General features: G+C 69.1%; 57 protein-coding genes and 1 pseudogene (1 of these 58 cut by a window edge). 23 read left to right on the top strand and 35 right to left on the bottom strand.

Annotation, left to right across the window (positions count from 1 at the left end; translation table 11 throughout):
• The first annotated feature begins 746 nt into the window (after window positions 1-746).
• Both QYM41_RS09605 and QYM41_RS09610 read left to right on the top strand, forming a co-directional pair.
• Complete coding sequence (locus QYM41_RS09605) at window positions 747-1,379, top strand: recombinase family protein (protein ID WP_368799520.1); 633 nt, start codon at window positions 747-749, stop codon at window positions 1,377-1,379.
• Window positions 1,380-1,530: 151 nt separating this feature from the next.
• Window positions 1,531-2,217 carry an ANTAR domain-containing protein gene (locus tag QYM41_RS09610; protein WP_438612584.1) on the top strand — a complete coding sequence of 229 codons (687 nt, stop codon included), beginning with the start codon at window positions 1,531-1,533 and terminating at the stop codon, window positions 2,215-2,217.
• Between the two features lie 731 nt (window positions 2,218-2,948).
• Here QYM41_RS09610 and QYM41_RS09615 read toward each other — a convergent pair.
• Complete coding sequence (locus QYM41_RS09615) at window positions 2,949-3,260, bottom strand: winged helix-turn-helix domain-containing protein (protein ID WP_368799522.1); 312 nt, start codon at window positions 3,258-3,260, stop codon at window positions 2,949-2,951.
• Complete coding sequence (locus tag QYM41_RS09620) at window positions 3,257-3,700, bottom strand: hypothetical protein (RefSeq protein ID WP_368799523.1); 444 nt, start codon at window positions 3,698-3,700, stop codon at window positions 3,257-3,259. The genes QYM41_RS09615 and QYM41_RS09620 overlap by 4 nt, the downstream gene beginning before the upstream one ends.
• 256 nt (window positions 3,701-3,956) lie before the next feature.
• On the opposite strand from QYM41_RS09620, the gene QYM41_RS09625 reads away from it, so the two are divergent.
• A complete protein-coding gene (locus QYM41_RS09625) occupies window positions 3,957-4,550 on the top strand; it encodes a recombinase family protein (RefSeq protein ID WP_058873376.1) in 594 nt (197 codons plus the stop codon).
• A gap of 177 nt (window positions 4,551-4,727) precedes the next feature.
• Here the strand turns inward: QYM41_RS09625 and cobA are convergent, their stop codons facing one another.
• Together cobA and nirB are read right to left on the bottom strand one after the other, a co-directional pair.
• Entirely contained in the window at window positions 4,728-5,750 is a 1,023-nt protein-coding gene (gene cobA / locus QYM41_RS09630) for a uroporphyrinogen-III C-methyltransferase (RefSeq protein WP_058873375.1), read from the bottom strand.
• An 11-nt stretch (window positions 5,751-5,761) separates the two neighbouring features.
• Window positions 5,762-8,428, bottom strand: a complete 2,667-nt coding sequence (gene nirB, locus QYM41_RS09635; RefSeq protein ID WP_058873263.1) for a nitrite reductase large subunit NirB — start codon at window positions 8,426-8,428, stop codon at window positions 5,762-5,764.
• Between the two features lie 375 nt (window positions 8,429-8,803).
• On the opposite strand from nirB, the gene nirD reads away from it, so the two are divergent.
• Window positions 8,804-9,178: a nitrite reductase small subunit NirD gene (gene nirD / locus QYM41_RS09640; protein WP_109149352.1), complete on the top strand. Its 375-nt coding sequence runs from the start codon at window positions 8,804-8,806 to the stop codon at window positions 9,176-9,178.
• Between the two features lie 193 nt (window positions 9,179-9,371).
• On the opposite strand, the gene QYM41_RS09645 is transcribed toward nirD, so the two are convergent.
• Window positions 9,372-10,043, bottom strand: a complete 672-nt coding sequence (locus QYM41_RS09645) for a response regulator transcription factor (RefSeq protein WP_109149353.1) — start codon at window positions 10,041-10,043, stop codon at window positions 9,372-9,374.
• Between the two features lie 377 nt (window positions 10,044-10,420).
• On the opposite strand from QYM41_RS09645, the gene QYM41_RS09650 reads away from it, so the two are divergent.
• The gene (locus QYM41_RS09650; protein WP_368799524.1) at window positions 10,421-10,630 is read left to right on the top strand and encodes a hypothetical protein; all 210 of its coding nucleotides are present in this window, start codon (window positions 10,421-10,423) and stop codon (window positions 10,628-10,630) included.
• 153 nt (window positions 10,631-10,783) lie between these two features.
• Here QYM41_RS09650 and QYM41_RS09655 read toward each other — a convergent pair whose 3' ends face one another.
• The 3 genes from QYM41_RS09655 to QYM41_RS09665 are packed head-to-tail and all read right to left on the bottom strand — an operon-like array spanning window position 10,784 to window position 13,196.
• Window positions 10,784-11,296 (bottom strand): hypothetical protein, encoded by a 513-nt coding sequence (locus QYM41_RS09655; protein WP_035929398.1) that lies wholly within the window; start codon window positions 11,294-11,296, stop codon window positions 10,784-10,786.
• Window positions 11,293-12,240: a CPBP family intramembrane glutamic endopeptidase gene (locus QYM41_RS09660; RefSeq protein WP_368799525.1), complete on the bottom strand. Its 948-nt coding sequence runs from the start codon at window positions 12,238-12,240 to the stop codon at window positions 11,293-11,295. Before QYM41_RS09660 ends, QYM41_RS09655 begins: the two co-directional genes overlap by 4 nt.
• A gap of 11 nt (window positions 12,241-12,251) precedes the next feature.
• Entirely contained in the window at window positions 12,252-13,196 is a 945-nt protein-coding gene (locus QYM41_RS09665) for an NAD-dependent epimerase/dehydratase family protein (RefSeq protein ID WP_160291654.1), read from the bottom strand.
• 93 nt (window positions 13,197-13,289) lie between these two features.
• On the opposite strand from QYM41_RS09665, the gene QYM41_RS09670 reads away from it, so the two are divergent.
• The 5 genes and pseudogenes from QYM41_RS09670 (at window position 13,290) to QYM41_RS09690 (ending at window position 17,822) form a co-directional block, all read left to right on the top strand.
• On the top strand, window positions 13,290-13,937 hold the full coding sequence (locus QYM41_RS09670; RefSeq protein ID WP_284563819.1) for a TetR/AcrR family transcriptional regulator: 648 nt from the start codon (window positions 13,290-13,292) through the stop codon (window positions 13,935-13,937).
• 152 nt (window positions 13,938-14,089) lie between these two features.
• Window positions 14,090-14,518: a TspO/MBR family protein gene (locus QYM41_RS09675; protein ID WP_160291653.1), complete on the top strand. Its 429-nt coding sequence runs from the start codon at window positions 14,090-14,092 to the stop codon at window positions 14,516-14,518.
• A 654-nt stretch (window positions 14,519-15,172) separates the two neighbouring features.
• The gene (locus QYM41_RS09680; RefSeq protein ID WP_035929532.1) at window positions 15,173-15,781 is read left to right on the top strand and encodes a TetR/AcrR family transcriptional regulator; all 609 of its coding nucleotides are present in this window, start codon (window positions 15,173-15,175) and stop codon (window positions 15,779-15,781) included.
• Window positions 15,778-16,986 carry an FAD-dependent monooxygenase gene (locus tag QYM41_RS09685; RefSeq protein WP_035929388.1) on the top strand — a complete coding sequence of 403 codons (1,209 nt, stop codon included), beginning with the start codon at window positions 15,778-15,780 and terminating at the stop codon, window positions 16,984-16,986. The genes QYM41_RS09680 and QYM41_RS09685 overlap by 4 nt, the downstream gene beginning before the upstream one ends.
• A gap of 272 nt (window positions 16,987-17,258) precedes the next feature.
• Window positions 17,259-17,822 (top strand): annotated as a pseudogene (locus tag QYM41_RS09690) (dihydrofolate reductase family protein).
• A 169-nt stretch (window positions 17,823-17,991) separates the two neighbouring features.
• On the opposite strand, the gene QYM41_RS09695 reads toward QYM41_RS09690, so the two are convergent.
• Together QYM41_RS09695 and QYM41_RS09700 are read right to left on the bottom strand one after the other, a co-directional pair.
• The gene (locus tag QYM41_RS09695; RefSeq protein WP_181821128.1) at window positions 17,992-18,429 is read right to left on the bottom strand and encodes a TipAS antibiotic-recognition domain-containing protein; all 438 of its coding nucleotides are present in this window, start codon (window positions 18,427-18,429) and stop codon (window positions 17,992-17,994) included.
• A gap of 543 nt (window positions 18,430-18,972) precedes the next feature.
• Complete coding sequence (locus QYM41_RS09700; RefSeq protein ID WP_368799526.1) at window positions 18,973-19,782, bottom strand: hypothetical protein; 810 nt, start codon at window positions 19,780-19,782, stop codon at window positions 18,973-18,975.
• A 341-nt stretch (window positions 19,783-20,123) separates the two neighbouring features.
• Between QYM41_RS09700 and QYM41_RS09705 the strand changes: the two genes are divergently transcribed.
• Complete coding sequence (locus tag QYM41_RS09705) at window positions 20,124-20,705, top strand: TetR/AcrR family transcriptional regulator (RefSeq protein WP_368799527.1); 582 nt, start codon at window positions 20,124-20,126, stop codon at window positions 20,703-20,705.
• Window positions 20,706-20,780: 75 nt separating this feature from the next.
• On the opposite strand, the gene QYM41_RS09710 is transcribed toward QYM41_RS09705, so the two are convergent.
• Window positions 20,781-21,557, bottom strand: coding sequence for a TetR/AcrR family transcriptional regulator (locus QYM41_RS09710; protein ID WP_158279254.1), 777 nt, complete (start codon window positions 21,555-21,557; stop codon window positions 20,781-20,783).
• 95 nt (window positions 21,558-21,652) lie between these two features.
• Between QYM41_RS09710 and QYM41_RS09715 the strand changes: the two genes are divergently transcribed.
• The 4 genes from QYM41_RS09715 to QYM41_RS09730 all read left to right on the top strand — a co-directional run bounded on the left by QYM41_RS09715 (window position 21,653) and on the right by QYM41_RS09730 (window position 24,493).
• On the top strand, window positions 21,653-22,609 hold the full coding sequence (locus QYM41_RS09715) for an ABC transporter ATP-binding protein (protein WP_368799528.1): 957 nt from the start codon (window positions 21,653-21,655) through the stop codon (window positions 22,607-22,609).
• A 5-nt stretch (window positions 22,610-22,614) separates the two neighbouring features.
• Window positions 22,615-23,415, top strand: coding sequence for an ABC transporter permease (locus tag QYM41_RS09720; RefSeq protein WP_368799659.1), 801 nt, complete (start codon window positions 22,615-22,617; stop codon window positions 23,413-23,415).
• A gap of 80 nt (window positions 23,416-23,495) precedes the next feature.
• Window positions 23,496-23,918, top strand: a complete 423-nt coding sequence (locus QYM41_RS09725) for a nuclear transport factor 2 family protein (protein ID WP_368799529.1) — start codon at window positions 23,496-23,498, stop codon at window positions 23,916-23,918.
• Window positions 23,919-24,154: 236 nt separating this feature from the next.
• On the top strand, window positions 24,155-24,493 hold the full coding sequence (locus QYM41_RS09730) for a VOC family protein (protein WP_368799530.1): 339 nt from the start codon (window positions 24,155-24,157) through the stop codon (window positions 24,491-24,493).
• Between the two features lie 181 nt (window positions 24,494-24,674).
• Here QYM41_RS09730 and QYM41_RS09735 read toward each other — a convergent pair whose 3' ends face one another.
• The 8 genes from QYM41_RS09735 to QYM41_RS09770 form a co-directional block, all read right to left on the bottom strand.
• The gene (locus tag QYM41_RS09735; protein WP_368799532.1) at window positions 24,675-25,322 is read right to left on the bottom strand and encodes a GNAT family N-acetyltransferase; all 648 of its coding nucleotides are present in this window, start codon (window positions 25,320-25,322) and stop codon (window positions 24,675-24,677) included.
• A 57-nt stretch (window positions 25,323-25,379) separates the two neighbouring features.
• Window positions 25,380-26,093: a VC0807 family protein gene (locus QYM41_RS09740; protein WP_368799534.1), complete on the bottom strand. Its 714-nt coding sequence runs from the start codon at window positions 26,091-26,093 to the stop codon at window positions 25,380-25,382.
• Window positions 26,080-26,724 carry a TetR/AcrR family transcriptional regulator gene (locus QYM41_RS09745; protein WP_368799535.1) on the bottom strand — a complete coding sequence of 215 codons (645 nt, stop codon included), beginning with the start codon at window positions 26,722-26,724 and terminating at the stop codon, window positions 26,080-26,082. Before QYM41_RS09745 ends, QYM41_RS09740 begins: the two co-directional genes overlap by 14 nt.
• 99 nt (window positions 26,725-26,823) lie before the next feature.
• Complete coding sequence (locus QYM41_RS09750; RefSeq protein WP_368799537.1) at window positions 26,824-27,210, bottom strand: VOC family protein; 387 nt, start codon at window positions 27,208-27,210, stop codon at window positions 26,824-26,826.
• Between the two features lie 271 nt (window positions 27,211-27,481).
• Window positions 27,482-28,195, bottom strand: a complete 714-nt coding sequence (locus tag QYM41_RS09755) for an alanyl-tRNA editing protein (RefSeq protein ID WP_368799538.1) — start codon at window positions 28,193-28,195, stop codon at window positions 27,482-27,484.
• A gap of 685 nt (window positions 28,196-28,880) precedes the next feature.
• A complete protein-coding gene (locus tag QYM41_RS09760) occupies window positions 28,881-29,372 on the bottom strand; it encodes a hypothetical protein (protein ID WP_368799539.1) in 492 nt (163 codons plus the stop codon).
• 109 nt (window positions 29,373-29,481) lie between these two features.
• The gene (locus QYM41_RS09765) at window positions 29,482-30,984 is read right to left on the bottom strand and encodes a multicopper oxidase family protein (protein WP_368799540.1); all 1,503 of its coding nucleotides are present in this window, start codon (window positions 30,982-30,984) and stop codon (window positions 29,482-29,484) included.
• Entirely contained in the window at window positions 30,981-31,403 is a 423-nt protein-coding gene (locus QYM41_RS09770; RefSeq protein ID WP_176337205.1) for a hypothetical protein, read from the bottom strand. Before QYM41_RS09770 ends, QYM41_RS09765 begins: the two co-directional genes overlap by 4 nt.
• A gap of 153 nt (window positions 31,404-31,556) precedes the next feature.
• On the opposite strand from QYM41_RS09770, the gene QYM41_RS09775 reads away from it, so the two are divergent.
• Window positions 31,557-32,771 (top strand): sensor histidine kinase, encoded by a 1,215-nt coding sequence (locus QYM41_RS09775; RefSeq protein ID WP_368799541.1) that lies wholly within the window; start codon window positions 31,557-31,559, stop codon window positions 32,769-32,771.
• A complete protein-coding gene (locus tag QYM41_RS09780) occupies window positions 32,768-33,427 on the top strand; it encodes a response regulator (RefSeq protein ID WP_368799542.1) in 660 nt (219 codons plus the stop codon). The genes QYM41_RS09775 and QYM41_RS09780 overlap by 4 nt, the downstream gene beginning before the upstream one ends.
• A gap of 22 nt (window positions 33,428-33,449) precedes the next feature.
• On the opposite strand, the gene QYM41_RS09785 is transcribed toward QYM41_RS09780, so the two are convergent.
• The 3 genes from QYM41_RS09785 to QYM41_RS09795 are packed head-to-tail and all read right to left on the bottom strand — an operon-like array spanning window position 33,450 to window position 35,864.
• Window positions 33,450-34,271, bottom strand: coding sequence for an NmrA family NAD(P)-binding protein (locus QYM41_RS09785; RefSeq protein WP_368799543.1), 822 nt, complete (start codon window positions 34,269-34,271; stop codon window positions 33,450-33,452).
• Entirely contained in the window at window positions 34,268-35,191 is a 924-nt protein-coding gene (locus QYM41_RS09790; RefSeq protein WP_368799545.1) for a phosphotransferase family protein, read from the bottom strand. Before QYM41_RS09790 ends, QYM41_RS09785 begins: the two co-directional genes overlap by 4 nt.
• Window positions 35,192-35,213: 22 nt before the next feature.
• Entirely contained in the window at window positions 35,214-35,864 is a 651-nt protein-coding gene (locus tag QYM41_RS09795; RefSeq protein WP_368799546.1) for a GNAT family N-acetyltransferase, read from the bottom strand.
• A 246-nt stretch (window positions 35,865-36,110) separates the two neighbouring features.
• On the opposite strand from QYM41_RS09795, the gene QYM41_RS09800 reads away from it, so the two are divergent.
• Together QYM41_RS09800 and QYM41_RS09805 are read left to right on the top strand one after the other, a co-directional pair.
• Entirely contained in the window at window positions 36,111-37,130 is a 1,020-nt protein-coding gene (locus tag QYM41_RS09800) for an FAD-dependent monooxygenase (RefSeq protein WP_368799547.1), read from the top strand.
• Window positions 37,131-37,836: 706 nt separating this feature from the next.
• Entirely contained in the window at window positions 37,837-38,817 is a 981-nt protein-coding gene (locus QYM41_RS09805) for an NAD-dependent epimerase/dehydratase family protein (RefSeq protein ID WP_368799548.1), read from the top strand.
• A 222-nt stretch (window positions 38,818-39,039) separates the two neighbouring features.
• Here QYM41_RS09805 and QYM41_RS09810 read toward each other — a convergent pair whose 3' ends face one another.
• The 8 genes from QYM41_RS09810 to yczE form a co-directional block, all read right to left on the bottom strand.
• Complete coding sequence (locus tag QYM41_RS09810; protein WP_368799549.1) at window positions 39,040-39,996, bottom strand: AraC family transcriptional regulator; 957 nt, start codon at window positions 39,994-39,996, stop codon at window positions 39,040-39,042.
• A 107-nt stretch (window positions 39,997-40,103) separates the two neighbouring features.
• Entirely contained in the window at window positions 40,104-40,337 is a 234-nt protein-coding gene (locus QYM41_RS09815) for a hypothetical protein (RefSeq protein ID WP_368799550.1), read from the bottom strand.
• A gap of 824 nt (window positions 40,338-41,161) precedes the next feature.
• Window positions 41,162-42,349 carry an SGNH/GDSL hydrolase family protein gene (locus QYM41_RS09820; RefSeq protein ID WP_368799551.1) on the bottom strand — a complete coding sequence of 396 codons (1,188 nt, stop codon included), beginning with the start codon at window positions 42,347-42,349 and terminating at the stop codon, window positions 41,162-41,164.
• Window positions 42,350-42,503: 154 nt separating this feature from the next.
• Window positions 42,504-42,965, bottom strand: a complete 462-nt coding sequence (locus QYM41_RS09825) for an SRPBCC family protein (RefSeq protein ID WP_368799552.1) — start codon at window positions 42,963-42,965, stop codon at window positions 42,504-42,506.
• A gap of 82 nt (window positions 42,966-43,047) precedes the next feature.
• Window positions 43,048-43,461, bottom strand: coding sequence for a YkvA family protein (locus QYM41_RS09830; RefSeq protein ID WP_368799553.1), 414 nt, complete (start codon window positions 43,459-43,461; stop codon window positions 43,048-43,050).
• Between the two features lie 308 nt (window positions 43,462-43,769).
• Window positions 43,770-44,417, bottom strand: a complete 648-nt coding sequence (locus QYM41_RS09835) for a dihydrofolate reductase family protein (RefSeq protein WP_368799554.1) — start codon at window positions 44,415-44,417, stop codon at window positions 43,770-43,772.
• A 150-nt stretch (window positions 44,418-44,567) separates the two neighbouring features.
• Window positions 44,568-45,707: an alcohol dehydrogenase family protein gene (locus QYM41_RS09840; RefSeq protein WP_368799555.1), complete on the bottom strand. Its 1,140-nt coding sequence runs from the start codon at window positions 45,705-45,707 to the stop codon at window positions 44,568-44,570.
• 729 nt (window positions 45,708-46,436) lie between these two features.
• Window positions 46,437-47,081 carry a membrane protein YczE gene (gene yczE, locus QYM41_RS09845; RefSeq protein ID WP_368799556.1) on the bottom strand — a complete coding sequence of 215 codons (645 nt, stop codon included), beginning with the start codon at window positions 47,079-47,081 and terminating at the stop codon, window positions 46,437-46,439.
• Between the two features lie 61 nt (window positions 47,082-47,142).
• Between yczE and yczR the strand changes: the two genes are divergently transcribed.
• The gene (gene yczR / locus QYM41_RS09850) at window positions 47,143-48,561 is read left to right on the top strand and encodes a MocR-like transcription factor YczR (RefSeq protein WP_368799557.1); all 1,419 of its coding nucleotides are present in this window, start codon (window positions 47,143-47,145) and stop codon (window positions 48,559-48,561) included.
• A 38-nt stretch (window positions 48,562-48,599) separates the two neighbouring features.
• Here yczR and QYM41_RS09855 read toward each other — a convergent pair whose 3' ends face one another.
• Window positions 48,600-49,634, bottom strand: coding sequence for an NAD(P)-dependent alcohol dehydrogenase (locus tag QYM41_RS09855; protein ID WP_368799558.1), 1,035 nt, complete (start codon window positions 49,632-49,634; stop codon window positions 48,600-48,602).
• On the bottom strand, window positions 49,631-50,443 hold the full coding sequence (locus QYM41_RS09860) for a DUF4386 domain-containing protein (RefSeq protein WP_368799559.1): 813 nt from the start codon (window positions 50,441-50,443) through the stop codon (window positions 49,631-49,633). Before QYM41_RS09860 ends, QYM41_RS09855 begins: the two co-directional genes overlap by 4 nt.
• A gap of 489 nt (window positions 50,444-50,932) precedes the next feature.
• On the opposite strand from QYM41_RS09860, the gene QYM41_RS09865 reads away from it, so the two are divergent.
• Together QYM41_RS09865 and QYM41_RS09870 are read left to right on the top strand one after the other, a co-directional pair.
• Window positions 50,933-51,772 carry an alpha/beta fold hydrolase gene (locus tag QYM41_RS09865; RefSeq protein ID WP_368799560.1) on the top strand — a complete coding sequence of 280 codons (840 nt, stop codon included), beginning with the start codon at window positions 50,933-50,935 and terminating at the stop codon, window positions 51,770-51,772.
• 70 nt (window positions 51,773-51,842) lie between these two features.
• Window positions 51,843-52,280 (top strand): VOC family protein, encoded by a 438-nt coding sequence (locus QYM41_RS09870; protein ID WP_368799561.1) that lies wholly within the window; start codon window positions 51,843-51,845, stop codon window positions 52,278-52,280.
• Here QYM41_RS09870 and QYM41_RS17945 read toward each other — a convergent pair.
• Together QYM41_RS17945 and QYM41_RS09880 are read right to left on the bottom strand one after the other, a co-directional pair.
• A complete protein-coding gene (locus QYM41_RS17945; protein ID WP_438612585.1) occupies window positions 52,220-52,621 on the bottom strand; it encodes an MmyB family transcriptional regulator in 402 nt (133 codons plus the stop codon). The genes QYM41_RS09870 and QYM41_RS17945 overlap by 61 nt on opposite strands.
• Before the next feature lie 22 nt (window positions 52,622-52,643).
• Window positions 52,644-53,120, bottom strand: coding sequence for a DUF6326 family protein (locus QYM41_RS09880; RefSeq protein WP_368799563.1), 477 nt, complete (start codon window positions 53,118-53,120; stop codon window positions 52,644-52,646).
• A gap of 458 nt (window positions 53,121-53,578) precedes the next feature.
• Here QYM41_RS09880 and QYM41_RS09885 point away from each other — a divergent pair, with 458 nt between their 5' ends.
• Window positions 53,579-54,253, top strand: coding sequence for a TetR/AcrR family transcriptional regulator (locus QYM41_RS09885; protein ID WP_368799564.1), 675 nt, complete (start codon window positions 53,579-53,581; stop codon window positions 54,251-54,253).
• A 63-nt stretch (window positions 54,254-54,316) separates the two neighbouring features.
• Here the strand turns inward: QYM41_RS09885 and QYM41_RS09890 are convergent, their stop codons facing one another.
• Window positions 54,317-55,054, bottom strand: the 3' portion of a protein-coding gene (locus QYM41_RS09890; protein ID WP_368799565.1) for a PEP/pyruvate-binding domain-containing protein. Its footprint extends 1,770 nt past the window's final position; the window shows 738 of its 2,508 coding nt (coding positions 1,771-2,508); its start codon lies beyond the right edge, outside the window; it ends in the stop codon at window positions 54,317-54,319.

Raw genomic sequence — 55,054 nt, forward strand, 5'->3', positions numbered from 1 at the left:
CCCGGCCCTCACAACACGCCCTCCGGAACGTCCCCGCGCACCCCGCTGCCCATGCTCATCTGTGAAGGGCCGGAAAACCTGGTTTTGGACTGAGCCGGGGCCTGCGTGGCTGTTCTTGGCCGCTTCATGGGAACTCAAACCAGTTTTGGGCAACTCGGTTGTTCGGTTGAATGGCAGCCTCTCCGCAAGTCAGGCGCAGATGCCCGGAGAACAGTTCTCGGTTCCCAGGCGATGTCTGCAAGTTCTTCAAAGGCTTTGAGCGCAGTCGAGATATGCGTTGCCGAGCGGGCGCCTTCAGAAGCGTTCCTCAGTCGTCACCCCGTTTATGGAGCCTCCGCCCGCCAGGGAGCACTTGGTGTCACTGGTGTAGGACCCATGGACGATAGCCAGGGAGTTCGTCTGCAAAAATTCGATGCAAGGATCTTGCCCCATCCATCCCCGTTACCGTAGTCGACGACGGCCAAGTACCTCCCGAAAGCGTCATTGACCAGACCTTCCCGGTCTTGCGCTGCGAGGTCGGCCTTGAGGGAGAGCGAAGGAGCTCAAAGCAATTGCTGTATCTCAGGCAAAGGGATGCGAGACGGCTCATCAAGCTCGACGGGACTTCCCCACTTCCTTGGTAATGGGACGGTAGACGATGAGCGCTCCGAGTCGAAGATGGAGTCGGCGATTCGTGTTCCACATGTTGGGTCAAAATTGCTGTTCCGTTTTGACCGTACGGATCCGACCTTCGGTACGTTGATCCCATGGAATTGGGCTACGCGCGGGTGTCGACGGCCAAACAGGACCTCGATCGGCAGGTCGATGCCCTCCGACAGGTGGGGATCGCGGCGGAGCGGATCTATGTGGACAAGAAGTCCGGGGCCACGACTGACCGCCCCGGGCTGGCCGCGGCGCTGGCCTACGCCCGGGAGGGGGATGTGATCGTGGTGCACACCCTGGACCGGCTCGGGCGCACCGTGCGCGACACCCTGAACTTGATCCATGACCTCGCCGAACGAGGAGTAGGGGTGCGCAACCTGGCGGACCCGATCAAGGTGGACTCCACCAACCCGAACGACCCGATGGCGCAGCTGGCGGTGGTGCTGCTGGCGCTCTTCGGACAGATGGAACGCACCTACACCCTCGAGCGCGCCGCCCACGCGAGGGCGGTGGCCACCGCCAAGGGCCGGCGGATCGGACGGCCTTCGGTGGTGGATCCGGACAAGCTGGCCTACGCGGTGCATCTGCGCGAGACCGGGCACACGATCGCGGAGATCGTGGCGAAGACCGGGATCACCCGCACCACCCTCTACCGGCATCTGCCGCCCCGGCCGGCCGAGGCGGTGACGGCCGGGCCGATCACCGCCGAGGAGGTCGAGCGAGGCCCGGCGGACTGATCGGACCGCGGCGGTGGTCTCTGGGCGCGAGCCTTGGGTGCACCCTGGTGCTGGGTGCTGGGTGCCGGGGGCCGGGTGCGGGAGACTAGGGGGTATGGACGCATCGTCGCAGCCGCACCCAGACTCCGCCGGTGGTCGGCCTGGCAGCAGTGTGGACGGGGACCTGGCATCCCAGCTCAGTGAGCTGGCCCGGTCTCTGCAGGGTGAGCAGGATTTCGAGGCCACGCTGGCCACGATGGTGACCGCGGTCCTGGACCTGGTCCCCGGGGCGGCGGAGGCCTCGATCTCGGTGGTCGAGGCCCGCACGGCGATCAGCTCCCATGCTCCTTCCTCCGAATTGCCGGCCACCGTGGACCGGTTGCAGGAGGAGACGGGGGAGGGTCCGTGCATGGACGCGGCCTGGGAGGAGCGCATCGTGCGTGTCCCGGACTTCGCCACTGAGGTCCGGTGGTCGGCGCTCGCTCCGGCGGCCGCAGGGGCCGGGGCGCAGTCGATGCTGTGCTTTCAGCTGTGGGTGGAGGCCGACAACCTCGGGGCGCTGAACATCTACGGGTCCATCCCGCACGCCTTCGACGCGGAGTCCGAGGAGGTCGGGTTGTTGGTGGCCGCCCATGCGGCGGTGGCCTTCGCCGACGCCCAGCAGATCAGCGGCCTGAAAGAGGCCCTGGCGACCCGGGATCTGATCGGGCAGGCCAAGGGCATTCTGATGGAGCGTTACAAGATCACCGACCAGCAGGCCTTCCTGCTGCTCACCCGGGTCAGCTCGCTGACCAACACCAAGCTCCGGGCTGTGGCCGAGCACTTGACCTCCACGGGGAGCCTGCCCGGCCAGTCCTGACCCGGCGCCCGGGCCGAGGGTGGCGCCGCCTTTTATCGGTCTGCGTCTTGGAGGTCGTCGAGCAGCCATTCCGCCAGTTGCCCGGCCGGCACCACGACCGTGGCCGCCCGCAGTTGTCGGGCCTCCCCCCGGGGACAGTGTCACCGCGATGGTGTCGGCGGACTCGGTGGCGTGCACCGCTCGGGCGGTGGCGTAGCCGGCGGCCAGGGTCGCACCCCAGGCTGGGTGGTCGTCGTAGCAGGAATGGTCCGGGTCGGGGCTGCTCACCTCCAGCCACCGCGCCGCGGTCAGCCCGTGATGGGCCGGCGGCATCAGGGCCTGGTGCAGCACCCAGGTGACATCGGCCCAGCGGCCTGCGGGTGTGGCCACCATGGGGTAGTAGGTGGCGACCCAGTGGGTGGGGGAGTGCGGGTACAGCTCAACGGCGAATGCTGCGGGAGTGGTGGCGTCCATGCCGGCTTCCTGGTTGCGGGTGATAAATCACGTCGCGAAAGCGGCCAGGGGATTAACCCCACTGCGGACGAAGACGAAACCCAATGGCGATAATCCACGGTAGATCAGACGCGCACACCGATGGAAGCACGCTGACCAATGCGGCCAGGGGCTTCGCTCAGTCCAAGGGATGCGAGGCGTCTCATCGGGCAGGGCAGGGTTCGTCCGAGTCCTTCGTTGAGGACGCCCCTGGATGGCCGGCGTCTGCTGGTGCCGCCCCGAGAAGAGGGGCCGGGGCCCTACAGGCCCTCGGCGATGGCGCGCAGGGCTTCGAGGTGGCCGGTGTAGGCGGTGCGCCCGGCGCCGGTGAGGGACAGCCAGGTGCGGGGGCGTTTGCCGACATAGCCCTTGCGGATCTTCACGTAGCCAGCGGCCTCGAGCTGGGTGGCCTGCTTGGAGAGCACCGAGTCGGAGACCTCCACGGTGTCGCGGATGCGGGCGAACTCGGCCTCGTCGACCTGGGCCAGGGCGGCGACGATGCTCAGGCGCACCGGGGCGTGGATGAGCTCGTCCAGACGGTGCCGGGCGTGCTGTCCTTCGGTGGCACTCACCGGGACCCCCAGCGGATCACGGCCGCCGCGACCAGAGCAGGAACGGCCGCGACGGCGGCCCCGGCGGCGACCATGGGCCAGGTGTTGGGGGAGGTCTGGGCAGAGAGGTTCAGCCACGGCAGCACCACGGTCAGGGTCAGCACGAAGGAAGCCACGATCCCGCCCCGCGACCACACCTTGGCCCGGCGCGGCACAGTGCGCGCCACCCGCTCGATCCACCACACCGTGACCAACCAGGCGACCATGAACACCACGGTCCCGATGGTGTGGCCGACCCAGCCGACCAAGATGTTCTGCGCGGCCATGTACAAGGCCGTGACCACCCCGAACACCGCCGTCGCCCCGGCATGCACCGTACGGTCACGGGAGGTTTCCAGAGTGCGCGCCTGGATGGTGGCCAGCTGCTCACGGGCTTGGTCGGGAGTGAGGTGATGACTCAAGGGATCCTCCTGTGGACGATGCGGCGATGGCACCATCAAAGCAAATACTTTCCAGAATGGCAAGTACGTGTCCAGGGCTGGGTATTGCCGATCGAGACGCAATGCCCTCTAAGCGATGGGATGCGAGACGTCTCGTCCGGAAAGTTTGCGCCCGCATGTTTCCGCGGCTGCGGGTGTCTCGCATCCTTGTACTTTATCCATGCCCCTAGAATTGGATGCTCAACCTTAGTTGCGAGACAGATGAGATGGGATGGGCATGGGCAAGCTGATCGGCTATGCGCGAGTATCTACACGGCAGCAGGACGCAGACCGTCAAGTGTCTGACCTGCTGAGTGCCGGCGTGCGGCGCGATGACATGTATGTCGACAGTGGAGTGTCTGGAGGGCGTACATCACGCCCTCAGTTCGACAAGGCCGTGGCATCCCTCGAAAAAGGCGACACGTTGGTCATCACCACGCTGGACCGTCTGGGGCGGTCAACGCAGAACATGCTGGTCTTCGCCGAGGCGTTGCGCGCGAGAGGCGCTGGATTGCGGGTGCTCAACCTCGGTGGGGGAGACGTGGACACGGCCACCCCGATGGGCTCAATGGTCTTCACCGTAATGGCCGCCCTGGCCCAGATGGAACTGGAGATCAAACGGGAGCGGATCACCGACTCGGTGGCCAAACGCCGGGCCGCCGGCAAGGACCTCGGCGGGCGGCGCCAGACCTTCACCGACTCCCAGATCCGCAACGCCCTGCGCCTGATCGAGTCCGGCGAACCGGCCACTCAAGTCGCGCGGGACCTCGGCATGTCCAGGGCCACGCTCTATAGACGGATCCGGGAGCTGCCGCAAGCGACGACGATCTGAGACCGCCGTTGCCTATGGTCATCGTGATGCATATGCCGCCGCGTTTCCGTTCTACCTGTGATTTCGGCGCGGGGTCTTCCGGTAGTTGTTGTTCTGCGACAACGCAGCCGGGAGGTGAAGCCGTCGGCTCCAACCCAATGACGGCCACGAGGAACGCCCGGCGAGCCGTTATGGCGCTCACTGTAGCGGGGCGCCCCCGACGGCCCGGATGATCCCGGCCAGCGGATCGGCGCACTGGCCGCCGTACGCCTGGCGCACGACGTCGCCGATTACAAGCACGGCGGGCGAGGCGCACCGGGCGGTCGCCGCGTCCGTGATGACGCTGGCGAGATCCGACACGGTGGTGCGCTGCGAGTCACTCCAGCCCCGTTCGACGACGGCGACTGGCGTGGTCGTGTCCATGCCGGCTGCGGACAGACCGGCGACCAGTTGCGGCAGCGTGCCGACGCCCATGAGCACGACGATCGTCCCGCCCAGGCCGGCGAGGTGGCGGTGCTCGGCGTCGGTGAGTGGCGCGTGACCGGAGACCACGGTGAACAGGTGGCTGACGCCGCGGTGCGTCACGGGGATCCCTGCGGCGGCGGGGACGGAGACGGCGCTCGTGACGCCTGGGACGACCGAGACCTCGACTCCCGCCCGCACGCACGCGGCGACTTCCTCGCCGCCGCGGCCGAAGACGAAGGGGTCCCCACCCTTGAGCCGCACCACGTGCTGACCCTCAAGGGCGGCCTCAACCAGGAGGCGCTCGATCTCGTGCTGCGGGACGGCGTGGTGACCGGGGCGTTTGCCGACGTCGACGAGTTCTGCACCCCCGGTCAGCCGCTTCAACCCCCGGTGCGGGCCGAGCCGGTCGTAGAAGACGACATCGGCCTCGCGCAGCGCGTCCAGGGCCCGGGCGGTGAGCAGGTCCTCCGGTCCGGGGCCGCCCCCGACCAGGGTGACCCGCCCGCCGGGTGCTGCGGCGGACTCGCGGATCAGCAGTACGGTGCACGTGCGGCAGTCGGCCACGAGCCGTTCCCACCCGGGGTCGCCGTCCTCGACGAGGGCGACGAGGACCACCCGGCCCAGCAGCACGCTGCGGTAGTCCGCCGGGGTCTGCACGGTCCGCACGGTCGCCCCGGCGCTGCGGTAGCGGCGGACAGCGCGCCGGGCGGCCTCCGGTGCGCCGGCCACCAGGACCGTGGCGCCGGTCAGGTCCATCGCGGGGGCGTTCACAGGGCCCGCTCTGTGCTCTGCTCCGCGACGCGCACGGGGATAGTCGAGCTGATCAGCACGGGTCCGGCGGCACCGCCCGCGGCGATCTCCTCGGCGGTCGCGGGGCGCTCCATGCCGCGCTCCGCGACGTTGACGATGGAGGTGTCCGCCTCCTGCGGGGCGTTGACGAAGGAGCGGAAGCGGCGCAGCCGCTCCGGGTCCTGGAGGGTGGAGGCCCACTCGTCCTGGTAGTGGTCCACGTGGCGGGCCATGGCGGCCTCCAGGTCCTCGGCGATGCCGAGGGTGTCCTGGACAACCACGTCCTCGACGTGCCGTAGACCGCCTTCGAGTTCTTCCTGCCAGTGCGCCGTGCGCTGGAGCCGGTCGGCGGTGCGGATGTAGTACATGAGGTACCGGTCGATGTAGCGGATCAGCGTGCCGTCGTCAAGGTCCTGGGCCAGTAGCTTCCCGTGTACGGGGTTCGCGCCGCCGTTGCCCCCGACGTAGAGGTTCCAGCCGTCGGCGGTCGCGATGACGCCGACGTCCTTGCCTCGGGCCTCGGCGCACTCACGGGCGCAGCCAGAGACGCCCATTTTCAGCTTGTGCGGGGACCGCAGGCCGCGGTAGCGCAGCTCGAGTTGGATGGCCATGGACACCGAGTCCTGCACGCCGAAACGGCACCAGGTGGAACCTACACAGGACTTCACGTTGCGCAGGGCTTTGCCGTAGGCGTGGCCGGACTCGAAGCCTGCCTCTACGAGCTCCTTCCAAATGTCCGGCAGCTGCTCGAGGCGGGCGCCGAACATGTCGATGCGTAGGGCACCGGTGATTTTCGTGTAGAGGTTGTACTTTTCGGCCACGCGCGCGATGACCGCGAGTTTGGCGGGCGTGATCTCGCCCCCGGGAATGCGCGGGACCACGGAGTAGGTGCCGTTCTTCTGCATGTTGGCCAGGGCGCGGTCGTTGGTGTCCTGGAGGGCGCCGAGGCCGGCGTCGAGCACGTACTCGGAGTACTGGGAGGCCAGGATGGAGGCGACCGCGGGCTTGCAGACGTCGCAGCCCCGGCCGGTGCCGAAGCGGGCCAGGATGTCCTCGAAGGAGCGCAGCTGCAGCACGCGCACGGCCTCAAAGAGCTCAGCGCGGGATAGTGCGAAGTGCTCGCACAGCGCCTTGGAAACGGTGATCCCGGACTTGGTGAGCTCGGACTCGAGCAGTTTCTTCAGCACGGGGACGCAGGATCCGCACTGGGTGCCGGCGCGCGTGCAGCCCTTCAGTTCGCTGAGATCCTGGACGGGGTCCTGACCCTCGCACGCGCCGCACCCGTTGATTGCTTCGCGGATGGAACCGGCGGCTACGTTGTTGCAGGAGCACAGGACCGCGTCGTCGGGTAGCTCGGTCTCGGGCGTCTCACCGCCGCCGGCCGCGGTGAGGAAGGCCCCGGGCTCGGCGGGCAACTCGCGGCCGAGGAGTGGGCGCAGCGACGTGTACGGCGCGGCGTCGCCCACGAAGATGCCGCCCAACAGCGTGCGGGCATCGTCGGTGACCACAATCTTCTGGTAGACGCCGCGGGCCGGATCGGCGTACACGATCTCGAGTGCGCCTTCGGTTCTCGCGAAGGCGTCGCCGAAGCTGGCCACGTCGACGCCGGAGAGCTTGAGCTTGGTGGCGGTGTCGAAGCCGGGGAAGGAGGCGTCCCCGCCGTGCAGTCGATCGGCGACGATCTCGGCCATGGTGTTGGCGGGAGCCACGAGGCCCAGGCACATGCCGTCGAAGTTCGCCACCTCGCCGATGGCCCACACGTGTTCGACATCGGTGGCGCAGCCCTCGTCGATCACGATGCCACCGCGCTGGCCCATCCGGAACACGGGCTCGGCGTCGGGCCCGGCGGCTTCGTTGACCGTCCGGGCGAGCTCGTCTCGTGGTCGGACACCGATGGCCACCACCACGAGATCCGCGTCGATGAACCGGCCGTCGGCCATCTCGACGCCGGTCACCACCGGCTCGCCGTCCGGTCCCGTCTCGGTGCGGACCTCCTTCGGGAAGACGCCGCCGTGCACGGTCAGGCCCTTGTCGGCCACGAGCCGGCCCATGGCCTGCCCGGCGCCCTCATCCAGCTGGGTGCTCATCAGCCAGGGGGCGCCGTCGATGACGATCGGCTCCGCGCCGAGCTGCTGCAGCCCGGCCGCGGCCTCGAGGCCGAGCAGCCCGCCGCCGATGGTAACGGCGTTGACCACGCGGCCCAGCTTCTCCGTGAGTGCGGCGACCTCCCGGTTGAGGAACCAGACGTCCTCGAGCGTGCGGTAGACGTAGGTGTGCTCGTTGCCGGGGATCGGCAGCCGGGCGGCGTTGGAGCCGGTGGCCAGCACGAGCTCGTCATAGGCGTGGTGGTCGCCGGTCTCGGTGACCACCACGCGGGCTTCGAGGTCCAGGTCCACGGCGCGGGCACCGGTCACGAGGGTGACGTTCTCGTGGTCCCACAGGGAATGCTCGCCCAGGGTCAGGTCCGTGCTCGGATCCGTGAGGGCGCGGCTAAGTCCTACGCGGTCGTAGGGCAGGTGCACCTCCTCGGTCAGGACGGTGATGGAGATGCCTGCCGTGTTCCGGGAGCACATCGATTCGACGAACCGGTGGGCGGCGGGGCCGCCGCCCACGACGACGATTCGGCGGGACGGGTTCTGGTTCATGGCAGGCCTTCGGGTCGGGTGGTCGGTGCCGGAGCGGGCGCCTGGAGTGGTCGGAGCGAGAGGGCAGCAGCCCGTGTTACAGACCGTAGGCGGCGTCGGTTGCTGCCCCGTTGCTCCGATGTTTCGACCGCTTTGACGTTGCCCGAACGCAGCGGAGAGCACCCGTGAGGGGCGAGAAACATGAGTGCAACAACACCGTTCTGCTTCTGGGATCCAGGGGAAACGACGGTTCCGCTGCTCGGGCCTATCACGATGGCGGGCGGAGGCCGTGAATTGCGTTTTACTCTGGCGTTACGGCGCCCGGTCTCCCGCGAAACACGCTGTCCCTAGCGTCGAGCCCGCGACCTGACATCCCCGCAACGAACGAGGTGCTCCATGACCGCCCTGACCCCGCCCGAAGCCACCACCGACGAGACCAGCCTGAACTGGTACCACGTGTGCGGCATCGACGCACTAGAGGTCGGTTGGGGCGAGGCCGCGCTGATCAACGGCCGCCAGGTGGCGCTGCTGCGCCTGTCCGCAACTGAGATCCACGCGGTGGACCAGGCCGACCCCGCCACCGGAGCGCACGTGATGGCCCGCGGCATCGTGGGTTCCCGCACCGAGGCAGCCACGATCGCCTCGCCACTGCACAAGGAGATCTACGTGCTCGAAACGGGCGAGTGCCTCACCGACGCCGGTCTGCGCCTGGGCGTCCACCCGGTGCGGGTCGAGGACGGAAACATCGTCGTTGGGCTGTCCGCGGCATAGTCCGGTGGAGCCCATCTCCACCTATGTGTTTCCGGTCCACGGGTCGATAGGTGCAGACATGGTGGGCGGCCCGGCTGACTATAGGTCGGGGCTGCCCCGGGTTTCCTTGACTCTCTGACCTGTCTGGACATGCCGGGCAGTTTTATGAACGAAGCGGCAGACACACGGAAATGACCTGGGCACGGATATGAGGTCAATGGGTCAGCACGAGGCTGTAGCCGACGTTGCGCACCGTGATAATCAGGTGCTCATGGTCCGCACCCAGCTTGGCACGCAGCCGCCGCACGTGCACGTCCACGGTCCGGGTGCCGCCGTAGTAGTCGTAGCCCCAGACCTCCTTCAGCAGCTGGGCGCGGGTGAGGACTTTCCCGGGGTGCTGGGCCAGGAACTTCAGCAGCTCGAATTCCTTATAGGTCAGGTTCAACGGGGCGCCGTTGACGTGGGCGGAGTAGGCGGCCTCGTCGATGACCACCGAGCCCGCACGGATCCGGGCGTCGTCGTCGGCGAGGTCCGCGGTTCGGGAGGTGGCCAGGCGCAGCCGGGCCTGCACCTCCGCGGGACCGGCGGTGTCGAGCACGACGTCGTCGACCATCCAGTTCGCCGCGACCGCGGTGATTCCCCCTATGGTGAGGACCATCAGCACCGGTGCGTTCAGCCCCTTTGTGGTGAGCAGCTGGGCAAGGTTGCGCGCGGTGATCAGGTCAGTGCGCCCGTCGAGCAGCACGACGTCCGGGGACCGGCCCTCGAGGTTGCCGGAGACGGTGCGGGTCGGGGCCACCGTCACCCGGTGGTTGAGCAGGTCGAGGGCCGGCAGCACCGATGCCGAAGGACCGTCCGCGTCGGTCAGCATCAGAATCTGAAACACTCGTGCTTCTCCACTTCCGGTACACGGCTGAAGCGTCAGGGCATCACCCTCGCCGCCAATCCGGCATCGTTCTCAGGCAGCTGCCGGGGCACTGTCCCGTCCCGGCCTAGAGGATGCGGGCCGTTCCCACAGCGGTCCTTCGTCTGCGTGGGCATCCTAGTAAGACGGCGTGAAGATGTTGTAACAGCTTCGACGGTTCGCATCCTTTGCGTGACGGGCGTCTTTGGTCTTGGGACGGGCAAGGTCGTTGAGCATCCCGACCCGGACCTGTTGCAGCCCTTGGTGCGCTCGACGGTCCGAAGGACCCCCAGGTCTACGCCAGCGTGGTGGCCGCCGGGGATGTAAACGCCCCCCGCAAAGCAGCTCGGACGCTGTGGTTGCCGAACCAGAAGCAGATCCATTTCACCGATGCGAGGGATGACCGGCGCAAGAAGCAGCTCAAGGACTTCGCCCGCCTGGACGTCGCGGTGTCCGTGTACGTGGCCAGGGGACTCCAGGACAAAGAGGCTCGACCGCTGCGTCGCCCCCGCTTTACATATGGCCGGCTACCGGCCACCATGCTGCGGGAGTTCTCGAGGGTCATCTGAGTCCGTCTTTCCTATGGGCATCATGATGCGTCTAGCGTGCACCGGCTTCAGTTGAGCGATGCGGATGGGCGCCTCACGGTCACGGAGCTTGAGGCGCGGTCATCCGGGATGATGACTTGGTCGTGTGAGGGGTTCCGGAGAACGCCGGTGCGTTCACCGCTCTACCGGGCTGGGAGTTTCTTCGGCGAGGGCCTTCAGGTTCAGCAGCTGCCGTCTGGCCATTACGAGGTCACCGACGGACAGTGCTGGCGCGAGCAGAGGGTTGATGTCCGCGACGACCTTCAGGAGCAGCCGCGTGGTCTCGGGTTCTCTGGGCACCAGCAGGTAGGACATGTACGCCCAGAGGATCTTTCCGGTCAGGTGACGTCCACGTTCGACGGCGACGATGCGACCCCTCTCGCGGTGCCCGGCAGTGGTGTACGTGTCGCCGACTCTTGGCTCAGGCAGGTGGAGGAGTTTGCGCGGTGACCGACGACCGAGGTTGTCGATCCAGTCGTAGGAGTACGGCGCGACCCGGACCTGTGTCAGCCATGGCCAGAGTTGTTCTGGCTCCGCCTGGACGGTGACGCCGCGCCATACCTGGAGTGCGGGTGCGGGAAGGAACGCGTCGCACGGGTAGCGCAGCGCGATCTCGCTGTCGGACACTCCCCAGCGGGCCCCGATCATGACTCGTCCGCTGTCTGGTGGGTGGCCATCCCCACTCCTTCGAGACGCTCCTCCGGCGGATGACCCGGGCTCCGGTGTCCGAGTCGCCCGCGGGTGGCGATGACGACGAGCAGACCGAGCAGGAACATCGCTATGAGGTGCGCCATGGTCACGTTCGTGTCGTGCGGGTACAGGTTGCGCAGGTAGCCGGCGTTGAACCCGTCGCCGCCGGTCGTGGCGTTGCCGGCGGCGTGGAGGAGCCCGACCAGGAAAAGGCTTCCGGTGCGGTTGTAGGCCCACCCGAGCGCGAACCGGAACGGCACCGCGAGGGCTGCCAGCAGGACCAGCATCACTACACCCGCCATCAGGGAATGGCCGGCGACAAGGGAGCTGTGCTGCAGCGCGAACAGCGGTGCCACGGTGAGGGCGGCCAGCAGGGCGCCTTGCCGGTCCTGCAGTCTGGCTTGGACGAAGCCCGTCCAGGCGACCTCCTCCCACCAGTTGATCAGCACGAAGGAGACCAGCAACGGCAGGAGGAAGTGCGCCCCGAGCCCGGTCAGCAGGAATCCGGCGGACCGCTCCGCCGGCGTACCGCCGATCAGTACGCCGATGGTCAGGGTCAGCGCCGGCACCAGGATGAGGGCCGCCGCATACCACGCCGGGCCGAGGCGCACGGCCACCGCCCGTCGCCACAGGGCGCGCAGCCCGTCGCGTCCGTCGGTGATCCAGGTGATGAGCAAGGCGGGCAACAGCAGGCCGATGAGGGTACTGACCAGCACCGATCCCGGCAACCACCAACCCCGGTCCGCGAGCCCGGTCAGCACCACCGACCAGGGCAGGACCTGCCCCACGGTGTAGGCCCAGAGAAGGAACGACACCAGGGGGCGTCGGCGGACGAACCGGACGACCGCCCCACCGTCCGGAGGGACCGCTGCCGGGCCCTCGCGCAGGGGTGCCGTGGACATGTCTGCTCCTGTCAGGAGAAGGAGTGCTGGAGACCCGCAACGCGATGAGTCTCGCGTACGCCGACGGCGTACGGGGTCGGCCACAGATCGAACGCCTTCGTGGTCGCTGTTCCGTCGACGACGAACGGCTGCTCGAACTGGTAGAGCAGCTCGACGCCGGTGCGGGCGAGCGGCACGACGGTGCCGATTGCGCGCAGGTGCCAGCCGCGGACAGCTGTCAAGGCGTTCCGCCGGCCCGCTGCGCGAGCGGCCAACGCGACCAACGCGCGCCCAGTGGTCGGTTCCGGATGGGGGACGTGCCAGGTCGCGCAGTCCGAGGTGTCCTCCCGACCCACCGTGGCGATGGTACGAGCGAAGTCCTCGATGTACGTCGGCGTGATCGGCAGGTCGGGTTTGCCGAACCAGAATGCGCGACCCCCGGGCCCAGGGGCGTTGAACACGTTGCCGGCGATCATCGAGCGCACTCCGGGCCCGTACAGCTCCCCGGCCCGGACGAGGGACAGCCGGATGCGCCCCGCAGCCGCCGCGTGCTGCAGGCGCTCCGCCAGCCACGCGCGCAGCACCCCCAGAGAGCTGACCGGCCGGTAGGGCAGATCCGAGGTCATCGGCCCACCGACCCGCCCGTACATCCAGGTGTCATCGGCGAAGACCACCCGGGCGCCGGCCGCCTCCGCAGCGCTCACGACGGCGTCCGTGAGCGAGGGAAAGTCCTGGCGCCACCGGCTGATCGGTGGCATCGCGCAGTGATAGATCACCGAGGCGCCGGCCGTCGCCGCCACCAGGGCCGCCGGATCAGCCGCGTCGGCAGCACCAAGCTCCGCCTGCGGGTGACCGATCGAGCGGCCGTCCCGCGTGAGTGCCCGCACCTCGCATCCGGCCGCGAGGAGGTGGGCGACGACGCGTCGTCCGGTCACTCCGGCCGCCCCGACCACCACATGGAGTGGTTGTCCAGACATCGGTGTCCCCCTTTTTGTGCTACACATGTAGCAGTACATGTGTAGTGGATACGCTACAGCCGTAGTGTGGAAAGTGGAAGGGGCGTGAATCCGATGCCCGTCAAGACCGACCGGCCGCGACTGCTGTCCGACGCCGCGATCGGCGTGATCGCGAGCACCGGGATGCGGGCGCTCACCCACCGGGCGGTGGACGCCGCCGCCGGGGTTCCGTACGGAACGACCTCGTACCACTTCCGGACCCGCCGCGACCTATTGCGAGGCGTGCTCTCGCGGATCGCGGAGATCAACCACGAGCGGCTGTCCCGGGTGCCGGGTCCACCCATCGAGGCCGTTGACGTGCCCGCCACGCGGACCGACCGGCTCGCGGAGGCCGATCAGCTGGCCCAACGGATCGCGGTGTTCGTCGATGGTCAGATCACCCAGCAGCGGGAACACACCCTGGCCCGGATGGCCTGCGAGATCGAGGTCGCCTCAGATCCGGACCTGCGCGAGATCCTGCATGCTGGAGATGCCTTCCGGAGGATGGCGATCGTTGCCCTCACCCGACTCGGCGCCGGTGACCCGCCGCGACAGGCCGACGGCCTGGTCGCCCTGATCGACGGGCTGCAGTTCGATCGGCTCGTGGGGGTGGGCTCGATGTCAGCAGCCGCGCCGGGAACGCCGCAGTCCCAGGCCGAGATCGCCGCGGTGGTGCGCAGCTACCTGACTGGGTTGGTGCCCGGTTCGGGTGATGTTCGTTGAAATCCTGACTGTCCGGCTCTCGTGGCGAATCGCCCCATACAGCCCTTCCGCACTCGTGGTGCGTGACGGTGCGGATCGGCTGAAAGTGGCATGCTGAACCCCATGAAGCACGGGGCTCGAGTGAGGCAGTGGACCGCCGTGGGCGGGCCCCCGTGGCCGCCGCAGTGCTGGGCAACGCCTTCATCGGCAAGGAGGCCATGGGCTGGTTCCGTCAGCTGAAGGCTCCGCGGATGCAACTGCCGCTGCCCGCCTTCGGTGTCGTCGGGGCGATCTACTACCTTGAGCTCGGCGCCGTACTGTATCGCGCCCACCGCAACGACGACCGGCGCGTTCGGCGGCTCGCCCTCCTCGTGCTCGCCGGTAACGAGCTGTGGAATGTGTCGTTCTTCGGACGGCGCGATCCTCGCGCCGGGTTCTTCGGGATCGTCGCGTTCTTGGTGCCACTTCTGGCGCTGCAGAAGGCCGTGGCCTCAGACCGTCCCTCTGTCCTCGCCCTGACCCCGTACACCTTGTGGGTCATCGGCTACGACCTGCCCTGGACGTACAGCCTGTGGCGACTGAATCGTGTTACCGAGCGTTGACCGGGCGGCCCTGCTCATCAGCTGCGCCCGTCGCGCGCCGACCGCGACGCGCAACCGCGCGACCATGTTGTACACCGTGGACTCGGCCACCTGCGCCCCTTCCTCCTGGAGCAGCCGCTGCAAGACCCTGCGGGCGGTGTGCCGCTGCTTGCGCGGCACCTTTAGGTCCTCGGTGATCATCGGCGCCTGTGCTCGGGTGCCTGACGAACCTGAGGGACCGCGTGAGCCGGCCCCGCGCGCACGGGACTGCCGCGCCGATAGGTGACAGGGGTGGAGTTTCATGCCGCGAAAATCACCACGGAGAGAACTGCCGCGCCCTCAAATGACATCTGATCCCGCTCCAGTGTCCTTCCGCTTTACATATGGCCGGTCAAAGGCGGGTTTCCTCACCACCAGCGACATCGGCAAGCAACAGCGGTTGAGGAGGTAGGGCTTCGAATCCGCCTCGAGTCATGGCCTGGGGACGAACCGGGGTTTGTCGCTCTAGCGGTGGACGAGGCTTCTCTATGGTTTTCGGGCCGTTGCAGAGGTGGGATGCGCGTAGCGAACCGTGGATTGAAGACCGCCTCGGAACCTCCATCTTCCGTTCTGGACAAGGCCCGGATATGATTTGGGCAAATGCCCAAGGCGATTGCCCAATCTAAGGTGGAGGAGATGGGTTCGCTGACGTCGGCTGAGCGCGGGGTCGAGGTCCGTCGGCGGCTGCTTGCGGCCGCCGCGGAGCTGATCCCCCTGGTGGGCTGGCGCGGGGTGAGCACCCGGGTCGTAGCACAGAAGGCCGGTGTGGCCCCGGGGCTGGTGCACTACCACTTCGACTCGGTGCAGTCGCTTCTCCGGCAGGCTGTCCTCGAGGTGATGGGGGAGGTGCTGGCTGCGGTCCCGCCCGTGCTCTCAGGAGCAGAATCTGGGGAAGAGGCGCTGGGGCAACTGCTCGCGTCCTTCGACGACTTCGACGGGACGGACTCCACGTCTCTGCTGTTCCTCGAGGCCTACCTGGCGGCGACCCGGGACTCCCAGCTGCGGGCGGAGCTCAGCGGCCTGCTCGACGAGGTGCGCGTTGCCCTGGCTGCATGGCTCGACGCCCAGGGCACACCGGCGCCCGCCGCGACGGCCGCCGTGCTGGTAGCAGCGCTGGACGGTGTGATGCTGCACCGCGCTTTGCAGCCGGCGATGACCACGGGGGAGATCGGGCCCGTGCTGCGCCGGTTGCTGGGTGACCCCGGGAGCGGCACGCAGGAGAAGGATCGGAGCGAGCGACGATGAGAGCACTGATCTGCGGAGCCGGTATCGCCGGTCTCGCGCTGGCGCAGCGGCTGACCGCCCACGGGTGGGCGGTCACCGTCGTGGAGCGAACGCCGCGTCCCCGGGAGCAGGGGTACATGATCGACTTCTTCGGCCTGGGCTACGACGCGGCCGAGGCGATGGGTCTGCTTCCGCGGCTGCGCGAGCTCGCCTATCCGATCGAGGAGGTGACTTACGTCGATGCGGCGGGACGGCCCCGCGCACGCATTGACTACGTGCGCGGGGCCCGGCTGGCCGGGGGGCGGCTGCTGACTCTGATGCGGCCCGATCTAGAACGGGTACTGCGTGAGCAGGTCGCCCCGGTGGCCGAGCTGCGGTTCGGGTGCACGGTCGCGTCCCTGGAGCCCCGGCCGGACAGCGTCCGCGTGGTCCTGACCGACAGCACTGTCATGGAGGTTGATCTGCTGGTCGGCGCGGATGGCATTCACTCCTCGATCCGTCAGATGGTCTTCGGGGACGAAACGCGGTTCTTGCGCTATCTGGGCATCCATACGGCGGCCTACGTCTTTGAGGACCCGTTGATCCGGCGGCGCATCGGCAACCGGTACGCCCTGACCGACACGGTCGACCGCGCGATGGGCTTCTACGGGTTGCGTGACGGACGAGTCGCCGCCTTCGCCGTTCACCGCGACCCGGTACCGGCGATCCCAGCGGACACCCGCGCCGCGGTGCGACACTCCTACTCCTCACTCGGCTGGGTCGTACCCCAAGCGCTGGAGAGCTGCCCGCCTCCGAGCGAGCTGTACTACGACCTGGTCGCCCAGGTCGAGGTGCCACGGTGGCATCGCGGCCGCGTCGTCCTGCTCGGCGATGCCTGCCAGGCCGTCTCCCTGCTCGCCGGCCAGGGCGCCTCACTGGCGGTCGCCGGCGCCTATGTCCTCGGCGAGCTGCTGATGACCGAGAGCTCAGTCGAAGACGCCTTAACCCGCTACGAGCAGGCCTGGAAGCCGGTCGTCCAGGCGAAGCAGGAAGCCGGCCGCCGCAGCGCCCAGTGGTTCCTGCCCGCCTCACGGGCGCGGCTGTGGCTGCGTCGCGCCTCGCTGACTCTGGCCGCCCTGCCCGGCTGGGACAAGATCATCGGCGCCAGCCTGGTGGGCAAGACACCTCAGTCCCTGACAGAGCTCGGCGCGAGCGAGGGGGCTGGTGTACGGGTGGGTGAGATCTGATCTGGCTTGCCCGTAGGACGGGCGTAGTCGAGGTCCGAGGGGTGGCTGCGCAGTCTTCGCTTCGTCCAGGTACACCGGATGCAGGGGCGGCTGGTTCGTAGTGCTTTACATATGGCTGATTAGCGGCAGACCGTGCTGCAGTAGGGGTTCCTTTCCGGACGGAGCACCTGCTTGGCGTGGTGCTCAACCGGCCCTCGGTGTGGCCTGACCGATGATTTCTGCGCGCCGTGCTGGTGTGTGCGCCGAATACCGACTCACGGGAGGCTGGCACGATGCGGAAACTGAGCTTTGGCATGAACATGAGCCTGGACGGCTACATCGCCGCGCCCGGCGACGACCTCGGCTGGAGCGTGCCGAGCGACGAACTGTGCCAGTGATGGTCCGACCGGGTGGACGCCACGGGCCTGGCGCTGTACGGGCGCCGGCTGTGGGAGACGATGAGCTCCCACTGGCCGACCGCCGGTCAGCAGCCCGGTGCCACACCGGCGGCGATCGAGTTCGCCGGCCGCTGGCGTGAGATGCCGAAGGTGGTGTTCTCCTCCACGACCAGCACGGTCGAAGGGAACACCCGTGTAGGCACCGGTGATGCGGTCACCGAGCTCACCAGGCTCACGGCCGGCGACGGGGGTCCTATGGATATCGGCAGTGCCACCCTGGCGGCGGCGGCCATGCGGGCCGGGCTGATCGACGAGTACGCGATCGTCACCCATCCGGTCCTGGTGGGCGGGGGCACCCCGTTCTTCACGGCCCTGGAGCACTGGGTGCACCTGAGCCTGGTGGAGACCCGGACCTTCCCCGACGGCGTGGTGCTGAGCAGGTACGAGACCAGGCCCTGAGCACCTGACGGCGGATCAGTGCGGGCTTGCGACCACCCGAGGATCGCATGGCGCGGTCTTCCGAGACGATCGTAACGTCCCTGCCGGATCCGCGACCGTACCTACCCCGCCGGTACTGCGGCCGGTCAGCTCCAAGGCAGCGCCCGGGTACATCTGGGCGACGATCGCCCTACGCATTCCCCTGCGCTCGTGTGGCGTTCGCGATGATCGCCGCTTGCAGCCACTCGGCCGCTCCCGGGCAGGTATGCTCCTCGATGCCGGCGCGGAACCGTGGGTCCTTGACATACAGCTCGCTCTTTTGCACGTGGAAGGCGTGATCCATCACGTAGAACCAGCGGCTGATGTGCAGCCGTTGCTCCTCGGCCACGTCCATAGCCTCGTCGCTCGTCGGCGGCACCCCGGCATCCATGAGTTCAAGGATGCGACGCTCGATTGCCGCGTTGCTGGCGTTGATCTGCCCCCAGTCCTCCTTGGTGTACGTGGACACTTTGCGGGCCGACTCCTCATAGGCGGCGGTATCACCCCAACGTGATTCCACCTCGTCCAGGAGCTCGTCTTCTCTGTCAGCAAACGCGCCCCACTGCTCCCGCTTGTCCGCTTCGGACATCGGGGAGTGCATCCTTCTTTTGCTCATGGAATCGACCTTAAAGATTGATGTCGTGTCAATATCTGGCAATCGGACGAATTGAATCGCCCCGAGTTTTGTGGAGGCCCACACCACCTGTCCGGGAAAGCGGGACCAGGGCAGTGGGGCCTGCTGGAGGGAATGTGTGCCCGGTATGCGGTGCCGTGGTCTCGTCCGGATGCCTGGGCTTGGGAACGCGGCCGTTGGATAGACGATGGGTGCGCCCGCCTCTGATCTGGTTTGGGCGCAGGCGGCCCCGGATCGGAGCAAGGGACGCTACTTGGCAGGTGACCCGACGAGTCTGGCTGAGCTGCTGCAGTGATGCAGGGTCGAGCGTGCTCCGTCTGGTGTGCAGGGTGGTGATCCGTGCGGGCAGGTGCTGACGGTTTCTGGCGCCCAGCTCGGTCGAAATGCCTTGGCGCGTTTCTCGATGCCGAGCCTGCCGCGTTCCTCCAGCTGACTGTGCGGGGCGACTCTGACCGATTGCTTGCCCATGACCGCGGGTGTTTCGAAGCCCCGTGCACGTCACGGCCGGATCCGTAGGACGTCGACGAGATGAGGGGTGTCGACCAAGGTGTGAGGGGCGAAGGCGTGGTACGCCCAGACATGGACCCACGCGTTGCCGGTGCGCAGGGTCAGGAAAGTCTTGATCATGCCGGGGCCGAGGTAGGTGAACAGCAGGAAGGTCAAGGACAACGCGGTTGCATGTGGGCTGGTGAACACTGTCCAGGCGTCCCAGATGTGGAGGCCGGCGTAGGTGAGGCCGCCGAGGATCACCGTGGAGGTCGTCGAGCCGGTGAGTTTGAGGTAGCGGGGTACGAGGATGGCATAGATGAAGATCATGGCGGGCAACACCGCGCCGCCGAGGTAGAGGAGGAAGGTGAGGGTTGCGCCGAGCAGGAGTTGACGGGGCGGCAGAGCGAAGGTCTCCGGTTCCAGAGCCAGCAACTGAAGGACGGTTTCCAGCAGAAGGATGACGGCGATGACCAGGAGATCGTTCCGGCGGTCCTCTGAGCACAAGCCCAGGTCCCGGGCGGTGTAGCGGCGGCGGAACCACGCGAGGGGCAGGATCGCGTAGACGAGAAGGTTGTAACCAGACCAGACGAGAACCTCGCCGGTCTCCAGGTGGGCGTGGGTGCCAAAGATTGTGCCTGCCAGGTGCAGACCGAAGGGGTGCCAGCCGAAGGCCTTGGCGAGGAGGTAACCGCCGGTGAGACCCAGGATGCCGTAGCCCAGCAGCAGCAGCGTCTCACGCAGTGCGCGAGCACGCTCCGGGGCCCGGGCGGCGATGTCAGGAGGCTTGCGTCGCCGGGTGAGGAGGTGGACCACGCCCATGAGCACCAAGACTTCAAGGAGCGCCAGGTTGACCTCGAGAAGGTGATCGTTCAGCGACCGGCCTGCCCGCGCCGGCCAGTGGAAAGGAAGCGTGTCCCCGCCGGCGAGAGCAACCCAGCCGTTGGCGAGAGCCCATCCTGCGGCGGCAACCCAGAGACTCCGTCGTCGCAGCTGGGGCCACCGGTGTGCACGCGGCGGAGCCGATGGCCCCGATCGCGTCAGGCCGGGGCGGGGTGCAGAGGCGCTTGACGCTGGCTGGTGGTCGGTCTTCACAGCACTCCCTCAGCTGAAATAGCACGACTGTGCTATCTAAGTTAGCACGGCTGTGCTATGAAAGGTAGATGCCGATCGTGGTGGATCCCGAGGAGCGTCGTAGAGACCTGGCCGAGGCGGTCTGGCGGGTGGTCCGGCGTGACGGGCTCGAGCGCGCCTCGGTCCGGGAGGTCGCCCGGGAGGCGGGGGTGTCGATGGGTTCGCTCCGGCACTACTTCGGTTCGCAGTCCGAGCTGTTGATCTTCGCCATGCGCATGGTGATCGAGCGCATCGAGGAACGAGTGGCCTCGTTGCCGCGCTCGGAAGACCCGCGGCAGGACGCGGAAAGGGTGCTCTCGGAGTTGTTGCCGTTGGATCATCAGCGTCAGATGGAGAACGAGGTGTGGTTGGCGTTCACGGCTCGCTCCCTTGTCGACCCGGCTCTGCGCGCCTTGCGCGACGAGGCCTACGACGCCCTGCGTGCTGCCTGCCGGCGGTGGATCTCCCGTCTTCTTCCGCCCGGGAGGTCGGAGCTGGAGGTGGAGACGGATCGGCTCTTCGCGCTTCTGGACGGTCTGGCGGTCCATGCCGCGATGCGGCCTGTCGAAGCCTCCCCGGAGCGATTGTTGGCCGTCCTCAACTACCACCTGGATGGGGTCACCGCGGCCTGAGTCGACTGACATGCCCAGGGTCCGGCCCACCCCGATGTCGAGCAACACAGCCTTGCTCAGCCTGGTGTAAAGGACTCATGTGCGGTGCGGAAAGTGGCCTTTGCTCTCCACGAGCCGCTCCACGCCGTCGAGGATCATGCGCAGTCCGAAGGCGTAAGCCCGTTCCGCGTCCACTGCTGACTCGTACTCCTGTCCCACTGCATTTCCGATGCGGGAGGCGTTGGGGAAGCGTTCGGGAGTGATGAGAGCGGCCAGCAGAGGGCCACCGATGGTCCACCACTCGCGGTCATCACGCCCGGTGGCTCGCGCGGTCTCGTCAACACTCAACGACAGCCGTGCGGCGGATTTCACATGGTTGAGCACCAGGGTGAGCACCTGGTCGACCTCCACCTCGCTGAGCCCGAGGCCCATGAGGGGGTGCAATTCGGTGTCGTATTTCACCGTGGTGCCCGGCCCCAGGGGAGGTCGGGTGACATCGATGCCCAGAAGCCAGCGATGCTGGGCCAGAAGGTTCCAGTTGTGCTCGGCAACGGCCTCGAGCGACCGTCGCCAGCCCGACTCCAACGGGATGACGTCGGCTGACTCGTAGAGCGTGCCGTGGACGTGGTCGACCATCAGGTCGATCAGTTCGGCCTTGCCGGGAACTTGTGCGTAGAGGGTCATGACTCCCACGCCGAGCCGATCGGCGATCTTTCGCATGGAGAGCTTGTCGATCCCGATCTCGGCGGCCACGGTGATCGCAGCCTCCACGACCGCATCGAGCGTGAGCCCGGATCGCCCCGTCTTCGGGTTCGTCCGCCACAGCAGCGCGATGCTCTGCAACGGATCGCCAGTGCCAGTGTGCTCGGCCACCTCGGTCACCTCCTGTGGTCTTGGGGAATGATTCCCATCCACCGTACGTTACCGTACACTGTACGGAACGTTGTACGAGTGAGGGGTGGTTGGCGTTGTCAGCGATCGAAGCGGAGCACATCAGGAAGACGTACACGTCGAAGAGCGGTGAGGTGGGGTTGCGTGATCTGAGTCTGCATGTCGCGGCGGGGCAGGTGCTGGCGCTGCTGGGGCCCAATGGGGCGGGGAAGACGACGGTGGTGCGGGGGTTGTCCACCCTGCTGGAGTTCGATCGCGGCAGCGTCCGGATCGCCGGCTATGACGTGCGCCGGGACGCGGCCAAGGTGCGCGAGAGAATCGGTCTGATTGGGCAGTACGCGGCGGTGGACGAGCAGCTGACAGGATTCCAGAACCTGCGGTTCTTCGCCCGCCTGCATGGTCTGGGGCCTCGAGCCTCAGCGGACCGTGCAGGGGATCTGCTGGAGCAGTTCGGCCTCAGTGAGGCGCAGCACCGGGCGGTGCGCGGTTACTCCGGCGGGATGCGCCGGCGGCTCGACCTCGCGGCAAGCCTGATTGTCCCGCCACAGGTTCTCTTCGTGGACGAGCCCACCACGGGACTCGATCCTGCGGCGCGCCGGGAGCTGTGGGCGAGTCTGCGTGAGCTCGTCCGCGACGGGACGAGCATTCTCCTGACTACCCAGTATCTGGAAGAGGCCGACGAACTGGCCGATGAAGTCGTGCTCCTCGCCCGTGGGGTCGCCGTGGCACAAGGTTCACCGGAGGACCTCAAGAGCATGGTCGGACCACCCCTCATCCGGCTCCGGTTCTCCAGCAGCGCCGACGCTGCTCTGGCGCTGAGCGCGCTGCGGGGCATCGAGGACGGGGCTGAAATGGACCCCTCTGGCTCGGTGGTGACCGTTCCCGGTGCATCGCATGAGGCGTTGGCCCGCACTCTCGACGCATTGGCCTCGATCGGCGTCACTGCCAGCGAAGTGACCTTGCGCAAACCGTCCTTGGACGACGTGTTCCTGACCCTGACCGAAGACGCCCCTGCTACCGAGGAGTCCGCGTGACCACGATGACCCCCGCCATTTCTGCGCCCAGTCTGCTCACGGCGTCCTGGATCATCGCAGGCCGTACCATCAGCTCCTGGCGTCAGCAGATCGGTGCTGTGACGACCGTCTGGCTCTTCCCGGTCTTCACCACGTTGCTGTTCCTCGGTTTGTTCGGTGGTGCCCTCGAGGTGCCGGTCGGATTAAGCTACATCGACTTCTTGATACCGGGGATGTTCGCCGTCACCATGCTCTTCGGGCTGGAGGTCACCACGCTGTCGGCCGCTGCTGACGCCACCCGCGGCATCAACGACCGGATGCGGTCCTTCCCGATCAACAGCACGGCCATCGTGCTGGGGCGGGCCATCGCCGATCTGCTCAGCTCTTTGATCAGCCTGGCGCTGATGGCCGGCTTCGCCCTGGCCCTCGGTTGGCGACCCGCCCTGGATGCCGCCAACATCGCCCTCGCCGTTGGTCTGCTTCTCGCGCTGCGGTTCGCGCTGCTGTGGATCGGGATCTTCGTCGGCTACGGCGCGACATCGGTGGAGTCGGTGGCTTACGTCCAGATCCTCACCTGGCCCATCGCGTTCCTCTCCAGCGTGTTCGTCAACCCCGCGACCATGCCCGGCTGGCTCGGCACACTGGCCGAGGCGAACCCGATCTCCGCGACTGCGACAACTGTTCGCGAGCTCCTGGGCAGCACATCATGGCCCACCCAGGGCTTCGCCGGTGACCACGCGCTGACCTTGGCGGTGCTGTGGCCACTGCTTCTCACCGCGGTATACCTGCCGCTTGCCGCTCGACGATTCCGCCGCGGAGGCAAATGACCGACCTGATGCACTGATCCATGAAACCGCGAGCAGAGCCAGCGGCTCCGCCCGCACCCACTCGGACGATGGAGACGACCATGCCCGACAACATGCATCATGACAAGACCGCCGCAGACGACCGCAAAGAATTCCAAGCACTGCTCGACGACTGGGCGGCGGCGATCGTAGCCAACGACGCCGACCGTATCGCGAGCTTCGCCGAACCGGACTGGGAACTGGTCACCCCGGAGAGCGGCCCAGTGCCCCTCGACCGGTTCCTCGACGCGGTCCGCAGCGGCAACCTGACCCACTCCGACATGACCTTCGACGTGCTGTCGGTGCGCCGCCACGGTGCACTGACCAGCGTGGTCGCCCACGGCACCAACCACGGACAGTGGAACGGCGCGCCGTTTCGCGCCGATGAGTGGGTGACCGAGATCTTCGTCCGTCGTGACGGCCGCTGGAGCTGCGCTCTGTCAGCGTTGACCCCTAATACCGCCGGCCGAGCAGCTGATGTGTGACCAGCCTCCCGCGGCGGGCGTCGTGGAACCATCGCCGCCCCCACGATGCACCCCGGAGAGCCAGGCCCGGCCCGTCGACACCAGAAGTATCGTCGTGGCATTGATCTCGACACACCAGGCATAGGCCCAACACGGCCTCCACGATGGGGCTATGAAACCGGCCAGCCTCATGCCTCCGCCACGGACAGTGCGGACGGAAGGAACGCACGATCACCAAGGTGGCGGCAGCGCGGTCCATGGGTGACCAGGACGAGGCTCTGGCGTTCTACCGGGACACCCGGGGCCTCGACGTCGTGACGGACACCGACATGGGCTGGGGTACACGACGGATCGAGGCCATGCCCCACAGCGCCCAGAGGTCGATCGCGCTGTCTGCGGCCGTGGCCTTCGACAAGGTCCCGGCGCGGGCGCCTGTCTGGCCTTCCCCGCTGGCGAGCTCGCGGCGACCGTGGCGGAGCTGCGCTCCAGCGGCGCGACGGTATTGGACCCTGTCAGCGAGCCGTGGAAGACGTCTGCGACGGCCCGATGCGACGGGCGGACACCAGCTACAGGTCCACGAACGTCCGAGCCGATGACCGCCGTGGCGCTGCTGCCGAGGAGAACGTGACCGGCGGCCGGGCAGTTGACTCGGCGAAGAACCTTTCTATGGTTCTCGCCGATCACCGTCCACTTCAGGGAGTCAAGATCGGCCACCGGGGAGGCTCAAATCCCGGTGTGCGAGGGTGGCAGCTGAACGCTGCGCCGCAACGGGACCGGCTACCGGCACTCATCACCGGAGGCCCCGGCATCGAGCCGGAGCAGCGCCCGTACGTTCTCACCGTCGCCAGCTGGCATGAGGGTGAAGCCCAGACGGCGTAGCACGGCCAGGGCACCCGCGTTGGAGACGGTGGTGTCCGCCTGCACCTCAGATGCCCCTAGGGAAACGGCTTGACGCAGAGCCGCGGCCAAGGCCGTTCGCCCAATGCCACGACCCCGGACGCCACGAGTCACCCAAATGCCCATTTCCAAGACACCATGCTCATCAGTGTGCTTGAGACGCACGGAACCTACGACCAACTCGTCGGCAACCACAGCCCAGGTGGCCTCTCCGGCCGGCCCACCGAGCCCGGCGCGACGGACACGGTGGAAGTCACACAGCCACGCGACTCGCTCCGATGTCCATGCTCGGCCGGCGGTCAGAGGCGGCGTCACCTCATCCGCCTCAGTATCAGTGGTCGCGGCACGGACCAGCTGCGCCAGTACGGTGTCATCCACGGCGACCAGCACAACAGAGGAGGCTTCTTCCCCAGTCACGACAATAATTCTACGCAACGCACCTCGATGCCGTGCCCGATCCGAGAGCTGCGTCCTACTGCACGACCCTTGACTAGAACGTCCGCGAAGAGAAGTGCCCACGGTCTGCATGAGGCGCGAGACGCGGTTCCTGCCGACTGGCGGGCGGATATTGGTGGAACGGCAAGCTCAGCGCCGCCGTCCGTAGGCTTTGGTGGTCTGGACGACGACGATCAGCAGCACGAGCAGCAGCCCGGCGCTGGCGGCCGGAACCACGTCGATGGGCATGGTGTAGGCCATGGCGACCCGCGCGGCGGCACCGATCAGGAAGGCAGTCCCCCAACCGGCGGTCATCGCCTGGAAGAGCCGGCGGAACACCGCGTTGTGCTCCCAGTCGTGCTTCCAGCGGGCGGCGGCTTCATCGGGCATCAGCGCTACGGTGGCCTCGAACAGTACGGGTTTGCCGCCGGCGAGGCTGGCCAGCAGCCAGATGCCGAGCAGGGCGGTGAGCCAGCTGCCCAGGGCCATCAGCAGTCGGGCGTCTGCGGTGATCAGTCCGACGGCGGTGTTGAGCACGAGTACGGACAGGGTGAAGGCCCCGAGCCGGTCCAGCCGGCGGACGTGCACCGCGGTGATCAGCACGCGGGCCAGCGGGGCCAGCCCGCCGAGCACCAGCGCCACCCAGGGCTCCGTGCCGGCCAGGCGCAACCCGTAGTACAGGGCAAAGGGAAGGACCAGGCCGACGCCCAGCAGTCCGACCAGCGGATGACGCCAGCACCTCGGCCGGTTCCCGTCCGGTGGGGTGGTGCGCCCCGACCACGGGGTGGGCGGTGTCGGATCCTCGGTTGGCGGTGACCCGGTGGGCGGATTGCTCAACGCTGCGACAGGGTCAGGGACACTCATGGTGGTCTCCTCGTGGAGTTTTCCGGGTGGCGAGCTGGGCCAGGGTGATGAGTTCACGGGTGTAGGCGCCCAGGTCGAAACCCGGGTCGGTGACCAGCCGCCCGGAGGCGGTGTCGATCGCCCCGCGGATCACCAGCGCCACGCTGCGGGCGTCGAAGTCCCGGAAGTCCCCGGTGGCCTGGCCGGCGCGCAGCAGCTGCGTCAGGTGCTCGAGCACCGGGTCGGCGCCGTCAGGGGCGAAGCGCAGGGTGCCGTCGGGTCGCCTGGCGTTGGCGGCGATCTCGACCACCGCACGAATGTCGGAGGGGTGCTCGCGCAGGAAGCCGAGGTTGGCCTCGAGGTACCCGTGCAGCTGCGCGGCTGGGCCGTTCTCGCTCGCCAGGCGGGTGCTGATGGCCGCCCCGGCGCGGGCGTAGACGTCGGCCACCACGTGTCCGAGCAGCTCGTCCTTGCCGGCGAAGTAGTAGGACACCACGCCCTTGCTCACCCCGGCCCGGCGGGCGATCTCGGCCAGCGAGGCCCGCCCGTACCCGGACTCGGCAATCGCTTCGATCGCGCACGCCAGGATCTGGGCCCGACGAGCCGTCTCCGTGAAGGTCGGAGAGCCACCGGACACCTGATTTGATCGCATGGTCAAATCATAGATCGATTGGTCAGTCTGGGGAAGGGGGCGGGTGCGGGCGGAGCACGGTGAACGCGGTGGGGCGTCGTGCTCGTGGGGGGCGATGAGCTAGTCGGACTGGATGACCAGCAGCATCGTGCCTTCGGGGTCACGGACGTAGGCGATGGTCTCGCCCCACTCCATGGCCTGGGCGCCGACCGGTATCGACGCACCGGCCCGGTGGGCGGCCTCCAGCACACCGGGGAGGTCACCGACATAGACGCACAGGTCCACCCGGTGGCCAGTTGCCGGCAGCGGTGTGTGGCCGTACAGGGCCGGGGTGGTGCCAGTACCTAGGCCCAGCTGACCGGTCCCGATCCGGAGGACGAGGTAGGACGGTTCTCCGGTCTCGGGGAATTGGTAGGTCGGGACGGCGCCGAACACTCGCTCGTAGAAGCCCTGGGTACCTGGAAGGTCCTGGCAGTTGATGATGGGAAACAGCTCGTGCCCGTTCATGACCCGACAGTAGCCACAGTCCGTCTCCGGGCGCACGCACCCGTTCGGGTCGGTCTGGGACAGCGGTTCACCTGCAGGGCAACAACTCCCTGGGGGACCGGGCACCCCACAACTGTGCTCTCTGTGAGTGGGTATCTGTCGCTGGTCTTGGCGGCTGGTGGCGGATGTGCTCTAGAAAGTGCTCGCAGATTTCCTCTGGCAGGCATGGACATCAGCTGGCCCGCGGTATTGAACTGGAGTCCGTCAGACATCCCCGTCGATGTTGCGGGGATCAGTCCAAGATCTGGAACTTGAGTCGCTTTTGGCCCTTGCCGGAGGAGGAGTATTTGACGACGCCGACGCCTCTCACCTCGGACAGGTCTGCGACATGGGTTCCACCGTCGATCTCTCGGTCGACACCCACGATCTCCACCACCCGGTAGGTTCCCTGGGCCGACACCGGTGCCCTGTTCGAGACGAGCTTCACCAGCGAGGGGTCATGGTCGATCGTTTCCTGTGGAACTTCGGAGACGCGGACCGGGGCGCCGTGGGCGATGAGGTCGTTGGCGAGCTCGACGCAGCGGAACACTTTCTCTCGGTCCAGTCCAGGGCCGAAATCGATGCGACCGGTCCCGTTGCGCATGTCGCCGCCGGCGACTTTGACACCGAACTCCTCCCAAGCGATCCCTACCAAGCAGTGGAACGCCGTGTGTGTCCTCATGTTCACGTAGCGCGGCTTCCACTCCAGCGCCGCTTCCACTGACCCGTGTACGGCTGGTACGGCCTGGTCCAGTTCCACGGTGACGATGTCATCGTTCTTCTGCACCGACTTCACCTGGTACTGCGCTGAGCCCCAGCGGATGGTTCCAGTATCCGGGTCTTGACCACCACCGCCGGGGTAGAAAGCGCTCCGGGCCAACCCCACCTGGTGGGAGCCGATCTTCCACACCTCGGTTTCCCAGCTCCTGATGTAGGAGTCCTCGAGCTCGAGTCGTTGCGTGTGCACTAGCGGTTCTCCTCCTCTAGCCATCCGATGACCTGGTGCAGGGCCGCGGTCCAGTGCTCCTCGATCAGTGCGCACGCCTGATCCCTGCGCCCTGCTTCCAGGGCAGTAACGACTTCCGAGTGCTCGTCGAGGGTGCCGCCACGCCACTAATCCCTTTCCATGTACAGCACGATGTATCTGGAGAGACAGTTCGCACGTGGTCGGACAGGTACATCCGCTAGGCGTTGTGGGCGGCCGCAACGATGATCGTATGGAACGCCCGATCCCACCCCCACCACTCGGTGACACTGCTTCCAGCTGCCGAGGCCCGTTCCAGCACCTTTCGCCCGGACTGGGCCCAGGGGGCGTCGAAGACGCCGTTCTTCACGGCCATCTGCTCGATCTCCCAGATGCATTGGTAGAAATCTGTGGCATCTGCTGCCGAGATCGCCCGAACACGGAACCCTCGGCCCTCCGTCGGCTCTAGTAGGCCGGCATCGCTGAGTTTTAGCAACGCCTCCCGTGCAGAGGTCCGGGAGACACCGAGCTAGGTCGATGCTGAGGACGGTCTCACGTCCAGGGCATTTACGGCCAAGGAGGTCCAGTTGCGTGAAGTGCTTCGAACGCGAGATCTCCTGAACCAGGGGGAACTCGTGTACGAATTCGCCTTTCGAGATCGACCGCTTTCCAGGAGCCGTGGTGAGCATCATTGTTCCCCGGTCAGCACACCAGGACTACGTTTGGCAGCACTGGCGGTGACAAGGTTGTGGCGGTGGAGTCGGAGACATGCGATGAAGGCCGCGACGGCGGCGATGGTGTTGAAGACCATCCTGGAGCGGGCGTGCCAGGTCGTGAACTCGGAGGCGACCTGGCGCAGATACTCGGCGGAGTGCACCGCTGATCCTTCGATGAACATGATGTCGTTGCGTGGCCAGAAGTACAGCATCGAGACCACTCCCTCCAGCACGAACATGGCCAGGCTCAGTAGCACCCACCAGCGGACTGTGGGCAGCCGCCAGGTGAGCACCAGGGTGGCCGCGCCGAGGACCCAGACGGTGAAGCCGAGGGGCGGGAAGAAGTCGGATGGACCGGTCACGGCGAGGAACTCCATCGTCAGCTCCAGTGACGCTGGTGGGTCGGCGAAGATGTTGGGGTAGAGCATGAATGTCTCCAGCACGATGGCACCGAACAGGGTCATCGTCATCCACAGGTAGGCGATGAGGACGGGAAGGGCTAGGCGGCGCAGGGTGGGCACGGGGTGTTCCTCTCTCGAGCGTTGAACGGTGGGTGAGGGGCAGGGCTGGGTCTCAGTGGTGGTGGCCCGGGGCTGCCGATGCGGACGGCGGAGGGCCGTCGGGGCTGACGACGACGAATTGGCCCATCAGGCCCTCGTCCTCGTGGCGCAGCAGATGGCAGTGGTACATGTATGGGGTCCTTGGATCGGCGTACTCGCCGAAGCGCATGATCAGCCGGTAGGTGCGGCCAGGTTCGAGGTAGATGGTGTCCTTGCGTCCGCCCAGCTCCGGTGGCGGTGGGGCGCCGTCGATGCTCAGCACCTGGAACTGGACGTCGTGGATGTGGAAGTTGTGCGGCAGGCGGTCGATGCTGTGCACCTGCCAGATTTCGGTGGCCCCGGCGGTGACGATCTCGTCGATCCGGTCCATGTCCATCCGAGCCCCGTTGATAAGGCGCGAAGCCAGGGCGAACTCACGTACCACGGTGGCATCCGCCTCCCGCAGCCGGTCGAGATCGGCCAAAGCCGCGGGAACAGGGGGTGAGGAGCGCAGGGTCGGAGCGGCCCGCAGCTGCAGGACGTCGAAGGTGTCGGTGCCGCCGAAGGCGGTCGATGAGGCCACGTTGCCTAGGTCGGGCGGGAAGGAGCGCAGCACGAGGTGTTCACCGGCGACCAGGGCGACGACGATCTCGGCTCGCTCCGCGGGGGAGAGCCGCACGCGAGTGGTCTCGTATGGCTTGGCCAGCAGCCCGCCGTCGGTGCCGACGAGGTGGAACGGCCGGTCGTCGGCGAGGCCGAAGTCGTAGGTGCGGGCGGTGGAGCCGTTGAGCAGGCGCAGCCGGATGCGTTCGGTAGTGATGTCTTGGTAGGCGCCGATGGTGCCGTTGGCCATCACGGTGAATCCGAGCAACCCTGGCTCGGCCCGGTTGTTGTCCAGGGTCAGTTGCCCGTCGTCGTCGAACTGCTTGTCCTGAACGATGACCGGGAGGTCGTCCACCCCGTACGCGGAAGGCAGATCAGGGGCATCGGCGGGATCGTCGATGAGGAACAGCCCGGCCAGACCGCGGTAGACGTGCTCCTCGGTGTGCCCGTGCGGGTGCGGATGGTACCACAGGGTCGCCGCCGGCTGGTCGATCCGCCAGGTGGGACGCCAGGTCCGCCCCGGGGCGATCTCCTGGTGCGGACCGCCGTCCATCGCGGCGGGCAGGCGCATGCCGTGCCAGTGCACTGTGGTGGGCTCGTCGAGGGCGTTGGTCACCGCCACGGCGACCTGCTCGCCACGTTCGGCCCGCAGGGTGGGACCGAGGAAGGCTCCGTTGAAGCCCCAGGTGGCGCTCTGCACCCCGGGGCGGAACGCCGTGGTGCCCTTCTGGGCCGTCAGTTCGAAGACCCGGGTACCGTCGGGGCCGACGTGGGAGGGGGCCAGGGGCGGGATCGCCAGCGCAGTGTCAAAGACCGTCGGCGGGGCGGGAGTGCCCGTGGACGGGGCGCCTGTGCAGCCGGTGAGGAGCAGGAGTGCCCCCGCGCCGGTCAGCAGGTGCCGGCGGGTGCACGAGGGGCCGGTGGTGTGGGTCATCGCGGGGCTCCTCGCAGGTGCTGGAGGGCCAGGGCGATCAGGCCCGCGACTAGGCCCCACACGGTGGGGACCAGCAGTACGGGCACGATCGCGAAGGGGAAGGCCAGCGGTCCCTGCAGCGTGCCGGTGATCAGGGGGGAGAACACCGCGCTGAGGACGATGGTGTAGATGCCGGCGGTGAGACCGGCCAGTGTCAGCGTGACCACGGGGCGGGGAATCCGGCCCCACCCCACGACCGCGACCCAGGCCACGGTGACCAGCACGGCGAGCATGGCCGCAGCCGTCGAGGCACCCATCAGCGCCGACAGACCCAAGTGCCGGGCCAGCCCCTGCACCAGCGGAAGAGCCCCCAGGCCCAGCACCAGCAACCAGTTCACGGCGGGGCGGGTGCTCGCAGAAGGTTCAGATCGGTTTGTCATGGCCCCGACGCTACGGAGCAGCGTCTTAGCGGACATCGGGCGGAAAGCGCCTCCTGTATCGCTGGGGACCGGTGGTCCCGGTCGCCCGGAGGCGACCCGGCCCGTCGCTTCGGGACCTACGACGGTCGCGGGCGGTCTGGCTACCCTGGACCCATGCCCAGCACCGTGGCGGCCCGCCCCTCGTACCGGCCGGCCGAGGAGGTCGACCCCCGTCTGGTCGACGCCGTGCTCGCGGCCGCGATGGCCGTGGTCGTGGCCGTGGTCGCCGCCGCGGACCTGGAGGGCACCGGCCGCGCCGGTGCCCTCGCCTACCTCTTCGCGGCCGGCTTCGGGGCCCTGCTGCTGGCCCGGCGGCACGCGCCCCGGCTGGTGCTGGTGCTGACCGTGCTCGGCATCTTCGTCTACTACATGTTCCAGCTGCCGCCCATCGGCATCGCCCTGCCGGCGGTGGCGGCCCTGTTCTCGGCCGCCGAGGCCGACCGCACCCGGACGGCGGTCGCCGCCGGGCTGGTCCTGGTGTCCGTGGCGGCTTATTTCCGCGTGGAGGAGGGCCTGCCGGCCTCCTATCTGGTCAGCTACGACCTGCTCACCGACGTCGCCCTGGTCGCAGCGGCCATTGCGCTCGGGGTGAGCGTGCGCTCCCGCCGGGAGCTCCGCGCCCATGAGGAGCGGCTGCGGGCGCTGGCCGCCGCTGAGGAGCGCCACGAGGCCGAGCGCCGGCTGCAGGCCGAGAAGGCCGGGATCGCCCGGGACCTGCACGACACCATCGGACACACGATGTCGGTGATCGCTGTGCACAGCAACGTGGCCGCCGAGGCCGTGGGGCGCGACGACGCGGCCGTGGCCAGGGCGCTCGAGCAGATCCGCGCGGCCGCCTCCGCCACCCTGCGGGAGCTGCGGACCACCGTGAAGCTGCTGCGCACTCCCGGCGCCGCCCCGGCGGAGCGAACCAGCATCGGTCTTGCCGGGATCCACCAGCTGCTCGCCGCGACCGAGGACGCCGGCGTTCAGGTCATCGCGCAGATCGACGTTGACCCGCACGAGCTGGACACCACCATCGAGGCGGCCGCCTACCGGATCCTCCAGGAGTCCCTCACCAACGTCCTGCGCCACTCCGGGGCCCGGCACGCCTGGGTGGAGGCCCGGCTGCGGAACGGGGCGCTGGAGCTGCGGATCGCCGACGACGGGCGCGGTGCGCCCCCGGCCACCGGCCCCGATCGCGCCGGCGGTGGGAAGGGCCTGCAGGGAATGGCCGAGCGCGCCCGCCTGCTGGGCGGCACGCTCACCGCCGGCCATCGGAACAGCGGCGACCAGGACGGCGGGGGCTTCGAGGTCCGCGCGAGGCTGCCGAGGAGGCTGGGGCCGTGATCAGCGTCGTCGTCGTCGACGACCAGGAGCTGGTGCGCACCGGGCTGCGAGCCCTGGCCGAGCGCGACGGGGACATCGCCGTGGTCGGGGAGGCCGCCACCGGCCGCACCGGACTGGCCCGGGTGCGCGAGCTGCACCCGGACGTGGTGCTCATGGACATCCGCATGCCCGAGATGGACGGTCTGGAGGCCACCCGCCGGATTCTGGCGGACCCGGGTCTGCGCGAGGTCCGGGTGCTGGTGCTGACGACCTTCGACGAGGACGAGCACGTCTTCGAGGCCATCCGCGCCGGAGCGGCCGGGTATCTGCTCAAGGACGTCTCCCCCGACGACCTGCGCCGGGCGATCCGCGTGGTGGCCGCCGGGGAGGCCCTGCTCTCGCCCTCGGTGACCCGCACCGTGCTCGGCTCCATCGCGGCCAGGCCGCAGACCGTGCTGGACGATGCCCCGCTGCGCGCCCTGAGTCCCCGGGAGCGGGAGGTCCTCGAACAAGTGGGCCGGGGATTGTCCAACGACGAGATCGCCCAGGCCCTGTTCCTTTCCCCCGCCACCGCGCGCACCTACGTGTCCCGGCTGCTGGCCAAACTCGGCGCCCGTGACCGGTCGCAGCTGGTGGTGCTCGCCTACGAGACCGGGCTGATCACCCCGGGGACCTGAGCACGTCCGCGCCGAGAGTCCATCAGCGCCAAGCGCCGCGTGCTGCTGCCTCGTGGGCGTAGGTTCGGAAGTCCCGGGGCCGGCGGCCGGTGACGCGTTCGACCAGGTCGTCGACGTGTGCGTCACCGGCCGCCCGAAGGGCGGCGAAGGCGGCGGCCTCGGCGAGGACTTGGTCGCGGTCAGCCCCGCATTCGGTCATGACGCGGACGTAGTCCTCGGCTGCGCCGAGGTAGCGGAGCGGCCGGCCGGTGTTCTCCGCGATGATGTCGACCGCCTCGGCAAAGCTCAATGCCTCCGGGCCGCTCAGTTCGTAGGTCCGTCCCTCGTGGCCCGGCTCCGTCAGAGCGGTCACGGCGACGGCAGCGATGTCCTCGGCATCATTGAAGGCCTGACGGACGTCGCCGAGCGGCATCACGACCTCCCCGGCCAGCACGGCATCGCGCAGGAAACCCTCGTCGAAGTTCTGGTTGAACCAGTCAGCCCGAACAATGCTCCAGACCGTCCCGCAATCGCGCACGGCCCGCTCGGCGGCGAGCAACCGTAGGTCCCCCATGGCCTCGATGGCCTTGCTCGAGAGCAGGACCATTCTGTCGACACCGTGCGTCGTGGCGAGGTGGAGAAAGCGGGGGTCGACCGCCACGCCGTCGGGTGCCATGACGAAGGCATGCGTGGCACCGTCCACCGCCTTCTCCCAGGTGCTCGGGTCGGTCCAGTCGAAGCGCACAGCACCCCTGTCCGCCGGAGCGCGGGAAGCAACGGTCACGGTGGCGCCCCGCTCGCGCAGCTGCCGTGCTACCCGGCGTCCGACGGTTCCTGTTGCACCGAGCACCAGCACGTTCGTCATGATGTTCCCTCCCGAGACCCGTGACCATGAAGGGTCGATGGAAGAAGCCACGCCATGGCAGCGAGACTGTTGGCGGTGTAGTCGTCCTGGCCGGTGACGAGGCCATAGGTGAGGTCCTCCAGGACACCGCACCTGGCATGGAAGACGGCACGGGCGAGCAGCTCTAGGTCCGTTCCGGCCCTAGCCGCACGGTACGCCGACAGTGTTGCCCGCAGCCCGCGGGGCCCGAGGTCACGGTGGACCATTCCCAGATCGCGGGCGGGGTCGGCCAGAGCGGCGTCGCTCCAGTCGATGATGCCGGAGATCGCCCACGATCGCGGATCCACGAGGATGTGCTCGATGCCCAGGTCGTTGTGGCACACGGTCAAGCGTTGCGCGGCAGGCGGTGGGTCCGCCCGCAGGAAGGACGCGATGGCGTGACGGTGCTCGGCGCCGATGTGCGCGGCGCAACGAGAATAGTTGTCAGCGGCCTCCTCGAGCCACTCGACCGGCGGTGTGGTGTCCTCGGGGAACAGCTCAGCGTCGTGCGGCGACAGGTTGTGGACGACGGCGAGGAAGGAGCCGAGGCTGCTGCCGAGTGCGGCGGCGTGGGCCGCACGTGCACCGGCGGGCACATGCAACAGTGGCTGCCCCGGCAGCTTCAGGTAGGTGGACAAGCCGTGGACGGGATCCACGATGTTCGGCACGGGTACCGGCAGCGGGGAGATCTCACCGACCCGGTGCAGCAGCCGGGCCTCCACAGTGACCTCGCGGGCCCGCTCGGCAGGGTCCGTTTGCCTACTCAGACGCACGACGAACTCGCCGTCGACCTCGTAAGTGACGTGGTCGAGACCGGATCCCAGCGGCCGCAGCGAGGAGATCTGACAGCCGTGCTCGGCCAGCAGCCGGCCGACGATGGCCAGCTCCGTGTTGGCGATCATCGGGGTTCCTGTCTCCTGAGGATCAATGCGGGATGCCTGTGGCGGGTCGGCGCATGAACCACGTCGGTACGCCGATCACGTCGGCTTCCCCGACCACGTCGTACCCGAAGCGGCGGTAGAACACGACGTTCGCCGGCTTGTCAGTTTCGAGGTAGCCCGTCTGCCCCGTCTCATCGAGCCGGCGGCAGTGCTCCCGCAGGAGGATCGTCCCGAACCCCTGGCCCTGGAGGGACGCATCCACCGCCACGGGGCCCAGGTGCACGTGGGCTTCGGCGAGGTCCCGGCCCGCCCACGCGCTGATCCATGTGCAGACCCGGACAGCTGTCCTCGGGTCGAGGTGCGCCAGGTGGGGCAACATCCTCAATCGTTGCCGAGGCCTCGGTTGGCACGCCCCCGCAGGGGCGGTAGCTGCCACTGCGACCAGAGTGCCGTGCTGGGTGGCACCTACCAGGTGGGTGGTAGGCATCGCCTCCAACAGCGCCTGGACCAGGCGGGCGTGGTACCTCAGCCGCCGGTCCGGGTCGGTGCCGTAGGCGGCGAGGTGGACGGGATTGTCCCGCATGCCGCGCGCGATCACTTCCACGGCGGCGGGAAGGTCCCCGCGCCGCAATTCGCGCATCTCGACCCCGGCGTCCCCCGTCCGGGCGAGCCCGCCGTCGCGTGTGCCGTCCACATCCGTCTCCTTCAACCTCCGGCGCCGGAGGGGTAGCCCCCGCTCACGGCAACCACGCTACGAACCCGCACGGCCCGCGTCATCGGTCCGTAAGCGTCGGGGTGGATCGCTCCGCGGCGCCTTCAGGTGTCGCCCCGGTACGACATGCTCTGTCGTTCGGTGACCGATGCGACGATCAGCGACCTCTTCCTACCCTGGGCTCATACGGCCTGGACATTTTGGGCTCCGGAGGGCGAAGGACACCTCATGCGCGGCACAGCTCTCATCGTCGGTGGTGGCATCGCGGGGCTGGGCGTGGCCCGTGGCCTCCACGCCGGCGGATGGTCAGTGCAGGTCCGAGAGCGCTCAGCAGGCCCACCGCGCACCGGCACCGCCCTGGGCATGTGGCCCGCGGCCATGGCAGCCCTCGACGCACTCGACGTCGGAGACATCATCCGAGACCGATCCGTCGAACGCTCCAGCGCGGCCATCCTACGACCCGACGGCAGCGTCATCGCTACGGTACGCAGCCCCTCGGTGCACCTGGTGTCCCGGCCGGACCTGCTCGCGGCCTTGCTCGAAGGACTACCCGCCGAGACCGTGGCGTGGAACAGTCCAGTACACCTCACGGACGACCTGTCAGACGCCGACGTCATCGTCGGCGCCGACGGCATCCACAGCGTCGTCAGGGCAGCCGTACAACCCGATGCCGTTCCCTTCCCCCTGGGCACCGTAGCGTTTCGCGGCACTGCACCGGGTAGCACAGGTCGCATTAGCGAGACCTGGGGAAGGGGCCGGATTTTCGGCATCACCCCTCAACACCCGGACACCACCAACTGGTTCGCCTGCGTCCGGGCCGAGCTGCTCAACCACCACCAGCCCGAGCTGAGCGCCACGGAGCTGTTTCACCGGCTTTACGGCAACTGGCACCCAGACATCGCACGGGTCCTCCACGCCATCGAGGACGCCCAGATCGACCGCCGCACCCTCCTCCAGCTTCCCCCGCTGCGAACCTACGCCGATCGCCGTCACGTACTCGTCGGTGATGCCGCCCATGCCATGGCACCGAACCTCGGGCGGGGTGCCTGCGAATCCCTCGTCGACGCCTTCACCCTGGCTGAGGCCCTCACTGCAGCAGTCTCCGTCGAAGACGGTCTGCGGCGCTACGACCGCCTGCGCCGTTCGCCCACCCGTCACATCGCATACCTCTCCCGACGCCTGAACCGGGTCAGCAGCGCTGAACGATGCACCGGGATGCGAGACGCCCTTCTGCGTGTCCTGGCCTAGACGACGATGTCCGGGAGTACCCGTGTGCTGCCACCGTCATACGGAACATCAGAAGAATGCCGCTCGTCCAGGGAAAACGGGTGTGTGCAGACCAGGCCGCTCTCTACCCCTCGATACCAGTACTACCTGCACCGACCCAGGCTGCGGCGCCACCGGACACTGACGGCGCCCAATGCTCCTCACTCTCACGATTTGCGAGCCCGCGCTTCGCCTCAACCCATGAACGCACCGACCCACGACAGATTCCGGGTGATCATCGCGCCGTGCAGACAGCCGGCAATTACTCCGTGTTGAAAAGGCTTGTGAAACGATCAGGCGCCTTCGACCGTTTGTTGACGGCAGGACCATCAGAGGAGACATCCCCCCAAGGCCTGTCGGATGAGTACGGGATTGCCCCGAGGTGCGCCGGGTTGATGAGTCGGATTCTGAAGAGGCTGATGCCGGTGTGGCCCAGTGTGCTCACGTCTAGGGCATTGAGACGCTTAGGACCGACGCCGGCGATCAAGGAGCGATGCGGGCCCATGTCGTGGCCCTGGCCGCGCTGGTGCAACCGACGGGTCAGGACGTCCCGGGTTCCAACAGGCGCACCGCAGATGGCAAAGTAGACGACAACATAAAGGGTCCTCGTGGCGGACAGGCATCCTGGTCAATGGCCCATCCCGCTGGAGGACGACCCGGTCGGCCAAAAGCACAAGGGGGCCAGGGCATGCGGGTGCTGGTGCTGGGAGGAACCACCTTCATCGGCCGCCGAATAGTGGAGCAGTTGCACGAACGCGGGGACCAGGTGCTGGTCGTGCACCGGGGACAGCACGAGCCTGATCCGTGGGTGCCGGTGGGTCACCTGCACACACATCGACACCAGCTATCCCGGCACGCCGAGAAGATCCGCGACTTCGCCCCCACAGCAGTGGTGGACGCCTACGCCTTAACCGGCACCGATGTGACCGCGGTGCTGGGCGTGGTGCCCGAGGTGCCCACCGTGGTGCTCTCCAGCCAAGACGTCTATCAGGCCTACACCGGGCTGCGCACCGGCCGGTGCACCGCTGCAGTGCCACTGGAAGAACACGCACCATTGCGTGTTGATCGCTACCCCTACCGCGGAACCGGTGGGCCCCCTGGGATCCCGGAAGACTACGAGAAGCTAGACGTGGAGCAGGCCTGGTCCGGGCGCGGGGCTGTGGTGCTGCGCCTGCCGATGGTCTACGGCCCCCATGATGCGCAACAGCGCGAGGAGGTGGTGTTACGGCGCATCCGCGCCGGACGGACCCGGATGCCGATCGGAGCCGGCAACCTGCTGTGGTCCCGGGCCCATGTCGAGGACATCGCCACCGCTGTGCTCACCGCCCTGCACACCCCGGCGGCGGCCGGCCTGACCCTGAACCTGGGGGAACCGACCACCGTGCCGATCTGCCAGTGGTTCCAGCAAATCATCGAGGCCACCGGCGCGAACCTGGAACTGGTCCAGGTCCCCGAACCGGTGCTACCAGCAGAACTGGCACTCACCGGCGCGCCCGCCCAGCACATGCTGGCGTCCACCCACCGGGCCCAAGAGGTGCTGGGGTGGTCCCCCGGTAACCCGCAGACCCGGGTCACCCAGTCCGTGCGCTGGCACCTGGCCCACGCCCCGGCCACCGAATGGACACAGGACGACGCCCGCACCGACAACGCAGCTCTCAACGCCGCCTAACCCATAGGCGCCAGTGCCCGGTGAAAAATTTCGAGGGAACAGCAGTCGCGGGTTAACCAGTAAATGCACACTCCCATTCACAAACCCTGTATCCCACCAACCGGAAACAGTGCCGGGCAAACCGCGGACAGCGGAGCCAATAGCGGATTCGGTCCCTCTTGCTTTACATATGGCCCGGATACCGGTCACCTTGCGAAAGTTCCCTCCCGATGGGAGAACTCTTTAGGAGTGCAGGGTCTCGGTGGGGGTGCGTCCGTACTGGGTGCGGTACTCGGTGGTGAACCGGGCGAGGTTCGTGAAGCCGCACCGGTAGGCGATCGCTGCCACGGTGTCCCCGCGGCTCGGGTCGGCCTCGAGGAGTTGGTGGTGGGCGGCGTCGAGGCGGGCTGTGCGCAGATAGCCTCCCGGGGTGGTGCCCAGGTGCTGACGGAAGGCGATGACCAGCTGGTGGGCCGGGATGCGGGCGGCCGCGGCGAGCTGGGCCAGATCGATGGGTCCGCCCAGGTGCTCGTCGATGTAGATCACTGCCCGGCGGACGGGTCCGGGCAGGCGCGTGGCGGTCTCCTCGGGCAGGGCATGGTCAGTGAAGCTGTTGGGGAAGCAGCACAACAGCGCGGTGGCCACCCGGCGTTGAGCTTCCGCGATGATGAGGGGCACGGTGAGCGCTTCGGCATCGTTCAGCACCTGCCGCAGGTGCCCCACGGCATCGGCCCAGTAGTCGGCGGCGACCTGGTGGTGAGGGCGGGTGCCGGTGAGGCGAAGCCGGAAGTCCTCCCGCTGCAGCAGCTCGCCGGCGTGGTCCTGGACCCAGTCGTGGTCCAGGGCCACGATGCTCAGATCGGTGGCCTCCATGGAGGAGGTGAACCGGTCCTGGGGCATCAGATACGGATCGGAACCGAGACGGTGGCGGTTCCCACCGGTGCGCACCGTCATGGCCCCATCGCTCACTTGGGCGACGCTGATCGCCTGGGGGGACTCCACGCCCATGCGCACCGTTGAACCCCGCCCTACCTGCGCCCGTCTGGACATTACCGGACCGACCACGACCCAGGACAGGGTCATCTCGAAGCTGTCGTGGTCAGGTGCTCGGACCTGGGCACGGCCGATGAGCCGGCTCAAGGTCTCGGCGGCTTCTCCGGCGTCGGCGGTGGTGAAGGCCCCACGGTGGGTATCGGTCATGACCTTGAAACCCTACGGCCGTAGGGGTCAGAAGTAGAGCAATGCGTCCACTGTGTCCCCGCAACAAGGGACAGGGGCTGTCGTGGGGGCAGGGTGGGTGGGGGTGGTCAGTGGATGAATGGTGCGTGGGCTTCCATCCAGGCGGTCAGCCACCGCTGCAGCTGATCGGCGTGCCAGTCTGGGGCGTGAACTTGTAGAGCGTCGGGGGCGCTGTGGAGCACTGAGATGATTCCGTCCAGGTCGGCGAGCTCGAGAGCCATGCGCTGTCGGAGCTGGGGGTTGCGTGCGGCGATGGCCGGGTGCACGCCGACGTCGAAGGACGTGGGTTCGGCTACGACCACTACGGGGGGCGTCGGGGGCCGTGTGCGGGCCGGTGTGCAGGTTGGTGATGAGACCGGCTGCGTGTTCCTCCGACTCGGTGGCGTGCAGGGACTTCTCTCTGCGCGTGAGCCGCAGTACTCCGCCCAGCGGCAGGGTGGGGACGTAGATCTGGTGGCCGTTGCCGGTGAGCACTGGATGGTGGTGGAGGTGGTGGTGTGGGTCTTTTGGGGAGCCCAGGTCCCATCGGGCGTTGGGGCGCCGGTGAGGATCACGACGGCGAGGTAGGAGACCAGTCCGTCGAGCAGGAGGTCCATTGTCGCCGAGGGGACTCGCACCCCGGTCACGGAGTGCCGGACCCAGGAGGGCCACTGTTGCCGGGGCAGCACCGGCACACCTTGGTCGGGGTCGGCGGCCAGTTCGGTGCGCCGGCCGGTGATCCAGCTCCACAACGGGGTGAGGGAGGCTGGGGTGCCGTCCAGCAGTGCCTCGGGCTTCATTCCATGGGCGGTGAGTTCGGTGTGCAGGCGCCCCAGAGCGGCGGGGCGTAGGGTGTGGTGGCCTCGACGGTCAGGCCGGCTGCTCGGTGCTTCCGCCGGCTCACCGGGCGTTCCGCGGCGCGCCGGAACGTCGGCTATCCGTGGTCTACGACCCGGTGGACCCTCGGACGGTCGAACCCGTCGGGCCGCTGCCCGGCGGTGGCGCCGATCTCCGGGCAGGTCAGGGGCGGGCGAGCAGCGTCATCGCGCCCACTGTGCCCAGGGACTGCTCGACACGGGGCTCGGTGAGCGGCCGGCTACTTGCGCAATCTGTGCGAGCTCGGGGTGCCGGTCATGCTCGGAGGACGTCAGTCCAGGCGTCGTTCGGTGCCCAGCGGTGACCCCGGGCTCAGTGCGAGGTCGGCGAACCGCTGTCCGATCCGCCGGTGCGCGGAGGCGTCGGGGTGGAGGGCGTCGGGCAGGGGCAGTTCCCGCGCGTCCGGCTCCCCGTAGAGCTCGCGGCCGTCGAGGTGGAACAGGTGCGGATCCTCCTGCGCCCGTTCCGCCACGATTCGTGCCAGCTGTTCCCGGATGACCGTCAGGGTGAGCTTGCCGGCGGCGACCTCACCGGGGTCCCCGGTCGCCTGGAACCTCATCTCGCCCCTGGTGAGGGCGTCCGGGTCGAAGGCGCCGGGCCCTGGGGTGTGTTCGTGGATCGGGCACAGGATGGGGGAGATCACCAGCAGCGGGGTGTGCGGGTGTCCCTCGCGGATCGTGTCGAGGAACCCGTGGACCGCGGGTCCGAAGGCCCGCAACCGCATCACATCCAGGTTGACCAGGTTGATGCCGAGCTTGACGCTGATCAGCTCGGCCGGGGTGTCCCGGATGGTGCGGGCGGTGAACGGGTCGAGCAGTGCGCTGCCCCCGAAGCCGAGGTTGAGCAGGTTGAGGTCGGCGAGCCGCGCGGCGACCGTCGGCCACGTGCCGGTGGGGTGGAGGGCGTTCGAGCCGTGGCTGATCGAGCTGCCGTGGTGCACCCACACCGGGCGTGGGTCCCGCACCGGCTGGACGGGGGCGTCGGAGCGGATCTCGGCCAGTTCCACGGTCTCGTTGTGCGGCAACCAGAGCTCGACCGTCTTGGGCCCCGGGGGCAGGTCGGCGAAGACGACGCCGCCGATCTCGCCGTGGGTGATCCGCCGGTCACCGGTGGTCATGTCGATGCTCACTACGGTCGCGGCGTCGAGGACGGCCTGCCGGACGTGCCGGCCGTCGATGAGCAGGTCGAAGACGCCCGTCGGGCGCGGTGGCGCCCCCTCGTACCGGAAGCGTGTGGCGCGGCCTCGGAGTTCGATGCGGCGCGCCTCGGTGGTGACGAGCAGTCGCGCGCCCGAGGGCTGGGCCTCGGCCATGGCCAGCTGCGGGTCGTGGGCCTGGTTCCTGGCCCAGGCGGGGAGGCGGTGCGGGATCACCCCGTCGTGCGTGCGCTCCAGCTCCACGACGCCGTGGAGCAGCTCGTCGGTGAGGGGTGTGGTGCGGTGTCGGTCGGGGATCGGCATGGTCCTCCATGGTGTGTCGTGCCCGGCAGTGACGGTTCAGGATACGGGCCGGTGGCGCAGGGGGTGGTCGAGGACGTCGAGGATGCGCTGCCGGCCGGCCGGACAGCGTGGCCGGCCGGCACCACGGGGCCGGCGAGCACACGCGGTGGACAGGTCAGGACTGCAGGTAACCGGCCAGGTTCGCCAGCGAGGAGGCGAATCCGGCCGCATGGTCCTCGGCGGAAATGCCGTCCGGGACATTCTCGGCGCGGATCTCCACGCGGGTGCCGCCCTCGACCCCGGTGAGCTCCCACGTCATGGTCATGGAGCCGGCATAGGCCGGGTCGTCGGAGACGAAGTCCCCCGCCAGCACGATGCGCTCATCGGGGACGAGCTCCACGAAGTGTGCGTCCACGACGTCGGAGGCGTCCGTGGTCTTCCCCGGTGCTCCCGACGCGTCCGTGTAGGTGAGGACCATCCGGTAGGACCCGCCCGGCCGGGCGTCGAAATGCTCGAAGCGACCGCTCATGCCCTCCGGGGGCATCCATGTGGTGAGCGCGTGCGGGTCGATCAGCGCGGCGTAGACGCGCTCGGGAGAGGCAGGGATCACGCGGGAAGCGGTGTCGGTGCGTGCCATGCGCCCAGCATAGGATCCTGGCGCACGAGCTGCTCCAGGGGTCGGTGGGCACGAGGACTCCGCTCGTGCCCACCGCCCCCGGTCAGGTCCCCAGGAGGCGCCGGACGGCGGCCAGACCGTCCGGGGTGCCGGGCCAGTGCCGCTGCAGTGCCTCGGGGCCGGCCGTGCGGACCACGGAACGCAGCACGAGCAGGACGACGATCACGTCATCGGCGTATCCCAGGACGGGGATGAAGTCCGGGACCAGATCCACGGGCAGCGCCAGGTAGGCGAGCAGGAGAAGCAGCATCACGCGCACGCCTCGGGGAAGTGAACGGTCACCGGCCAGTCGCCTGATCAGCCGGAGCACGTCCGGCAGCAGCCGCAGGGCGTCGCGCAGCCCGGTCTCGTTCGGGGCGGCCCTCCAGAGCACCAGGAGGAGGATCAGCCACAGCAGCACCAGGGCTCCGAGGACCCCCGCCAGGGTCGGCCAGGTCGAGCTCCACCACGACGGCATGTCACTCCGTTCCATCCCATCGCTCCGGGCGTGCGTTGCCGGCTGAATACCGGGCGAGGTCGGTCTCGGGGGCAGCTCCGTGCTGTCCTTCCAGCACGATCCCGACGCTCCTGACCATACCCGTTGGCGTCTCCGGCCCGACCGCGCCGACCTGGCTCCCGTCCGCTCCGGCGTCCGGCGGTCAGCCCCCATGACCACAGATCACTTCGGAAGGTGAGGCGACACCACCTGCGCCCTCGTCCTTTGGCACCACGTCGCACGAGCGGCCCCGCTGCGGTGGTGTCACCACGTGCGCCCTGCGGCTCCGGTCACGAGGTCTTCCGGTCGAAGGTCAGGTGGGTGACCCCGCTGGGGGCGGAGACGACCTCGATGTCGTAGTCCGCCTCCAGCGCCTCCAGGCCGTCCCACACCCGCACGCCCCGGCCCAGCACGATCGGCACCTGGACCAGGTGCAGGTGATCGACCAGGCCGGCGGCGAGGAAGTGGCGCACGACGGTCGGACCACCCCCGATGCGTACGTCGCGTCCGCCGGCCGCCTCCCGGGCGATCGCCAGCGCCTCGGCCGGTGCGGCGTCGAGGAAGTGGAAGGTGGTGCCGCCCTCCATCTCGATCGAGGGCCGCGGGCGGTGGGTCAGTACGAAGGCCGGCGTGTGGAACGGGGGGTTCGGGCCCCACCACCCCGTCCAGCCGGCGTCGTCCTGCCAGCCCGGCGGGCCGAACTTGCCCGCGCCCATGATCTCGGCGCCGATGCCCGGCTCGTGCTGCTGGGCGAAGGCGTCGTCGACGCCGGCGGTGCCGCCCGTGCGGCCCAGGATCGGGGCGCCGAAGCGGGTGGCGATCATCCACTCGTGCAGCCGTTGCCCGGCGTGGCCCATGGGCGCGTCGGGCGCTTGGCCCTGGCCGGTCGCGAAACCGTCCAGCGAGATGGAGAGGTTGTGAATCCGGGTCCGTGACATCTGCTCGCTCCGTCTGCTCGGCTCGGGGTGTGGTGGTCAGGCCGGCCGCCCGGTGCGCCGGTCGGCTCCCCAGGCGATCTGCTGACCGTCGGACCGTCGGCCCGCCGTGGCCGATGACCCGGCAGACCCCCAGGTGGCCGTGCCCCCGCGTCAGCCCTGTCCGGCGGGCACGGCATCGGGGTCGGGTGGGACCAGGACGAAGTTGCCGACGTGCGTCTTCTCGAGGAATTCCTGTTGTGCGGTCGCGATCCGGTCGAGCGGGAAGACCTTGGCCAGGAGCGGCCGGATCTCCTCGCGCTCGATGCAGGAGACGAGGTCGGGGAAGACCTGCTCGTCCCAGGCCGTGCACCCGACGAGGGTGAGGTCGTTCAGGTAGAGGGTGCGCATGTCGAGCTCCACCAGGGGACCGCCGATGGCCCCGGAGGAGACATACCGCCCACCCCGTACGAGGAGGCGGAGCAGCGCTGCGAAGCCGGGGCCCGCCACGTTGTCGATCACCACGTCCACGCTCCGCGCTTCCAGCAGGGTCGGTGGCTCATGGCGCCCGATGACCTCGTCGGCGCCCAGGGCGCGGACCCGGTCCTGCTTGGCCTCTCCGGCCGCGCCGATGACGTGGGCTCCGCGTCGTTTGGCGAGTTGCACCACGGCCGATCCGACCCCACCGGAGGCGCCGGTCACCAGGACCCGGGTCCCGGTGGTGATCCCGGCGCGCCCGACCATGTTCTCCGCCGTTCCGTAGGCGCACGGGATGGTGGCGAGCTCCGCATTGCTCCAGGCGGAGCGGACCGGGAACGCTTCGTGGGCGGGAACGGCGACGAACTGGGCGAAGGCCCCGTCGACGTCGGAGCCCAGCCAGGCGGTGTCCCACGAGGAGAAGCCCCGGGTGCGCATGCAGGGCCGGATCAGCACCCGCTCCCCGAGCACGGACTCGTCCCCGCCGGGGCCGACGGCGACGATCCGGCCGCAGCAGTCCGCGCCCTGGATCAGGGGGAACGGTGTGGCCGCGTTCCAGCCCCCGTCCGGCCGCACCGGGAGGTCCCCGGCGAGGTCCCCCGAGGTGCTGTCGGTGCCTGCCGTCACGGAGGAGGAGTACCACCCGAGCCGGGTGTTGATCTCGGTGTTGTTCATCCCGGCCGCCAGGACCCGGACGAGCACCTCGCCCTCACCCGGCACGGGGACCGGCACACGGGACAGCACGAGCCGGTCGTAGCCGCCGACCCCGGTGGTGACGACCGCGACCATGGTCGGGTCGGGAGCACGTCCCGCGGAGCGGGAGGACAGCGTGGCCATGACCCCATCCTGGGCCACCGGGGCCAGGAGCGCCACAGACCCGATGGCCGCGGTGTGCCCGGGACGGGCCGACCGTCGGTCCACGGGTGCGATCGCCGGCCGCCGCGAACCAGACCTCGACGGTGCTGCCGTCCGCCCGGCCCTCGGCGACGTCCGTGCTCACGGCCGGCACGCCCCGGGGAGACCTCGTGGAGAGAGCGCTGACGTCCCTGAGCACCGTCAGGCCCAGCTCGTCGCGGAATCGCTCCATCGCCGGGTTCGGGCCGTGGTGGACCAGCGGCATCCTGCGCCGCCGCCCCACGAGCGTGAACGCTTCCTCGTCCTGGAGCCGGTAGTCCATCGGGGATGTTCCTTCCACCGAGAGGGAGAAGCGCAACGGGGGCGGGGGCGCAGCACCGCTCCCGAGCGCCGGGCTTCTGCGGGGCCTGCTCCGTGCACGGCACGGAAGGCTCTGCTGAAGGCGTCGGCCGAGGCACAGCCGAAGCGCACGGCGATGTCCTGCAACGGTTCCGCCCCCGTGAGCACGGGCGACGCCGCGATCGTCATGCGCCGGGGGAGGGCGCCCGACGATCCGTGTCCACGTCGATCGGGCGCCCCTGTCGTCCGTGGCCTCGAGCCCGTTGTTGCTGGCCGGCGCTCCTCCACCGGGCCGGCAGGGGGCCGGCCCGGTGGAGGTGGTCGGGGGTGGCCAGGGGAGTCTCCTTCGGCGGCCGGGGCCGCCCGGCGGCGTCAGGGAGCGGACTCGATGACGGGCCGGGCGGGCGGGGCTGGCACCGGGGTGCTCCGGCGTTCGGGCACGCGGAAGATCGGCAGCGTCAGGTTGACGAGCGGGCCGATGAGCAGCGCGAAGGCCACGGTGCCCACCCCGGCCGAGCCACCGAGGAGCCAGCCGAGCAGCAGCACGGTGCCCTCGATGGCCGTGCGCACGAACCAGACGGGGAGGCCGAAGCGCTCGTGCAGCCCGGTCATCAGGCCGTCGCGAGGGCCCGGACCCAGCCGCGCCCCGATGTAGAGGCCACTGGCCACGGCGAGGAGGAGGAGACCGCCGGAGAACAGCAGGATCCGCGCCCACAGCGCCTCGGGCTCCCCGACCACCGCCAGGCCGACCTCCGCGCTGGGACCGACGAGCAGCACGTTGAGCACCGTGCCGATGCCGGGCCTCTGCCGCAGCGGGATCCAGAGCAGCAGCACGACCACGCCGACGAGGTTGGTCATCAAACCGAACGGGACACCCGTCTGCAGGGAGGAGCCCTGGCTCAGGACGTCCCACGGAGCAACACCGAGGGTCGCCCGGATCATCATGGCCAGGGCGAACCCGTAGAGGAACAGGCCGATCAGCAGTTGCGTGCCGCGCCAGGCGCCGAGAAAGGTCATGGGACCAGTCCATCCGCCGATTGGCCTGGCAACAAGATGCCAATCGTGGCATGGTGGACTGATGATGGTCCTCTCAGCGCGGCGGCTCGCCGTCGACCTCGGTGCCTGGCGTGCCGGAGGTCCCGCCTACGAAGCCCTCGCTGACCGGATTCGCCTCCTCGCCCTCGACGGGCGGGTCCCTCTCGGCACGAGGCTGCCGGCCGAGCGCGAACTGGCTGCCGAGCTCGGTCTCAGCCGCACCACGGTCGCCGCCGCCTACACGCGCCTGCGCACGGCCGGTTACCTCCACAGCACCCGTGGCTCGGGCAGCGTCGTCGTCATGCCCGGGCGCGGCACCACCCCTGCGGACGACGACGGGCCCGCCGCGGTCACCCTGGATCTGAGCAAGGCCGCTCTTCCGGCCGCACCACAGATCGGGGAGGCCGTCGCGCGGGCCGCGCAGGAGCTCCCGGCGTACCTGAACGGCCACGGCTTCGACCCGATCGGGCTGCCGCGCCTCCGGCAGGCCCTGGCCGAGCGCTACACCGGCCGGGGGGTGCCGACCGAGCCCGGGCAGATCATGGTCACCCTCGGCGCCCAGCACGCCATCTCCCTGGTGGCGAGAACCCTGCTGCGCCGCAGCGACACGGCACTGGTGGAGGCCCCGAGCTACCCGCATGCCTACGAGGCGCTGAGGTCCGCGGGACGCCGCCTCGTGCCCGTGGCCGTGGACGCCCGGCAGGGGTGGGACGGCGACGGGCTGGAGCAGGCGTTCCAACGGACCCGCCCGGCCCTGGCGTACGTGATGCCCGACTTCCACAACCCCACCGGTGCCGTCATGCCGGGGCACCAGCGTGAGCAGCTCATGACGGTGGCCGCCCGCCACGGATCCGTGGTGGTCGCCGACGAGACCATGGCTGAGCTGCGGATCGACGGCGCGGCGGAACTCCCGCTGGCCGCCTACGGCCCCGCCGTCCTCATCGGCTCCCTGAACAAGACGGTCTGGGGAGGACTGCGGATCGGCTGGATCCGCGCGGACACGGAGACGATCCGCCGGCTCGAACAGGCCCGCTACGCCAACGACCTCGGGACACCCATCCTGGAGCAGCTCATCGGCCTGGAGATGCTGAGCACCTACGAGGAGCTGCTGAGCTTCCGGGCGCTGCAGCTCACCCGGGGACGCGACCACCTCGAGGCCCTGCTCCGGGAGCACCTTCCGACCTGGGACGTCCCCCACGTTTCGGGAGGCCTGTGCACCTGGGTGAACATCGGGCAGCCGGTCAGCTCCCAGCTGGCCCTGGCAGCCCGCGACGGCGGTCTCCTGCTGGGAGCCGGACCCCGGTTCGGGATGGGAGGCGTGTTCGAACGCTTCCTCCGCCTGCCCTTCAGCTATCCGGCAGAGGACACCCGCCGGGCCGTGGACATCCTCGCGCAGTCGTGGCACTCGGTGATACCCGGCCGCACCGTCAGCACGGACGCCGCACCGGCCCTCGTCTACTAGGACCATCGGAGGGTCGTCCCCGTCGTCCCCCGGGGGCGTCAGACGGTGAGGGCGATCTTGCCGCGCACCGTTCCGGCGTCGAGACGGCGCATGGCCTCCGCGGCTCGTTCCAGGGGATAGACCCGCTCGAGGGGTGGCACCACCTGTCCTGCCTCGATGAGTTCGGTGAGCCGGTGCAGATCACCGCTGCGCGTGGTGGAGACGAGGTTCGTGAACCGCTGGCGGATGAACGGGGAGAGGACTAGGGCGCGCAGGCTGCGTCCCATGCCTCCGGTGAGGCGGTCACCGTCCTCGCCGCCGACGAGCACGGCCGTACCGGCCGGGGTCAGGGCCCGGCGCAGCCGGGACAGCGGCGGATTGCCGGCCAGGTCCAGGACGAGGTCGTAGTGGTGGGTGCCGTCGGCGAAGTCCTCGCCGGTGCGGTCGACGACGTGGTCGGCACCCAGGGAGAGGACGTGCTCCACGGTGCCGGTGCTGGTGACCGCGGTGACCTCGGCGTCGAGTGCCTTGGCCAGTTGCACGGCGTAGGACCCGACTCCGCCGGAGGCCCCGGTGATCAGGACCTTCTGCCCTGCGTGCAGGTGCCCGGCCCGGCACAGGGCGTGCAGGGCGGTGACCGCCGAGATCGGCACCACCGCCGCCTGGGCAGCGGTCAGATTCCCCGGTGCGGGGGCGAGCTGGGCCGCCCGGGCCACGGCGTACTCGGCGAAGGAGCCGCGGGCGATCCCGTACACCTCCTGCTCGACCGTGAACCCGGTGACGGCGGAGCCGAAGGCGGCGACCGTGCCGGCGACCTCCATCCCGGCCACCGGGTTCCTCGGTGCCCGCAGCCCGAAGCCCAGGCGCAGCAGGTAGGGCCGTCCCGTCATCAGGTGCCATGTGCCGCGGTCCAGGCCCGCGGCGTGCACGCGCAGCAGCACCTCCTTCGCCCCCGGGACGGGCACCGGAACCTGCGCCAGGTGCAGCGTCTCGGCCGGGCCGTACCGCTCTCGTACCACCGCGCGCATCGTGCTCCCCGGTGCGGGAGGGGTGGCGTCCTGGTCCTCCACGGTGTGGGGTCCTTCAGCTGTCATGACGGTGTTCCTTCCCGGAGAGTGTCCGGTCGGTGCCCGGCAGGAACCTGCCGGGGCGGGTGCATGGAGAGGCGTCCCCGGTGAGGTGTCTCCTGGCCGGCCGGCCGCCGCAGCAGGGTGACGCCGAGGGCGGCCACCCACAGGACCCAGCCGGTGCTGCCGATCAGCCCGGCCGGCTCCCAGACGGGGAAGCCGGGGACGGCGGTGGCCAGGACCTCGCCCTGGTTGAGCAGGTAGATCCCACTGACCACCAGCCCGGTCACCCCGAGCCAGGCCGGCAGGACCCGGCGGTACAGGATGAGGGTGCTGAACGTGATCGACCACCCCAGGACGAGGACTTGGCCCAGGTGTTCGCCCAGCAGGGCCCCGCCGAACTGGTGCTGGGCCGTCCAGGCGGCCTCCACCGCGGCCCGGGCGGCGGGGTCGCCTGCGGCGTGGGCCGCGGCCAGGGGCGGGACGACGAACACCCAGCGCAGGAACCCGATCACCGACAGCACCACCGAGGCCGCTCCGATCCAGGTGGCCGCCCGGAGCACCGGATCCCCCTGGCGCTCCAGGACGGCCGGCAGCAACAGGATCGGCACCGCCAGGACGCCGTAGGTCCAGGCGGTGGCGAACCAGATCCACACCAGGCCCGGGCCGCCCGCGTGGACGGCCGGCAGGACCACCTCCGGTGGCTCCCGCAGGATGTCGGGCCAGTCGAAGGTGCTCGACAGCACGGTGGCCGCGACGGCGAAGGCGAGGGCCCCGAGGAGGAACAGTCCTCCGGTGACCCGGCGGAGGCGAGGGGAGGTCGTGGGGTCGGTCATGGCCGGGCGGCTTTCTCTGAGACTTCGGCATCGTGGTCCGCCGGTGCACCGCATCGACATCTTCCGGACCCGTCGTCGTGGGAGTCGCCGGCGGCCCCGGGCGACCAGGTCGATCTGTGGTGCTCCGCCGCTTCCGGGGCCGGTCCGGAGGGCCGGCCCCGACGGCGACGGTCCGGGCTCGGCCGGGTGCTCTCCGTCATCACCTCGCCGGGGCGGTCGCTGGGTCTCCGCTGCCGGTGCGACGGCTCCCTCTGACTCCTCATGATCCGCCTGCCGGCCGTCCCCGCACCGGACGGGGCCCTTTATGAAGCGTGCTGCCCCGGCCGTTGCGAGTCCCCGGAGGCCCTCAGACGTGCCGGCCTGCGCATCCCGTCCTGACCCTCCGGCGAGGGGTTGCCGCGGCGCACCTCCACCGCCGGGGGATCGGCAACGGTGTCGCGGCCGACGGGTCCGGCTGCGGTGCTGCTCGGCCGTGAGGATACTGAGGTCATGAGCGACGAGACGACCGGCCCCGCGGCCACGCTGTGGTTCCACGCCCGCGGCGCCGGAGACCCCTTCGTGCTGCTGCACCCCGGAGGCGCCGACTCCCGGGCCCTCGAGCCGCTGGTCCGGGAACTGCCCGACCGGTACCGGGTGCTCACTCCTGACCAGCGCGCCCACGGGCACACCGCCGACCCGGGCGGACCGCTCTCCTACGCGGTGATGGCCGAGGACACCATCGCCTTCCTGGAGCAGCAGACCCGGCCCCCGGTGCACCTGCTGGGCTACAGCGACGGGGCCGTGATCGCCCTGACGGTGGCGATGATGCGGCCCGATCTGATCCGGGACCTCGTGCTGGTCGCCGGGGTCCACCACCGCGACGGATGGGAGTCCGGGGTCCTCGAGGGCGCAGCGCAGGTGCCCGAGGTCATGGCCGATGCCTACGCGGAGGTCTCTCCCCACGGCCGCGAGCACTACGCGCAGGTCGTGGCCGAGCTGGACCGGATGCACGCGGCGGAACCGGTCTTCACGGCCGCTGATCTCGCGCGCCTGGACATCCCCGTGCTCGTGCTGCTCGGGGACGACGACGAAGTGCGCCTCGAGCACGCCGTGGCCATGTACCGGGCCCTGCCCCGCGGGGAGCTGGCCGTGGTCCCGCACGCCTCCCACGGGGTGCTGGTCGAGAAGCCGGGGCTGTGCGCGCGGCTGATCACCGACTTCCACGCCCCGGACACCCCGGAGACCCTCGCACCGCTGCGGCGCCGCCCCGGACACCCGGCGGGGATCCGGCCGCCCGGCGCCCCCGCCGACCGTCCCGCGGCCGATCCCGCGCACGGGGAGGTGCGATAGGCGTTCCGTCGACCGGAACGTGACGACGCGCGGGGTGGAGGGAGGGCCGCGGCTCGGTACCATGCACTGCATGCCCATCAAGTTCGAGAACGTCGGCATCGCCGTCCGTGATCTCGAGGAAGCCATCGCCTTCTTCACCGACCTCGGGCTGACCGTCCTGGGCCGGGACACGGTCAGCGGGGAGTGGGCGGACACCGCCGTCGGCCTCGACGGCAACCATGCCAGGATCGCCATGCTCCAGACACCGGACGGCACCGGGCGCCTCGAGCTCTTCGAGTACCTCCACCCCGAGGCGATCGAGACGGAGCCCACACGCCCCCACGAGATCGGCATGCACCGCGTGGCCTTCTCGGTGGACGACATCGACGAGTCCCTCGGGATCGCCGCGCGGCACGGCTGCCACCCGCTGCGCGGCGTGGCCAACTACCAGGACGCCTACAAGCTCGCCTATGTCCGCGGTCCCAGCGGCATCATCGTGATGCTCGCCGAGGACCTGACGAAGAGCTGACGGCGGCTCGGCGGACGCGTGACCGCCTCCCCGTGGAACGCCGGCGAGCCCGGCAGGTGACGGGAGCCCGCCGGGGCGGAGCCGGGTTCGGCGGTGATCGTCGGCACCTTGTGGGCCGCCCACAGGCGCCGGCAGGTCTCGTTGCGGGTGGACAGCTCCCCGACGAGGTCCTGCAGCCTGCGGTGGTGCGGGTCGCGTCCCGCCTCGGCGCACATGACCGCCACGCACATCTCTGCGAACAGTTCCCCGTCGGGGTGGAAGTCGTGGGAAGCGGGATCGAGGAACTGGAACCGGGCCTGGTTCGGGGTGCGCCCGTTCGGCGTCGTCGAGCTGCAGGGCAGTCGCCGGCGCGTCGACGGACACCTACAGGCGAAGGCCCGTCGTCGCGGAACCGGCCGGGACGGCCTTGGTTCGGGGCCATGTCCAGGCGGAGCGCAGGACGAAGGCCAGGAGCAGCACCTCGAGCCCGATGGAAAGGCCGTAGAAGGGGGCCCACTCCCAGTTCGTCGAGGCCGCGTTGAACACCGTGACGGGGATGTAGAGCGAGGCGACGACGAGGTTCGTGGCGCGGTTCACCCGGGCGGGCAGCGTCATGGAGAGCCACACCATCAGGGCCGGGATCCCGATGACCACGACGAAAACGGTCAACAGTGTCCCGCTGATGTCGAAGACGTAGATGTCACCACCCCGGATCTGGTCGATGCTGCCGGGCTGGTAGAGGTGGAAGTAGTCCACGTAGATGTAGAAGAACATGAAGCTGGTCCATGCGGCCGCGAGCTTGGCCTGCACGGGGATCGGCGGGTTGTCGAGCAGGTTCGGGGTGGTCGTTCGGATGGTCATCGCTGCGTCCTTCGAGAGGAGCGGTCCGTCCGCCGGAGTGGCGGCCGGTCTGGGCGTGCCTGCGCACGGGTGGGGTCGTTCTCGTCGGTCCGCTCGTCAGACGGTGATCACGACCTTTCCTCGGGGTGGGGCCGGCCGCGACGCGGCGGAGGGCGTCGGCCACTGCGTCGCGGGGGTGGGGGCGGTCGCTGACGGGTGTGACCTGCACCCACCCCTCATCGCGGCGCCGTGCGCCGTGGCGATCCGGCCGGCGAAGCAGCCTGCGCCGCCCGGCACGCCGGGTCCCTGGCCCGCTCCGGCATGCGCTCGCTGGTTGGTGCCCACCGAAGCCTCCTCTCGTCCGAGCCGGAACTCCTGCCGGTTCGTACACTGTACGTCGTACGCTGTACTATGAGCGTACGCTGTACGGTTGTCAAGCAGTCCCACAGGGCGAGGAGATTCGACAGTCGAGGAGGACCGTGTCTGCGAGGGAACAACGGCAGGTCGCGTCGGACGCGGGGCTGAGCAAGCAGCGGGTGGTGGACGAGGCGGTCCGGCTCGCCGACCGCGAGGGGGTCGACGGGCTGAGCATGCGCCGGCTGGCCCGCGCGCTCGGCGCGGGCGCGATGTCGCTCTACCACTACGTGGCGAGCAAGGAGGAGCTGCTGGACGCCATGGTCGACGTCGTGTTCGAGGAGATCGAGGTCCCGCCCGCAGAGTCCGACTGGCAGTCGGCGATGCGACGGCGGGCGGTGTCCACCCGGCAGGCTCTCGCACGCCACCCGTGGGCGAACGGCCTGATGGTGTCGCGGACCTCGCCGGGGCCCGCGAACCTCCGCCACCACGAAGCGGTCACCGCGTGCCTGCGGAGGGCCGGCTTCCCGGTCCTGATGGCGACGCACGCCAACTGGCTGCTCGACAGCTATGTCTACGGGTTCGCCCTGCAGGAAGCCAGTTTGCCGTTCGACACCGCCGACGAGCTCGCGGACATGGCCGAGGACGTCTTCCTGCCCCAGCTCCCACCCGACGAGTTCCCCTACCTCCACGAGTCCGCCGCGGCGCTTGTCGCTGCCCGCTACGACCCGGCGGAGGAGTTCGTCTTCGGACTCGACCTCGTCCTGGCCGCCCTCGAGTCCCTGAGAGCCTCCGCATAGCGTCGCTCACGGACGGTCGCGCTGCCCTCCGCACCGCAGCTCCGATCCGTGACCGCCGGGTCCTCAGGCCCGGGGCCCTGGGGGTCCCTGCACGTCCGGGCGCTGCGCGTCGTCGTCCGTGCCGTGGATCCGGATCAGCCCCGTGGCGCCGTCGACGGTCACCACCTGCCCCTCGGTCAGCCGGGTGGTGGCGTCGGGCACGCAGATGACGGCCGGGATGCCGTACTCGCGGGCCACGGTCGGGCCGTGGGCGATCGTGGAGCCGGTCTCCGTGACGAGCCCGCCGAGGGTCAGGAACAGCGGGGTCCAGCCCGGGTCGGTGGTCGGGGCCACGAGGATGTCCCCGGGCTGCAACCGCGCCTCGGACGGGTGGTGGACGATCCGCACCGGCCCGGTCGCGACCCCGGTGGCCGCGGGCTGACCGACCAGGACGTCCGGCCCGTGCTCGGCCACGGTGTCGTCGGGCAGGGCCATGGGGTTCGTGCCGTCGGACAGCAGCAGTCCCGGGACCTGCCGCCGCCGTGCCTCGCGGCGGTGCTCCCGCCGCCGGCCGTCCACCGCCGCGCGCAGGTCCGCGCCGTGCGCGACGTCGAGGGCCTCGTCCAGGGTCAGGAACATGACGTCCTCCGGCTGCTCCAGCAGACCGCGCTCCGTGAGCTCGGCCCCCGCCGTGAGCAGCTGCCGCCGCACCTCGGCCAGCGGGCTGAGCCAGAGGAACTTGGGCAGCTCGCGCAGCCCGGCCAGCTCCCGGCTGCGGCGCAGCATGGCGCCGGCCACGCGGGCCCGCAGCGGGCGGGTGCG

This window comes from Kocuria oxytropis (assembly GCF_040981195.1).
GTDB classification, from domain to species: domain Bacteria; phylum Actinomycetota; class Actinomycetes; order Actinomycetales; family Micrococcaceae; genus Kocuria; species Kocuria oxytropis.

Excerpts from the sequence above, each read along its gene's own strand:
- QYM41_RS09605 (WP_368799520.1), top strand. The coding sequence starts at position 747 with ATGGAATTGGGCTACGCGCGGGTGTCGACGGCCAAACAGGACCTCGAT.
- QYM41_RS09625 (WP_058873376.1), top strand. The coding sequence starts at position 3,957 with ATGGGCAAGCTGATCGGCTATGCGCGAGTATCTACACGGCAGCAGGAC.
- cobA (WP_058873375.1), bottom strand. The coding sequence starts at position 5,750 with ATGGACCTGACCGGCGCCACGGTCCTGGTGGCCGGCGCACCGGAGGCC.
- nirB (WP_058873263.1), bottom strand. The coding sequence starts at position 8,428 with ATGAACCAGAACCCGTCCCGCCGAATCGTCGTCGTGGGCGGCGGCCCC.
- nirD (WP_109149352.1), top strand. The coding sequence starts at position 8,804 with ATGACCGCCCTGACCCCGCCCGAAGCCACCACCGACGAGACCAGCCTG.
- QYM41_RS09655 (WP_035929398.1), bottom strand. The coding sequence starts at position 11,296 with ATGATCGGGGCCCGCTGGGGAGTGTCCGACAGCGAGATCGCGCTGCGC.
- QYM41_RS09660 (WP_368799525.1), bottom strand. The coding sequence starts at position 12,240 with ATGTCCACGGCACCCCTGCGCGAGGGCCCGGCAGCGGTCCCTCCGGAC.
- QYM41_RS09665 (WP_160291654.1), bottom strand. The coding sequence starts at position 13,196 with ATGTCTGGACAACCACTCCATGTGGTGGTCGGGGCGGCCGGAGTGACC.
- QYM41_RS09670 (WP_284563819.1), top strand. The coding sequence starts at position 13,290 with ATGCCCGTCAAGACCGACCGGCCGCGACTGCTGTCCGACGCCGCGATC.
- QYM41_RS09680 (WP_035929532.1), top strand. The coding sequence starts at position 15,173 with ATGGGTTCGCTGACGTCGGCTGAGCGCGGGGTCGAGGTCCGTCGGCGG.
- QYM41_RS09685 (WP_035929388.1), top strand. The coding sequence starts at position 15,778 with ATGAGAGCACTGATCTGCGGAGCCGGTATCGCCGGTCTCGCGCTGGCG.
- QYM41_RS09695 (WP_181821128.1), bottom strand. The coding sequence starts at position 18,429 with ATGTCCGAAGCGGACAAGCGGGAGCAGTGGGGCGCGTTTGCTGACAGA.
- QYM41_RS09700 (WP_368799526.1), bottom strand. The coding sequence starts at position 19,782 with ATGGGCGTGGTCCACCTCCTCACCCGGCGACGCAAGCCTCCTGACATC.
- QYM41_RS09705 (WP_368799527.1), top strand. The coding sequence starts at position 20,124 with ATGCCGATCGTGGTGGATCCCGAGGAGCGTCGTAGAGACCTGGCCGAG.
- QYM41_RS09720 (WP_368799659.1), top strand. The coding sequence starts at position 22,615 with ATGACCCCCGCCATTTCTGCGCCCAGTCTGCTCACGGCGTCCTGGATC.
- QYM41_RS09725 (WP_368799529.1), top strand. The coding sequence starts at position 23,496 with ATGCCCGACAACATGCATCATGACAAGACCGCCGCAGACGACCGCAAA.
- QYM41_RS09730 (WP_368799530.1), top strand. The coding sequence starts at position 24,155 with ATGGGTGACCAGGACGAGGCTCTGGCGTTCTACCGGGACACCCGGGGC.
- QYM41_RS09735 (WP_368799532.1), bottom strand. The coding sequence starts at position 25,322 with ATGCAGACCGTGGGCACTTCTCTTCGCGGACGTTCTAGTCAAGGGTCG.
- QYM41_RS09740 (WP_368799534.1), bottom strand. The coding sequence starts at position 26,093 with ATGAGTGTCCCTGACCCTGTCGCAGCGTTGAGCAATCCGCCCACCGGG.
- QYM41_RS09745 (WP_368799535.1), bottom strand. The coding sequence starts at position 26,724 with ATGCGATCAAATCAGGTGTCCGGTGGCTCTCCGACCTTCACGGAGACG.
- QYM41_RS09750 (WP_368799537.1), bottom strand. The coding sequence starts at position 27,210 with ATGAACGGGCACGAGCTGTTTCCCATCATCAACTGCCAGGACCTTCCA.
- QYM41_RS09760 (WP_368799539.1), bottom strand. The coding sequence starts at position 29,372 with ATGACCCTGTTCGGTGCCATCGTGCTGGAGACATTCATGCTCTACCCC.
- QYM41_RS09765 (WP_368799540.1), bottom strand. The coding sequence starts at position 30,984 with ATGACCCACACCACCGGCCCCTCGTGCACCCGCCGGCACCTGCTGACC.
- QYM41_RS09770 (WP_176337205.1), bottom strand. The coding sequence starts at position 31,403 with ATGACAAACCGATCTGAACCTTCTGCGAGCACCCGCCCCGCCGTGAAC.
- QYM41_RS09775 (WP_368799541.1), top strand. The coding sequence starts at position 31,557 with ATGCCCAGCACCGTGGCGGCCCGCCCCTCGTACCGGCCGGCCGAGGAG.
- QYM41_RS09785 (WP_368799543.1), bottom strand. The coding sequence starts at position 34,271 with ATGACGAACGTGCTGGTGCTCGGTGCAACAGGAACCGTCGGACGCCGG.
- QYM41_RS09790 (WP_368799545.1), bottom strand. The coding sequence starts at position 35,191 with ATGATCGCCAACACGGAGCTGGCCATCGTCGGCCGGCTGCTGGCCGAG.
- QYM41_RS09800 (WP_368799547.1), top strand. The coding sequence starts at position 36,111 with ATGCGCGGCACAGCTCTCATCGTCGGTGGTGGCATCGCGGGGCTGGGC.
- QYM41_RS09805 (WP_368799548.1), top strand. The coding sequence starts at position 37,837 with ATGCGGGTGCTGGTGCTGGGAGGAACCACCTTCATCGGCCGCCGAATA.
- QYM41_RS09810 (WP_368799549.1), bottom strand. The coding sequence starts at position 39,996 with ATGACCGATACCCACCGTGGGGCCTTCACCACCGCCGACGCCGGAGAA.
- QYM41_RS09820 (WP_368799551.1), bottom strand. The coding sequence starts at position 42,349 with ATGCCGATCCCCGACCGACACCGCACCACACCCCTCACCGACGAGCTG.
- QYM41_RS09825 (WP_368799552.1), bottom strand. The coding sequence starts at position 42,965 with ATGGCACGCACCGACACCGCTTCCCGCGTGATCCCTGCCTCTCCCGAG.
- QYM41_RS09830 (WP_368799553.1), bottom strand. The coding sequence starts at position 43,461 with ATGCCGTCGTGGTGGAGCTCGACCTGGCCGACCCTGGCGGGGGTCCTC.
- QYM41_RS09835 (WP_368799554.1), bottom strand. The coding sequence starts at position 44,417 with ATGTCACGGACCCGGATTCACAACCTCTCCATCTCGCTGGACGGTTTC.
- QYM41_RS09840 (WP_368799555.1), bottom strand. The coding sequence starts at position 45,707 with ATGGCCACGCTGTCCTCCCGCTCCGCGGGACGTGCTCCCGACCCGACC.
- yczE (WP_368799556.1), bottom strand. The coding sequence starts at position 47,081 with ATGACCTTTCTCGGCGCCTGGCGCGGCACGCAACTGCTGATCGGCCTG.
- yczR (WP_368799557.1), top strand. The coding sequence starts at position 47,143 with ATGATGGTCCTCTCAGCGCGGCGGCTCGCCGTCGACCTCGGTGCCTGG.
- QYM41_RS09855 (WP_368799558.1), bottom strand. The coding sequence starts at position 49,634 with ATGACAGCTGAAGGACCCCACACCGTGGAGGACCAGGACGCCACCCCT.
- QYM41_RS09860 (WP_368799559.1), bottom strand. The coding sequence starts at position 50,443 with ATGACCGACCCCACGACCTCCCCTCGCCTCCGCCGGGTCACCGGAGGA.
- QYM41_RS09865 (WP_368799560.1), top strand. The coding sequence starts at position 50,933 with ATGAGCGACGAGACGACCGGCCCCGCGGCCACGCTGTGGTTCCACGCC.
- QYM41_RS09870 (WP_368799561.1), top strand. The coding sequence starts at position 51,843 with ATGCCCATCAAGTTCGAGAACGTCGGCATCGCCGTCCGTGATCTCGAG.
- QYM41_RS09880 (WP_368799563.1), bottom strand. The coding sequence starts at position 53,120 with ATGACCATCCGAACGACCACCCCGAACCTGCTCGACAACCCGCCGATC.